Origin of the sequence: Gordonibacter faecis (assembly GCF_030077735.1) — a bacterium.
GTDB classification, from domain to species: domain Bacteria; phylum Actinomycetota; class Coriobacteriia; order Coriobacteriales; family Eggerthellaceae; genus Gordonibacter; species Gordonibacter faecis.
Map to the genome: position 1 here is coordinate 57,672 of NZ_JASJEU010000005.1, position 57,671 is coordinate 115,342.

Below are 57,671 nucleotides of genomic sequence, written 5' to 3' on the forward strand. Positions count from 1 at the left end.
AGCTCTAGGCCCGCTCCGCGCAAGAGCGCGCGCATGGCGAAGGTGGCCTCGCCGAAACCGACGGACGTGCCGCCGTTGCGATGCATGGTTTCCCAGGGAGGAACGGCCGGCGAGGGCGGGCCAATGAACAGGTGAGTGTGTTCAACCGCCGCGCGCTGGACGGCCTCGTCCTCGGGAAGCGCGGCAGCTCCGCGCGCGTAAGCGGCACACGTTTCGATGGCGCGGGTCACCTGCACATCGTCGAAGTTGGGGAACTCCTGCCAAAACGCCGGGTCAATGCCTACGTGCGGCGTTTGTGTCAGGGGCGTCAACAGCGAGTTTCCCACGAACGCGTATGCCTCGGCAAACGTCTGCCACGCCTGCGCATCTACCTGTGCCATCGAGTACATCCTTTCCCACGTCGTCGCCCGCCACCTGCGTGCGCGGTGCGGATTCAGTCCCGCACATAATACCGCACACGCCGAACTCTACTTACCGCAAAGCTGCCACGCGCTTTCTACGACCGCTTACGGCGCCACCCGTTGCCAAAGCGAAAAAACAGTGGCGACCCCGAAAGGTCGCCACTGTTACCTACTACTATAAGTGCGCCGGTGAGAGGCTTAGTACGTCTCAACCTGCTCGCGCTCGGCCGACTTGGCGAAGCGGCTGTAATCGTAGCCACCCTCGCTCTTCTTGGAGCGCTGCTTCTTGGCGGTTTGCTTGCCTTCGGCCTTGCGTCCCTGGTCGTAGCGCGCCTCGGCGCTGCGGCCACCCGGCTTGCCAGAGCGGTAACCGCCCTTACCTGCGCCGGCCGGCTTGCCGGCACCTTCGAAGCGCCTCGTACCCGCGCCCTCGGAACGCTCGCGCGAACCAGCGCTTACACTCGCGCCAGCGCCAGAACCAGCGCCGCCACGCGCGTGCGCCGGCTTCCCACTGCGGCTCTCGGAAGAACGGTAGCCGCCCTTGCCGGCAGGACGCCCACCCTGCTTCGCGTAATTCTTGCCGTAACCCTTCGAACCGCCCTGCTTCGCGCCACCCTTCTTCGGCTTGATAACCGCCGGGTCAAGCTCGTAGGTTTCCAGTTCCATGAACGGAATGTCCTTGCCGATCAGACGCTCAATATCACGCAGCGTGCGGCTGGTCTCGCGCGTCACGAACGAGATGGCGTAGCCCTCTTCGCCCGCGCGGCCCGTGCGGCCGATGCGGTGGATGTAGTCCTCGGGCATGTCCGGCAGGTCGAAGTTGATGACGTGATCCACGTCGGGCACGTCGATGCCGCGCGCCAGCACGTCGGTCGCCACCAGGATGGACGTCTTGCCGCGGCGGAAGTTCTCCAGCGCGCGACGGCGAGCACCCTGCGACTTGTCGGAGTGGATGGACTCGGCGCGATAACCGGCATCGCACAGCGCCTCGGCGCAGTCCTCAGTGCGGTTCTTCGTGCGGGCGAACACGATAACGCGCTCGGAGCCCTTTTCCTCAAGCACCGCGCGCAGCAGCTCGGGCTTGTCGTAGTTCTTGATGGGCATCATGTACTGCGCCACCGTTTTCGCCGTTTCGCCGTTGCGGGCAACTTCCACGATGGCCGGGTTGTTCAACAGCGAACCCAGGTTGCGCTCGATGGAGCGGTCGATGGTGGCCGAAAACAGAAGCGTCTGACGGCAGTCGGGCGTGGCGTCCACAATGGTGGTGACGTCGGGCAGAAAGCCCATGTCAAGCATGCGGTCGGCCTCGTCCAGCACCAGCACCTGCACGCTGCCCAGGTCCACGACGCCGCGTTTCATGAGGTCCTTCAGGCGGCCGGGCGTGGCAATGAGCACGTCGGTACCGCCGCGCAGCTCTTTGATCTGCGGGCCGTAGGGCGTGCCGCCGAACACCGTGGTGACGAAGTGGCCGGTCTTGCGCGAAATCTGCATGCACGTGCGGGCGATTTGCTGGGCGAGTTCGCGGGTGGGGCTTACCACCAGCACGCGCGGGGCGCGGTTGCGGCCCTTGGCGCGCGGAAGCGTGCTCAGCGTAGGCAGCAGGAAGGCGGCCGTTTTACCGGTGCCGGTGGAGGCGGCGGCAATGAGGTCGCGACCTTCCAAAACCAGCGGAATGGCCTGCTCCTGCACGGGGGTGGGGGCATCGTAGCCCAGACGCTCAACAGCTGCGAGCGCAGCCGAGGATAAGCCGAGGTCGGCAAAATGAGACATAGAGTATTCCGTTTCTCTTCGACGGGCGCCCGCACCCTGCGGCTCGCTACCGTGTGTGCACCCGCTCCTGCGGCGTGCGTGTGCGCTTGACTCGAGCCGCTTTCTGCAATCTGTCGGCGGCATTGGTCGATGCGCGAAGAGAACCGAGAAAGAATTTCGTGTGAAGCGACTGCCTAGTATGGGGGTTTGTGCGGCCGATCGGGTCGGAAACTTTGCGAAGTGGGGTGGTTGTGCGGGAAACTCCACAACTGGTGGGGCGGGTGAACGGCGTACGCGAGGCGTTGGGGAAAGGGGGCACGAAGCGCCGAGGGAAAGAGGCGGCACGCGCGGTGCGCAGCCGCCTGCCGCGCGCCTACTGACCCGTTGACGAGGGGTTATTCCCCACCGCTTCCGCCTCTGCTTCCACCTCAATGGGCGCTGCTGCCGCGGCGTCTTTGGCGCGCTTGCGACGGCGCCACCAGCGAGAGAGGCTGTGCACAAGCCACTCCACCAGCGGAATGGTAAGGAACGACACCCACGCGGGGTGCCACGCATTCTCAACGAATGCCATGTAGAAGAACCAGGCCGTGACCAGGATGGGATACGCGCCCGCGACGAGCGGTGCCAGACGCTGCCGCCCGATGGCGTGACCCACCATGTAATACAGCGGAATGGTGAAGAACAAAAACAGCCCTAGGCCCCACGCGTCTTGGAAGATGCCGATCAGCAGGTAGGCCAAAATCACGATGAGCGGATAGGGGAACTTCACCCACGATTTCTCGAACGCGCGCAGGTAGTGCTTGCGAACGGGGATGCTTTTTCCCACTTCAGGGCCGTATTTGGCGCGAGCCGCCTCCAGCGTATCGAAGCGCTCGCCGCACACCGTGTAGCCGCAGGGTTCGTCCCAGCGACCCTCGTGGATATGGCCGTAGCCGTACCGGTCGTGCGCGTCGCGCCAGTCGTCAAAGTGTTCGCCGTTGATAACCACGCCGTCGCCGTCGATGATAACCTCGTTATCGCCGATGCCTTCCGCGCTGGCCCATTCGTGCCCCTGAGCGTGTTCGCGGGCGCGACGTTCCTGGCGCTCGGCCGCGCGATCTGCCCGGCGCTCCTCGCGCGAACCTTCCTTCACATGGATGCCATCCCAGCCGACGTGAACCTCGTCACCCTTCTTGCTTTCCTTCACGTGAACGCCGTCGCGCCACGACACGTGCACGTAGTCATCGCCATCAAGCACGTGGATACCGTCGAAACCGATGTGCACCTTCTGCTTGGCGGGGTCAGACGCGCTGGCGGGCTGGCTTTCTTCTGCGTCCGGCGCCGCGCCCGCAGGAGCTGTCGCGGCTTCGGTGGCGGAGTCGGTGGCACCGGGAGTCTGAGCCGCAGCGGACGAACCAGCCGCAGCAGCGGGCGCAGCAGCCTGCGGCCCCGCCTCCCCCGTTGCGCGCTCAGCGGCGCGGTCGGCCGCTTCAAACGTGACATCGTCCTTGATGTCATCGCCCACATACAAAAGCTCATCGAGCGACACGCCGTAGAGTTGCGCGAGCGCAATAAGGTTGTCAGTGTCCGGCGACGACTCCGAGCGCTCCCACTTCGACACCGCCTGTCGCGACACACCCAACTGCGCCGCCAGCGCCTCCTGCGACAACCCCGCCTGCCTGCGCCGCGCCGCCAAGCGCTCAGCAATCTCCACGTTCATGATCCGTGCCCTTTCTTCGTTACCTCCATCATAGCCTACCCCTAAGCCTACGGTTGCGAAGAAAAGGAAGCGACCACTTCCAGTTGGAATTTTCCGCAACTATTGATTTCCTGAACATATGTTTGCACTAGCACACTTGCCTGTGAACTGGGATTTTACTTCTACTTATCTCGGAAATTTCGATATGGAAGACAATATCGGATATTGAAAGGATATAAAAGGGCATCAGAACCAGACACCGCCAGACTTATCAATTTATATAAATTATGACGTATAGATTAGTTTGATGATCTTTAAATAAAAGTTTAAGATAGGTCAAAATTGCCAAAGCAAGAGAACCAGTATTTAGCAGAGAAAGCAATGACAACAACAAACTAGCGAGGGATCCCTCTCCCGATACCCGAACAAAGGAAAGGCCACCATGGGCGCACGTTATTACATGTATTTAGATGAAGCAGGCAACTTCGACTTTTCCCAAAAAGGATCGAAGCACTTCATCATGACGTGCGTAGTCATGAGCCGCCCCTTTAAACACGTACAGGAACTTTCGTCAGTCAAATATGACTGCCTGGAAGATGGCATTGACCCCAAGAAGTGCAGAGACGCTCATAAATTTCACGCCACAGAAGACAAACAGGCGGTCAGGGATGCCGTGTTCAATGTTATTGAAAAACACTTGAACGACATTTCGGTTTACTCAGTAATTATTCGAAAAAACATGACAAACCCAGCTATCAGAGATCAGGCGACTCTTTATTTGAAGGTATTTCAGTGGCTTGTAGGATTTGTATTTAACCAAGAAAACCTCGAAGATGCAGACAGCGTAGTTGTGATTACAGACAGTATCCCTGTAAAGAAAAAGCTAGGTGACCTACGAGGTGCGCTGAAGAAGTATATGAACGGATGTCTTGCAGAGAAGAATATACCTTACAAACTTTATCATCATAGATCGGAAAGCGATGTAAACCTTCAAGTAGCGGACTACTGCTGCTGGGCTATCCAAAGAAAATGGGAGCGCGGCGATGCAAGATCATATGAGATCATACAAAGCGCAATCAAGGGCGAAGGCGATCTATTCAAAAATGGAGATACGGTCTATTACCGCTTCGAAAAATGACCAACCCACCTATCCTCTTTCAAGGAAGAACCCAGGGGTTCTTATCAGCGGGCTGGAACGTAATTAAAGTTTAGCAGATCGCAACCACTAATGTGTGAAGATTGGCAGACAACTAGATGAAAACGCTGTGCATGCAGCCTCCCTTGAGAAAACATATTGCTTGCATTTGATCCTGCTGATCAGGGAAAACAATGACATACGTTACTTTCGTCGGGCTATGTCTACTACTACCCAGATGCTCAGGACGGCGGCGCCGAGGTAGCCGAAGAAGGCGAGGACGGGGACGCCTAAAAGGCGCGGCTCCATGCCAGAGAGGGCCAACATGCTGGAGCCGATGAACAGGCCCGCAATGATGATGCCGATAGTCAACCTATTCACGATGGTGCCCAGGTGCGTGAGCGGGGCCTCGCTTCCCAGCACCTCGGTGTTCACCTTCAGCTGGCCGCGGGTGAGCATTTTCAGCGCCTCGCCGGAGTACTGCGCCGCGTCGAGCGAACCCTTCGTCGACGAGCGCAGCGCCAGCGCAAGGTCTTCCATGGCGGACACCAGTTCATCGCGCGGGTCTTTCGTGCGATTGATGTGCGCGTTGATGATGGACACCACGTTTTCGTTCGGAATGAATGGCGCGATGGTGCCCTCCAGCGTCACGATGCCGCGCGAGACACTGGTGATGGACGAGGGCAGCGTCACCTTGCACGAGCGCGTCAGCATGAGAATGTCGTTCAGGAACTGGCCGATGTCGATGTCCCCCACGTCGCACGAGCCGTAATCCTCCAACAGTAAGTCCAGGTCAGCAAGGAAGCGCGTGTGGTCGATAGCCGCGTTGTCCTTCGCAATGGCAAAGGACATAAGCGCGTCTTTCAGCTCGGTGGAGCTTTGCATACCCACGGCCTGAATGATGTTGCCGAACCCGGCGCGGTCGCGCGGCGACAGGCGGCCCATGATGCCCAGGTCGATGTAGACTATTTTGCCGTCGCGCACGAGGATGTTGCCCGGATGCGGGTCGGCGTGGAAGAAGCCGTGGTCGAGAATTTGCGTGGCGTAGTTGTCGAGCACCTTCTCGCCGATTTCCTCCAAGTCGTAGCCGGCGGCTTGCAAACGGCCGGTCGCCAGGATGGGAATGCCGTCGATGTACTCCATGACCAGCACGTATTCGCCGCACAGCTCCGGATACACCTTCGGGCACTCAATGAATGCCACATTCTCGTTCAGCCGCGCGAACTCTTGGAGGTTCGCCGCTTCGCGTGCAAAGTCGGTTTCCTCAAGGAAGGTGGCCCAGAGTTCCTCCACCACATCGCGCAGATCGAGCATCTGCTCGTCTTTCATGAAGCGCGAGGCTTGCCGCGCCACCATGCGCATGATGTCGATGTCGAGCGCCATGGTGGCTTTCACGCCCGGGCGCTGGATTTTTACGGCCACGGTTTCGCCCGTGACCAGGCGCGCCTTGTGCACCTGCGCAAGCGACGCCGACCCGAGCGGCGTGGGACTGATGGCGTCGAAGATGTCGCCCTGGCGCTCGCCGTAGATGTCGTCGAGCGCGGCCAGGATGCGATCGAAGGGCAGCGGGTCACACTCCATCTGGAGTTTTTCCAACTCGTCGCAGTAGGCTTTCGGCAGTATTTCCGAACGGGTGGACAGTGTCTGGCCAATTTTCACGAAACTGGGGCCGAGGTCTTCCAACATGGCGCGGAATTCCTCAGGCGCGAAGCCTTTGAGGAAGTGGTGCTTTTGCAGGATGCCGTAGATTTCCTTCAGCCGGCGCGTGCGCGTTTTGCGGCTGAGATTGAACCGCCCTTCGGGGTCGATCTCCGCGCCGGAACTGAAGAAGTATTTGAGCAGCGTGTTGTCCGCCATGGGCTGGTCGCGCCGTGCTTGAGTTGCCAGATGCGGGCGCTAGACGCCGGGCGTTTGGGCCGCGGTGGTAGTGCCGCACGCGGGCGCGTCGGGCACGGGTTCTGACGTCTTTACCTCGGAAGCGTCGCCCACCTCGGCTTGCGCCGCGCTGTCTTCGGCAGCCTTCGCGTTCGCCTTTGCCGCAATTTCGGCGGCTTTCGCGGCGAACTCCGCACGTTCTTCGGGAGTCATGACGGCCATGCGGGCCTCCAGCGCGTCGTAGCGCACAGACGCCGCCAGGTCGTCAGCCTTGTGCTTGAGCTCGGAATTTATCTGCTTGCCCTGGTCAACCGTGAGTTCGCCCTTCGTGATGAGCTGATCCACCAGGTCCTTCGATTTCTCGGCGGTGATGGCCATCGCACCGATGCCCGCCAGGAAAATGTCTTTGAATCCGTCGCCTATGGTTGCCATAAGAGCCTCCTTCGTCGCGGTTCGGCCCGCCAGCGCGCAGCACCGGCCGGCCTCTTCTCTCCATGATGCACCAAAACGCCCCAAAGGGCAATGCGATGAGCCAGTTTGTCGAGAAAAGGGAACGGCACGGCAACACGCGCGCGAAGTGCGCGGGATGTAGCGGGGTGCGGAAGCTGGCTAGGGGCGTTCGTAGGCGCGCTGAGGCTGGGACGGTGTGAGGTGCGGCACCGTGAGAGAGGCGGATGTCGTGGCGTCAGCGAGTGCCGAAAGCGGCTCCAAGGCGGGAGCGGCGAGTGCGGCGGCTTCTTCTCCACCGCGCGCAGCGGCCTCGGCGCGCCCGTCGATCCAAGTTTCGGCGATAACGCAAACGATGATAAGGGCGGCACCGGCCAGGCCCACAGCGGTCAGCGTCTCGCCCAGGATGCCCCAGGAGAACAGCGCCGTGAAGATAGGCTCGCCCGTGAGCAGCATAGATACCGTGGCGGAGGGCAGGCGAGTAAGTGCCATGTTCTGCAACGCGAACGTGAGGCAGGTGCTGGCGATGGCGAGGAACACCACCGTCCCCCAAGCGATAGGCTGCACAGCGGCCACGTTGAGGGGCTGATCGAACAGGAGCGCACCGGCAAGCGACGCGATAAACGTCACGAAGATTTGCGTGCCCGACACCGTGACCACGTCCATGCGCGCGAGCCCGCGCTCGCCGAACACGAGGGCACCAGCCAGCGACACTGCGGTCAGCAGGCCGCAGAACTCGCCCAGGCCGAACGTGAACGAGCCGCCGCTGGAGCACAGCAGGTAGAGCCCCACCACGACCGCCGCCTGGAAGGGCAGGTGCACCAGGCGATAGCGGCGGCGCAGCACGATGGCCGCCAGAATGGGCGTGAACACCACGGGCAGCGCCATAAGAAAACCTACATTCGTGGCTGTGGTCAGGTCTAACGCAATGTTGCAGGAAAGGTAGGACACCGCCATGCACAGCGCGGCCGGCAGCCAGTCGGACAGGCGCGCGCCCTTGAGTCCGCGCACCATACGAGGCCCGAACAGCACCGCAAACACAAGCGCAGCCAACCCAAAACGCAGGGCCATACACCACAGCGGCGAAATGCTTTCGTAGGCGAGCTTCGTGATGGCACTGCCCGACCCGAAAATGATGGTTTGCAGCACCACACTAGCGATGCAGATTGCTCGTATGTCCATCAATCGGGACACGCCCGCCTCCTTTTAGTGCCTGGGCGCTGCGGCAAGCAGCACAGAACATCCGACCTCATCCATGCGGGGCGGTTGATTCTCTGGAATGGATTTCTTCACATGGTATCCGTTGAGTGAATGAAAGTAAAACGAGAGTTTCTTTTTGAGATTTCAAGAAGTACTTGTTAATGGAGGTGGCAAAGCCTATGGTGGAAGGAGCATGCGGCGTGGATGATGGCGAACGGAGGCTCTGGTGAGCAACCAAAAGTATGAGGCGTTTCTCAAGGTGGCTGAAACCGGCAGCTTCAAGGAGGCCGCGCGCGAGTTGGATTACACGCAGGCCGGCGTGAGTTACCTGGTGAACGCGCTGGAGAAAGAGTTGGGCGTACCGCTGTTGGTGCGCGAGTACGGCGGCGCGCGGCCCACGGCCGAAGGCGCGGATTTGCTGACGTACGCGCGCGACGTCGTGAACGCTGAGCGGCGGCTAGCTGCGCGCCTGGCCGACCTCCAGCACCTCGAGGGCGGTTCGGTGCGCGTGGCCGCGTTCACCAGCACGGCCATCCAGTGGCTCCCCGGCATGGCAAAGGAGTTCTTGCGGAGACATCCCGCGGTCGACCTTGACATCGCCTGCATCGACGACCAGGCGAAACTCGAAGAAGCCGTGCGCCGCGGCGACTTCGACTGCGGCTTTGCGGTGCTGCCCGTTAAGCGCGGTCTGGAGGCCGTGCCGCTGGCAAGTGACCCCATGCTTATCGCGGTATCACCCGATCACCCGCTGGCTGCTGCGAAGCACTTCCCTGCCGCAGCGCTTGCCGCGGAACCCTACATACGACTGGAAAGCGGCGAAGATACCGAGATGGACGCCGTCTTCCGCGCCAACGCCGTGGAGCCACACGTGCGCTTCTCCATCACCAGCGACTACGCCGCTATGTCACTCGTGAGCGCCGGTCTGGGCTTTGGCGTGCTTCCCTCCCTCATCGTAAAAGACGCCCCGTTTCCCCTGGTAACCATGCCACCCGAAGTCCCCGTCAACCGCGAAATAGCCCTCGTCCTCCGCTCCGAAGCAACAGCCAGCGCCGCCGCCAGGGCATTCGTCGAAGTAGCGCAAGAGTGGGTGAGGAAAGTAGCGCCTCGCACCAGGTGAGCGCTCCCGCTCGCGCTCCCCTGTGCGAGGCGCTTGGCTCTGTTAAAGTTGTTCCATCAGCGCAGGTAGTTCGCTGATAGTTTTACATTCATAGGCGGGGTGTTCGGCGCAGAGGACTTCTGCGGGGAACATGCCCCAAAGGGCGGCTACGGTGACGCAGCCAGCGCCGTTTCCGGCTTGCATGTCAAAGGGGCTGTCGCCCACATAGACACACTCACTTGGATCCAACCCCAAAAGCTCACAACCGTGGCGTACCGGGCCCGGATCGGGCTTGTGGGTGGGCCAATCGTCGGAGCCCACCACGAAGTCGAACGCGTCACACAGTTCAAACGTGGACAAACCATGCAGCGCAGGCTCGTGACGCTTTGAGGTAACCACACCCATACGGTAGCCCCGTTTGTGCAGTTCATCCAGCACTTCCTGCGTCCCCGGGAAGATGCGAATCAGCTTGTCATGCACGCTCGCGTTGTACTCGCGGTACACCCGACACAGCTCGTCGTGGACGGCTTCGTCGTCGGTGAAATCCCACATCTGCGTGTTGAGGGGCTGCCCCACCTTCGCCATCAGACGCTCGTCGGGAATGGTACAGCCCAGCACTTCGCGCACCGTGTGGCGAAACGAGTCCAACAGCAAATCGTGCGTATCGAGCAACGTGCCGTCCAAATCAAACAGAATTGCCTTGATAGTGTTTGTCGACATAGCCGTCACAAACCTACTCAAACAAGCCGCTGAACAGGTCAACCTCAGAGCCCCACACCTTCGTGTTGCGCTGCGCGAACGCGATGGCATCGGTAAGTGCCACCAGCGGAATGTCGCGGCGCGCTCCCGTGCGGCGGGACTTGATTTCCACCTTCTGCTCGGCCAGACCGCGCTTTCCCACCACTACCTGCAGGGGCCAGCCAATAAGGTCGGCGTCAGCGAACTTCACGCCTGCGCGCTCCTTGCGGTCGTCAATAACTACTTCCAAGCCCAGTTTCGCCAGATCAGTGGCGAGGTTCTCCGCGGCAGGCTGTACCAAGTCGTCGCCCACCACCAGCGGGATGACGCACACGTGCGCCGGCGCGACAGTGAGCGGCCAGCAGATGCCGTTTTCGTCGTTGTGCTGTTCCACGATGGCGGCCATGGTGCGCGAAACGCCCACGCCGTAGCAACCCATGAGGAACGGCTGCTCAGAGCCGTCTTCCGCCATGTACGTAGCACCCATGGCGCGCGAGTATTTGTCGCCCAGTTGGAACACCTGCGACACCTCAATGCCGCGTGCGCCCTCCAGCGGAAGCCCGCACTTCGGGCAGCTGTCGCCCGGCTTCACGATGCAGAGGTCGGCCCATTCGTCCACTTCGAAGTCAACACCCAGCTGAGCACCCACGTAGTGGTAGCCGTCTTCGTTCGCACCAACGACCCACTTCGGCACGGCCTGTAGGCTGCGCGCCGCGATGACGTGCGCTTCCTCGGGCAGACCAACCGGGCCCATCGAGCCTTTATGCAGGCCAAACGCTTCCATTTCCTCGTCGGTAAGCAACGTAAAGCCACCCGCCGCACGTTCGGCTTTCAGCTCGTTCAGCTCGTGGTCGCCGGGGATGAACATGACAACAAGCTTGCCTTCATCATTCTTACCTGAAAGCGCCTTCACAGTGGACGACTCGGGGATGTCCAAGAACGCGGCCAACTCGGCAATGGTGTGCACGTTCGGCGTGGCAATCTTTTCCATGGCCGGCACGTCGTAGACGGTCGGACGCGCCAGGCAGTCGCCCGCCTCGGCGTTGGCGGCGTATCCGCACGTGCAGTGCACGAGTTCTGCCTCGCCCGCATCGGCGAGCGCCATAAACTCGCAGGTCACACTGCCGCCGATCTGGCCCGGATCGGCCTCAACAGGGCGGTAATCCATATCCATACGGTCACAGATGCGCCCGTACGCCGCGCTCATCTCGTCGTAGGTTTGCTGCAGCGATTCCTGGCTTGCGTGAAAGCTGTAGGCGTCCTTCATGATGAACTCGCGGCTGCGCAACAGGCCGAAGCGCGGCCGAATTTCATCGCGGAACTTCACCTGGATCTGGTACAACGACAGCGGCAACTGCTTGTAGGAGCGCAATTCGTTACGCACGAGCGCTGTGATGAGTTCCTCGTGGGTGGGCCCAAGGCAGAATTCGTGGTTGTGACGATCCATGAGGCGCATGAGCTCGGGGCCGTAATCGTCCCAACGGCCGCTTTCGTGCCAGAGTTCGCCCGGTTGCAGCGCCGGCATCATGATTTCCTGCGCGCCGATGGCATCCATCTCTTCGCGCACGATGTTCTCCACCTTCGCCAGCACGCGCTTGCCAAGCGGCAAAAATGTGTACACGCCGGAAGCGGTCTTGCGAATCATGCCGGCGCGCAGAAGCAGCCGGTGGCTAGCGATTTCCGCGTCGGTGGGGTCCTCCTTCAGCGTGGGCACATACAGCCTGCTCATGCGCATGATATTCGTGTTCGTCATAGCTTTCCTATCTCCTCCATCAAAGCGTCCACAATGGCATCTTCCTGCACCTTGCGAACGACTGCTCCCTTGGAAAACACCACGCCCGATCCCGCGCCGCACGCCACCCCAATGTCGGCGTCGGCGGCCTCACCAGGCCCGTTCACCACGCATCCCATGACCGCCACCTTGAGCGGCTTGTCCAACCCGCTGCTGCGCTCTTCCACCTCGCGCGCCAGCCCGATGAGATCTACCTGGCAGCGGCCGCACGTGGGGCAGCTGATAAGTTCGGGCGAACGACGGCGTAAATCGAGCGCCGCCAGCAGCGTCCAGCACGCGCGAATTTCTTGCACCGGATCATCTGTGAGCGAGATGCGCAGCGTATCGCCAATGCCTTCTTCCAACAGAATACCCAGGCCACACGCGCTTTTTATCACACCTTGGAACGTGGTGCCCGCCTCCGTCACGCCAATGTGCAGCGGCACGTGCGGAAGTTCGCGCGCGAGCAAGCGATACGTAGCCACCGTAGTCATGACATCATGCGCCTTCGCGCTGACCACAAGGTCGGTAAAGCCGCGGCCTTCACAGTAGCGCACGTAGTCGGCGGCAGAGTGCGCCAGCTTTTCCGGCAGCGTAAGGTCATCGCGCGCAGCCAAGTCCGCATCGAGCGAACCCGCATTCACGCCAATACGAATGGGAATGCCCGCCTCACCGGCCGCATCAAGCACCACATCGGTTGCACCGAGGCCGCCGATGTTGCCGGGATTGATGCGCAGCTTCGCCGCACCACGGCGCGCGGCCTGAACGGCGATGTCGGCGGAAAAGTGCACGTCAGCCACCACAGGAAGTGGCGACGCGGCACACACCTGGGCAAACGCGCCCACACACGCAGCGCGCGGGATAGCCATGCGCACCACTTCGCATCCGGCCGCCGCCAGCGCTTCAATTTGCGCGAGGTTCGCCGCGACATCGTCGGCCGGAGCGTTCAGCATCGACTGCACGACCACCGGCGCACCGCCACCGAGCGGCACGTTGCCCACCATGACCTGGTGAGTGCCCTGATTCGGCTTTGTTGTGCAGGACATCCGCCCTCCTTCTTCCTTCGCGCGTCAAACCGCATGTCGCACTATTGTACCGCCGAAACGCGCCCACCCCCTCACCCTCCACGAACTCTGCCGCAAAATGAAGGTGAAGGAAGAGGAAGGGGAAGCGGGAGGGAGGCAGCACAGGTTGCTGCCAAACCGCATAGGTTGGCGCTAGTAAGTCAGCGAGTCCCCCTGTGGCGTCCGAGATTCGGGGGATCGCGGGGGCGAAGCGTACTTAGATACGCGAGTTCCCGGGATCGCACGAAGATCGGATGCCACAGGGTGCCGCAGCGTCGGCCAGTTCCGCGGGCCGGCAAGCCCGCGGAACCCAAACCTACCAATTCCCAAATACGAACCTTTGGATATCCTGGTTCGCGACGAACAGGAAGAAGCAGAGGAACAGCGCCATACCAGCGAGCGACATATAGTTGAGCGCGCGCATGGACACCACTTTGCGCGACACTTTCTGGAAAATCTCAATGACCAGGCGCCCTCCGTCAAGCGGCGGAATGGGCAGCAGGTTCATAATGCCCAGCGACACCGAAATCATCGCAGTAAAGAAGATGGCGTAGGCCGCGCCCATATCAAAGTACGTTTTCGACATAGCCGCAATGCCAATGATGGACGAAGAGTTCGACACGGTGTCCGCCGCCGTCGCGGGGTTGAACAGCCCAATCACAAACTGCACCACGGTGCCGATGTACATAAACCCAAACTGGATGGCCTGCAGCGGATTCAGCACCACGTGCTGCACCGCCCCGGTCTCGGGGTTCGTCATATCTAACCCCAGCACCGAGAACAGAATCACAAACAGCAGCACGGCGAACACGAGGTTCACCACCACGCCAGCCACCAAAATAACCGAGCGCTTCCAGAACGGCAGGCTGCGGTACTGCTGACGGTACTCGGACTCAAACAGTTCGTGCGGGTTGTCCACCGGCCGCGCTTCGCCCAGGCTGTAGGCCACGGCGCCGGCGGCGAGCGCCTTCTTGCCCGGCTTCACCTCGGGAGCGCGATACGTGTTGAACTGGTCTTTTTTCGTGGGACCCACCGCGCTACCCCACTCCACCAGCTCTTCCAGCGCCTCGTAGGCATCGTCATCACTGATGCCGCAGTCACGCGCAATGTCTTCCATATTGGCAGTGCCGCGGCGATACAGCGACGCAAGCGCCGCCTCCAGATGCGGGCTCATCTCGCCCGGCTCCATGCCGCACACCTTCGCGTATCCACCCAGCAAAAACGGGGTCACGCCGAACTTCGTGCCGCCCTTCGTGAAGCCGATGCTCGGCCCCGGAAGCCCCAGCATGAACTCGGTCACGCGCACGCCGAACGCGCGCGAGGCCAGGTAGTGCCCGCCTTCGTGGATGAACACCAGAATGCCCAGCACGATAGTGGCGTACAGAATCATCAAAACAATATCCATGAACTCGAATCCTTCCGAATGCGAGGTAAATGCTACACACGCACTATTATACGGAAGGCGCCCTCAACGCACCTGCCCCCACCCGATACGCAAGAAAAACCTACAACCCCACCGCGAATCCCCCACGACTGGGCTTAGGTCAAGCTCACATGCAGAACACTTTATCCATGGCTCGGCTCCGTTAATTCTTTATGCTTCTTCGAAAGCGCACTTTTACGATCATATTCTTCAACTGCGTCAATAAGACTTTGCTGCGAGTTAATCCCCATCTTTCTATATATATGATAAATGTGGGACTTAGCCGTGGAATTGGAAATAATAAGTTTATCGCTTATATAATCGGCATTGCGCCCTTTAGCGAGTAAGCGAAACACTTCCACTTCACGCGGCGACAAATCGTAACTTTTCATCAACTCATCAAAGCGCTCTTCAAACTGCTCGGTTGCCTTGTCTTCCTCTTGCGCCCAACGCACGTTCTCCGTTCTCTGAGTCAGCAGTTCCGACAGGCGCTTTTTTGCCATTGAATCGTCCATGCCATACGCCGCGATAGCACAGACGATAACTGACACTATGCCTACTACTATGGCCATAAACTGCCATCTCGAGTCACCAGAAAAATCAGCAGCAAAACCTGCGACTACCGTTCCGACGAAAAAGCCTATCCATACAGGCAACTGCCGCGCGGCCGTACAGCCAACGGGATGTAGCGAGAATTCGGAGTTCGCCGTAGTAGAGTTAATCCATCCCGCAACGGCATACAGCGAAAGAGCGATGTTTACGAGACAACAGCAAAGAAGCTGCCAAAACGAACCACCAAACGGCATAAGCAACAAACCTATAACGACCGGCGGTAATGTCAAGCGCTGCAAAACCCCGATGTCAATATCGGTCTTGCGACCAATCTTGAACCAGGCGAGAGAAAGCAACGACCCCACTATACCGCTTGCGCATCCTATCACCGTTGCATGAACTCCCAAGGTGAACAGCATGGTCGTAGAAAATCCGAAGGCAATACCATGAGCACCCACTGAGAAAGCGCTTTTTACCGTGAAGGACGAGATGCTCGTGTACTTCTCTGCCTCGCTCAACCTCTGCGGAGACACCCCTCTCATGAGCAAGAAGAGCAGACCGAACGAACAAGCGGCGGCAAAACCTGTTGCAAGAAGACCAAGTACAACAGACTCCATATTTGAGACACCAATAAACAGTACGGTACCCACGCACGATGACACCGCAATGGTGACGGGCGTATAGCGAGTAGGCGTCAAGCTGAAATACAGAGCCCAGTAAAGCATGAGTGCTGCTTGTGCAACACCGTACGCCAGCCAGGCGGCGGCACCCAACCACTCTGGCGCGACGCCCTCGCCCACAGCATTGATAACTCCCACCCCGAGCGGTACGAGGAAAAGCACTAAACCTCCTCCTAATACATCCGCCCTCCGTCGGAGCACCTCAGCAGCGCGTAAACGCGCTAGCGCGAGGCATGCCGTGAGGGCGATAAGCCAACAGAGCCGCAGCCCAATCACATCAACCAGACGCAAACTGAAGGCAAACGGGGTGGCGAACATGAATACTCCTGACAAGTCCCACAGGTAGTATCCCGAGAAACCGATGATAGCCACAAGGCATTCGAATAACTCTTTGCTGGGTAGACTGCTTCGCCCTGCGTGGGAATCCTCTGCTGACATAAGTTCTCCTTTACGCTTTGACCTGGGGTTTTCAGCACGTGAGTATGATCCTCATTTTTCTTTCAGTCTGTTCATAGGTTGCGCAGGTAGCAAGCGAATCAGTACTTTGAACTTGTGTTTGCTATTTATATTATGCATTTTTTCACCGCCTTGTACCAGAGAAAACACCCGTCGGCAGCGACAGCAAACACGGCGTTTCGAGCGTAAAGACAGGAGGAAGACATGGAGGAATCACGGTACTTGTTCGTCGATCACGAAAAGCCATTCCGCTATAAAGAGGGTGACCTCACCGTGACGCGGGGGAGCGCATGGTCTGGCCCCGGGTGCCATCTCGGGTGCGGCGTGCTGCTTTACACCGACGAGGAGGGAAAGCTTGTCAAGGTTGAAGGCGACCCCGAAAATCCCTACAACCAAGGACGCCTGTGCCCCCGCTGTCTTGATTTGCCTGAAGTCACCAACCACGAAGACCGCCTCCTCTACCCGCTCAAGCGCGATCCAACTGATCGAGGTAAAGACACCTGGAAACGCATCGGATGGGATGAAGCATTTGATCTTATAGAGTTGAAGTTCAAGGAAATCAAACGTGAATACGGGCCCGAAGCAGTTCTGTTCATGCAGGGCACCGGGCGCGATATCGCACCGTATATCACTCGTTTGTGCTGGTCATTCGGCAGCCCCAACTTTTCACTCTTCCTCAGCGGCGCTGCATGCTATGTACCACGCGTCATCGGCTTGGCTGGCACAGTTGGAGCTTTCCTCGTTCCTGACTGTTCCCAAGTCCATCCCGATCGCTACGACAATCCGGAGTATTGTATCCCAGAAACAATTTTCATCTGGGGTAACAACTGCGTCGTGTCCAATTCCGACGGCTTTTTCGGACACTGGGTGGTCGACCTCATGAAGCGCGGCAGCAAGATTGTGGTCATTGACCCGAAAGTCACTTGGCTGGCATCAAAAGCGGCCGCTCATTTGCGTGTCCGCCCCGGAACAGACGCCGCCCTCGCGCTCGGCATGCTATACGTCATTATCAACGAAGACCTTTACGATCATGATTTTGTAGACAAGTGGTGCTATGGGTTTGACGAGTTGCGCGAACGCGTTCAAGAATACCCTGTTGAACGTGTAGCTCGCATAACCTGGGTACCTGAAGAAAAGATTATCACCGCCGCCCGTCTGCTTGCTCAAAGCAAACCAGCGGCTCTTGAGTGGGGCGTGGCCGTCGACATGACGAAAGAGGCTATCCCTGCAGGCCAAGCTATCTCTACCCTTTTCGAGATCACCGGCAACATCGAGGTTCCGGGAGGAATGATAGTTCCTCCGGAAATATTGAAATACGTGGGCGGCTGGGGTAAGGATCTCCTTCCCGCCGAAGCAGCCGAAAAGCGCATCGGTCAAAAGAAGTACCCCCTGTTTGCTTCCGAGGCACAGCCCGACTGCATCGTCGAGCAACTCGAAACGGGTGAGCCCTATCGCATACATGGCGCATGGATTCAAACCTCGAACTTCCTTTCTTGCATGGCTGCCGACCCTCAACGCCTTTACCGTGCGATTAAAACCATCGACTTCATTGCCTACGTCGATTTGTTTATGACTCCCACCGCCATGGCACTGGCCGATGTGATTCTGCCCGCAGCCACTTTCCCCGAGCGCAACGGCATCCGCCTCGGAGACGGCGCACAACGAGGAGAAACCATCAACAAGGTGACCAGTATCGGTGAATGCAAGTCCGACATGGAAATCAACCTTGAACTGGGTCGTCGATTCAACCCTGAAGCGTGGCCTTGGGAGACGGTCGAGGAGATGTTCACCTTCCTCTTAAAGGACGACACCGGCATGACGTTTGAAGAACTCCAGCAGAAAGCGCCCGCCTATCCTCCGTTCGAATACCACCGACACGAGAAGGGCATGTTGCGCAAGGATGGCGCTGTTGGATTCAACACCGCCACTGGCCGCATTGAGCTTTGGTCGACGTTCTACCAGAGTGTCGGACTTGATCCACTCCCCTATTTCGAAGAGCCCTCCCCTGGCCCTGGCGCAACTCCTGAACTCATGGAGGAGTACCCGCTTGTGCTCACAACGGGTGCACGTACGTGGAGCATGTTCCATTCCGAGCATCGCCAAGTGAAACGCATGCGCGCGCTCCACCCCGACCCCATCATCGAAGTTCATCCTACAACGCTTGAGCGCTTTGGACTCAGGGACGGAGAGTGGGTGTGGGTCGAGAACCAGTTTGGTCGTGCGAAACGAAAAACTGTGGCGACACCCGTCATCGACCCCCGCATGTGTAGCACGGATCATGCCTGGTGGCTCCCTGAAGGCGATCCTGAATCTTTCTATGACGTGTTCGAGCTCAATATCAACAACCTTGTGCAATGGTCGCCCGGCAAAAGTGGCTTTGGTTCAAATTACAAAACCGCCCTCTGCAAGATTTACCGCATTCAGGAAGGAGAGTGACTCATGGAAAACATCGGAATGCTCATCGATTATGAGTGGTGCTCCGGCTGCCATAGCTGCGAAGTTGCCTGCCAAATGGAGCACGGTCTTCCCGTTGGACAGACAGGCATCTCTGTTCACACCGTCGGCCCTTGGGAAATTGCCGAGGACAATTGGCAATACACCCATCTAGCTCTTCCCACCAAACAGTGCACCGGATGCGTAACACGCCGCGCAAAGGGAAAGCTTGCCTCCTGCGCCCACCACTGTCAATCGAAATGTCTTCAGGTAGGACCGCTCGAAGACCTGATGGCAGAGTTGTCAAACAAGCCAAGCCAAGCGCTTTTCTTCATTCAACAGCTCTAACTCCCTTGTTACTGGGGAAATATCGCTTCCATCAAGAATACGAAAGGAGGTGTTCCTATGTGCTTCAGACCGCCCACTATCGATAACGGCCCCATCATCTGCCCGAAGTGCGGAGCCGAAGTCGATCCGACGGCCAGCGAATGCCCCAACTGTGGCGCGAAAGCTGCCCCCGCTCCTGGAGCTCCTGCTATGCCGGCAGCTCCCGGCGCGCCGAAGGTTCCCAGCGTCCCGCAGGCCCCTTCCGTCCCCAAGCCACCAGCACCGAAGGCCTAATCGACGGAAACACGTGTATCGGAGGAGAGAAACTATGGGAAACAACGTGAAAGGCACGCCTATCGTAAAGGGCCTTGGCTTCAACAGCTTTGGCATCGGCACAAACGCGTGCACCGTCGACATCGACGAAGAGAACGACAAGATTCTGCGCATTCGGCCCTTCCACTTCGACGAACATCAGACACCTGAGGAATTGAACGCCTGGAAAATAGAAGCGCGTGGTTCTACTTTTGAGCCGGGCTTCAAGACACTCATCTCACCGTTGTCACTGTGTTACAAAAAGCGCGTTTACTCGAAGAATCGCATCCCTTATCCACTTAAGCGCGTGGACTGGGATCCCCAGGGCGAGCGCAACCCGCAAAACCGCGGCACCAGTGGCTACGTGCGCATCAGCTGGGACGAGGCGTGCGAAATCACCGCAGCCGAAATCAAGCGTATTCATGACCAGTACGGTCCGGCGTCCATCCTGTGTGAACTTGACGGCCATGGCGAAACGAAGTTTGTTCACGCCCCGCATGGCTGCCAAAGTCGCATGTTTGACCTCATCGGAAGCTACACACTCCAAACACGGCAACCGGACAGCTGGGAGGGCTGGTATTGGGGGGCCAAGCACATCTGGGGCATGGATCCACTCGGCCAAAACTCGCTGCAGAATAACGTCATCAAAGACATCGCTGAAAATGGTGACGCTGTGCTCTTCTGGGGCTGCGACGTAGAGACAACCCCGCTTGGTTGGGGAGGCTATTTGGCAAGCCGTTTGTGCTTCTGGTTCACGGAACTGGGCGTGAAACAGATTCACATTTCGCCCGACGTGAACTATACCAACGCTGTGCATGCCGACTTCTGGATACCCGTTAAGCCTAACACCGATGCGGCGCTTCAGCTGGCTATCGCCTATACCTGGATTAAGGAAGGCACCTACGACCAGGACTATCTCGACACGCATAGCATTGGGTTCGAGAACTTTAAGTACTATGTTATGGGTGGAGAAGACGGTGTACCCAAAACACCAAAATGGGCTGAAGCTATTTGCGGTGTTCCGTCATACACTATTAAGGCGTTCGCCCGCTACTGGGCAAAACATGCCGTATCCATTGCACACTGCAACGGCGGAAGCTACATACGCTCCTGCTTCGCTCACGAGCCAGCGCGCCTTGAAGTGGCTCTTTTAGGGATGCAAAGCGTCGGTAAGCCAGGAGCCAATCAATTCAAGTTCATCGAATGGACGCTCTACGGCATGGAATCAGTCACCCCGTTGCCCCCTTCGTCAGAAATCCCCAACTGTAGCCCCGCCTACCGCGGCTGGTTCCGCAGCTTCCCGAAAAGTTTCATCCCGAAAACGATGATCCCCGAAGCCATTATGAACCCTCCGGTGAGTTGGTATGGTCACATTGGTGCCGGTTTCCCGCGCGAAGACCAGTTCGACGGCCCCTATACCTTCCCCCTTGAGGGCAACGAGCGCCTGCATATGATCTGGTCTGACACTCCGTGTTGGGAAACGTGCTGGAACGGTGGCAACGAAATGCAGGAAGCGCTCCGTCACGAGTCCATCGAATTTATCATCGTGCAGCATCCTTGGATGGAAAACGACTGCTTCTTCGCCGACATCATTCTGCCCACCAACACGAAGTTCGAAACCGAGGACATAGGAACCGACTCAGACAACGGGCAGTGGAACGTTGTGTACTTTGAACGCCAAGCAGTGAAGCCTCGCCTGGAGTCGAAGTCCGATATGGAAGCCGTTGGCGAAGTGGCTAAGAAGCTTGAAAAGTACGGTGGTATTTACGAAAACCTGTATGAGCGTTACATGGGCGGTAAAACCTGCGAAGAATACATCCAGGCTGGCTTCGAAAATACCGGCGCCGCAAAAAAGATGACGTTTGATGAATTTAAGGAAAAGCAGTACTACGCATTCCCTACAAAGGAAAAGTGGGAAGATCTGCCGGTCGGCCTCAGCCAGTTCCATGACGATCCCGAAGGGCATCCACTCTCAACACCTTCTGGTAAGTTGGAATACTATTCCACGCGTTTGGCTGACGAGTTTCCCGACGACAAGGAACGTGGCCCCGTACCTCACTGGGTGGATGAAGGCGCAGGCCATCAGGAACGGCAATATCTCGAACGTGGGAGAAAGTACCCATTCCTTCTCGTATCAAACCATCCACGCTGGCGTGTCCATGCGAACCTCGACGACGTCACCTGGTTCCGCGAAATGGAAGAATACGTAAAAGTAACCGGTCCCGACGGCTACAAGTATGAGCCGGTGTGGGTGCACCCGATCGATGCCGGAAAGCTCGGTCTGCGCACCGGCGATGTCGTTAAGCTCCACAACGAGCGTGGCGCTGTGCTGGGAGGCGTACGCGTAACCGAACGCATCATGCCCGGCGTCGTCTACCAGGATCATGGCAGCCGCGTCGACTCTATCGTACTTGGACGCGGAGGACTCGACCGCGGTGGCGCGAACAACCTCATCGCACCATACGCAACTACTTCAAGCCACGCATTCGGAGAAGTGACCAGCGGTTTTTTGGTGGGTGTGGAAAAGGTAGATGTATTCAAGCTCGCCGAAGAATATCCCGAGGCCTTCAACCGCGACTACGATCCCGATTGCGGCCTCGTCGCCACGGCGCGCGTCGTGGAAGGAGCATAGCATCATGGGAAAAGTATTTGTATTCGATCACGCAAAGTGCAACGGTTGCCGCAACTGCCAGATAGCATGCAAAGACGAGCACGTCGACAATGACTGGTCCCCTTGGGCAAAACCCCAACCTGACACCGGCCACTTCTGGACACATATTGAAGAACGTGTCTGTGGCCAAGTGCCAAAAGTCAAGGTTTCTTACCTGCTTCACATCTGCCAACACTGCGAGAATGCACCCTGCATCGAGGCTGCACCGGAAGCGGTTTTTCGTCGAGACGATGGCCTGGTCATCATCGACCCAGAAAAGGCAAAAGGTTTGAAGGAACTTGTCGAAGCGTGCCCCTATGAAGCCATTTTCTGGAACGAAGAACTTGAGCTTCCTCAGAAGTGCACAGGTTGCGCGCATCTCGTTGATGCAGGAGAGGTTCCTCACTGTGTCGATGTGTGTCCTCATGGCGCTTTACGCTTCGGCGATGAAGAAGATTTTGAATCCGAATTGGCAATCGCCGAAGCGCTCGTACCAGAGCGTGCAAAAACAGACTGCCCACGCGTACACTACCTCAACCTTCCCAAGCGCTTCCTCGCTGGTCTTGTTGTAGACCTAGAGGCAGACGAGGTGGTAATCGGCGCAAAGGTTACGGCAGAAAACGTGGATTCTGGGGAAGTTCTAGTTACCGAAACCGACGAATTCGGCGATTTCTGGTTCCACTGTGTTCCCGAAGCCAACTGGAAGCTCTATGTCGAAGCCGAAGGCTATCTCTCTCGCATGCTGGAAGCTTCCACCGTTGAAGAGGACCGCAACGTAGGACCTGTGCAAGTGTTCGCGAGCTAAGTAGGTAATAAGGGGAGCGGCGGGCGACGGGCCTCGGTCCGCGCTCGCCGCCTGAAAGGGGTGAACTCATGAGTTCTGAAGCCTTGAAGAAAACATTCTCTGTCAAGGGAGTAGTGGGCATCGTCTTGTCGATCGTCGTCATGATCGCATCATGCATGGTGCCAGGCACCGAAGCACTCTCCCACGAGGGAGCTATGGGCCTGGGCATCATGGCAACGGCCGTCATTCTCTGGATCTGCGAGACTTTTCCCGCAGGAGTCACCGGCATTCTCGTTCTCGTTTTGGCGGGAATGTTCAACGTCGTTCCGCTCAAAACGGTGTTTTCCGGATTTGGTGGCACGACGGTGTTTTTCGTCATCGGCGTGTTCAGCCTAACCATTCTGATGATGAAGACAAACCTGGGACAGCGACTCACCAGAAGGCTTGTCAAATGGGCCGGTCCTAACTCCAAGAAACTCGTACTAGCGTTCATGATAGGCTCGGCGCTTATCTCTACCGTTATGACCGACACGGGAGCTGTTGTTATCACTATGGGTTTGGCACTTCCGTTTCTGGAAGCCATCGGTCACAAGCCCGGCCAGTCCAATCTTGGAAAATGCCTGATGATAGGTGTAGCCTTTGCTGCCATCATGGGCGGATTCTGCACACCCGCTGGACACTCCATGAACGTCTTGGCGCTAGGTATGCTCCAAGAGTTTAACGGCGCAAGCATCGGCTTTTTGCAGTGGATGCTCGTGGGTGTTCCCTTCGCCATTGTTCTCATTCCCATTTGCTGGATCTTCCTCGTCAAAATCCTCAAACCCGAGCCCATCACTGAAGGCGATATCGAAACTATTCTTTCGGGAACGAGCGATTTGGGCAAGCTCAGTACCTTGGAGAAGAAGGCACTCGTCATGCTCATCGGCATTCCGGTGCTGTGGATTCTTGGCAACTGGATTCCCCTGCTGGATACCACAACCGTAGCCGTCATTGGTTTGGCTATTATGTTTATGCCCGGCATGAATCTACTCGAATGGGAGGATATGCAGAAAGGTGTTCCGTGGAATATCGTTCTCATGCTGGGAGGCATCTTATCTCTGGGATCCATTTTGGGAGCAACTGGCGGAGCCGCTTACATAGCGAACCTGTTCCTTTCCAGTGGCGTGCTTGCCATGGATCCTTTGGTTGCACTCCTACTGATTGGCGCGTTTGCTTACCTACTTCACACGTTTTTGCCCGTCGCACCCGCAATCCTCACCATTTTCCTGCCTCCGCTTTTTGTGTTCGCTGAAGCAGCTGGGATTCCGCCTGCGGTTCCGATGCTTATCATTGTGGCCATTGTGTCCGGAAACTTCATCTTGCCGCTGAATCCCACGATCACAGTAGCGTATGCGAAGGGCTACTTCACGTTTGCCGACGTAGCCAAAGCAGGCATCATTCCTGCAATTATCTTCGTGGCGATACTCGTTCCTTGGGTATCCTTCATGGCCGGGACTCTTGGATTAGGTATGTAACTTTCTTCTTGATGTCTGGGGGCTCTAGCAATGACACCTGTCTCCCTCAAGCGCCGCAAACGTCAAGAGGCTAGCGACGGTCAGAATTAGGCCTCAAAAGCTCATAAGCTTCGATGTTTAAGCTATCAGCAATTTTCTGGAGATTTTTAACCGACACGTTGATACGCCGCTGCTCAATCCCTCCGATATACGTTCGATGGAGGTTGCAGACGTTTGCAAGCCCCTCCTGTGAAAGGCCCGTACGCTTTCGATAGAACCTGAGATTTGCTGAAAGGACGTCAAAAATATCCATGTCGTCTCTAATGATCGTAGTGCTAGTACCTCATTATTTTGAGTAAGCGCCTATGATATATCGACAGAATATAAGTAGCATTTAAGGTTCAAAGGAGTGAATAATCACAGATTAGACTATAGATAGCCAGTTCAAGGAGGTCTTGTCATCTACCCGTGTTGTCTTTTGCACGGGTAGATGCATTTACCTTGGCGGCATGAGAATAAGGGTATCGAGAACTCTGGAACTACTTACGATAGTCGGCGGCGGGCTTCGGTGCGCGACCAGGTGTCGAGGGCTTCTAGTTGGTCGAGGCTTTCTACCTGCTGCACGCCAGCACGTTCGTGGGCGTCCATGACGGCTTCGACACACGCGGCTATGCCCAGGTAGGAGCTTTCTTCGGCAAGAAATGCGGCCACGGCCACCTCGTTGGCAGCGTTCATGACGCAAGGCAGTGTGCCGCCCACTTCACCCGCGTGGCGCGCGAGCGCGAGGCAACGGAACGTGTCCTCATCGGGCGCGGCGAACTCGAGCGACCCCAGCGTGCGGAAGTCGAGCGGAGCCACCGGCGCGTCCCAGCGCTCGGGGTAACTGAGCGCGAACTGGATGGGAATGCGCATGTCGGTGGTACCAAGGTGCGCCTTCACGCTGCCGTCGGCGAATTCCACCATGGAATGGATGGCACTCTGCGGCTGCACCACCACGCTGATGCGGTCGTACGGCATGGCGAACAGGTGGTGCGCCTCGATAACCTCAAGGCCCTTGTTCATGAGCGTGGATGAGTCGATGGAAATTTTCGCACCCATATTCCACGTGGGATGTGCGAGCGCCTGAGCAGGCGTGATGTTCGCCAACTCGCTGCGCGTGCGACCGCGAAAGGGGCCACCGGATGCGGTCACCCACAGGCGCGACACCTCACGCGCGTCCTCGCCGAGCAGGCATTGGTAGATGGCGCCGTGCTCTGAGTCGATAGGCATGAGCGCGCCAGCCGGGCCGGTGGCAGGTGCCACGCCGGATGCACGGCGCTGTTCGTCCACCTGAGCGGCCAGCGGCATGATGAGGTCGCCACCCACCACGAGCGATTCCTTGTTGGCCAGCGCGAGCACCTTGCCTGCGCGCAGCGTTTCGTAGCTAGCTCGCAGGCCCGCCGCGCCCACCAGCGCGTTCACCACGATGTCGGCCTCGGGGAGCTGGGCCAACGCAGCAACCGCTTCTGCGCCAAACCCGAGTGTTGGCTCGGAAACTTCGCCCGCTGACGCCGCGCGGGATCCTTCAATTACGGCCGCTTCGCGACCTTCGCGCAGGATGGCAGAAGGAGCAGCGTCGCACTCGCTGACGAAGCGAGTTGACTGCTTGGCCAGAATGACACTCCGCAGTTCATCGGCCACAGCTTCGCCTGCTAGGCGCTCGTCGCCTACGGCCAGGTGGCGCACGCCGAACTCGCGCGCCTGCGCCAACAACTCAGTCGCCCGCGTACCCACGGCCAGCCCCACCACCTGGAGCTTATCCGCATGCCGTCGCACCACGTCAAGCGTCTGCGTACCAATAGACCCCGTAGACCCCAGAACCACAATGCGCTTCATATGTTCACCCTCTAGGTCACCCTTAATGTAGCTTTGCACGTATATTTACCGAAAATGGCAGAAAGGGCGCTTTGTGTACGGATTTTTGAGGAGCCCGGCAAACGCGACTATCGGCCACCTGGGATTATGTCGCCCACTATTCCTTTCGCTCGCCTCTGAGCGCCTGAAATCCGTACACAAAACGCCCTTTGTGCCATTTTCTGCCTAACGGTCGGCGGAACCCAAAACCTAATAAGGGATGCACCCGCCAACCACCAGCAATATAGCCGACGTCACAGCCACCAGGAACAGTGAGTCACACCGGTCGAGCAGGCCTCCGTGACCGGGCATTATGGTGCCGGAGTCTTTGAAGCCGGAGTTGCGCTTGATGCGGCTTTCCGCCAAGTCGCCCAGCACGCCCATGAGTCCGCTGATCACGCCAAATACGATAGCCTGCGGGATGCTCATCACCACACCGGGCACCAGCGTCATCAAGCACCAGAACACCGCCGACCCCGCAAGCCCCGCCAGAAACCCTTCCCAGCTTTTCTTCGGCGATGTGCGCGGTGCCAGCTTATGCTTGCCAAACTTGCTTCCCACCAGGTAGGCAAAGGAGTCGTTCGCCCACACGCTCAGGAAAATACCCAGCACCAGCACCCCGCCCCACGGCGCCTCAAGCGACTGGCGCACCACGATGATGCTGGATAGCAGCATGCCGCAGTACGCAGCGCCAAAGAAACTCACGCCCACGTCGGGCACACGCGCACGCATCCAAAACACGTACCACACGATAAGTGCCAGCAGCAGCGCCAGACTCACGTAGAGCGCGCCCTCTATGCCCAGGAAAAATACCCCAACGGGGTACAGCATCGCGGCCACAATGCCCAGCATCTCGTTGGGTAGTTTCGCGTCAGCGCGCAGCATGTAGTAGAATTCGCCAGCCGTAATGCCGGCCATGGCCACCAGCAGCGCCAGTGTAGTCCACTCGCTCACCAGGATACACACCACCGACACCGCAATGTAGATGAAGCCCGTACGGAAGCGCACCTGGAAGTTCGTGGGATTCTTCAGCTTCTTGGGGGTTTTGTCCTGCGCGAACTCTTTGAGTCGCTCTTTGCGCGAGCGCTCGGCGGCAGCAAGCTCGGCGTCCGTTCGATCGGACACGCTACTTCACCGCCCCAAACCGACGATCGCGCCCCTGAAACTCCAACAGCGCCCGCAAGAACTCGTACCGATCGAAGTCCGGCCACAGCACATCCGTGCACACAAATTCGGAATAGGCAATCTGCCACAGCAAAAAGTTCGACACGCGCATTTCACCACTCGTGCGAATGAGCAGGTCAGGGTCAGGAATGCCCGCGGTATAGAGGTGCGCCGCCAACGCTTCTTCAGACAGCGGCTCCGGCGTGCGACCCTCACGCAGGGCGGCGTGCGCTTCATCCATATAGGCCTGCACAGCGTCGAGCAGTTCCACGCGTCCGCCGTAGTTCACGGCCACGATCAGTGTCATGCCGTCGTTGTCCTTCGTTTTCTCCCACGCCTTGGCGAACGCGTCGCGCGTTTTTTTGGGCAGCGCGTCGGTGCGCCCGATAGTCATAACGCGCACGTGTTCCTCGTGCAGGCCATCCACCTCGGCAAGCATGGTGGTGGCAAACAGGTTCATAAGGCCGATGACCTCGTCCTGCGGCCGCTTCCAGTTCTCGGATGAAAACGAGTAGATGGTGAGGTAGCGCACACCCACGTCTGACGCGCAGCGAATGGTTTCGCGCACAGCCTCAATGCCGGCCTTGTGCCCGAACAGGCGATTCTTGCCGCGCTCCTTCGCCCAGCGCCCGTTGCCGTCCATGATAACCGCCACATGCTCCGGCACCGCCGCAGGGTCAAGCTGCGTCGGATCAAGATCCGCCGGCGGGTTCGGAAATATGTACTCAAGCGGCTTATTCAATAAAGTAGCGCTTTCTGGTTGAAGTTCAAAAGCACGAGCCAACAAAAGGGCACAGGTTGATAGAGGGTGACACAGGTTGGCGTAGTAAGTCAGCGAGAAGCGTCGAGGTGCCCCGAATTGCCGTGAAAGCTTGAGGAAGCGTACTTAAGTACGCGACGAAAGCTTGGAGCGGCAAGGCGGGGTGCCGCGACGCTTCGCAGCGTCGAGCGGTTGCGCGGGCCGTAGGCCCGCGCAACCTAAATCTCCATCACTTCCGCTTCCTTCTTCTTGAAGGCAGCTTCCACTTCGGCTACGTACTTGTCGGTGAGTTTCTGCACGTCAGCCTGGGCGCGGCGCTCGTCGTCCTCGGGCAGATTGTCGTCCTTGACGGCGCGCTCCAAAGCGGCGTTCGCGTCCTGGCGAGCCTTGCGCACGGCAACGCGTGCTTCCTCGGCGTACACCTTGCACTGCTTCACCAGTTCACGACGGCGCTCCTCGGTCAGCGAGGGGAACGGCAGGCGGATGACCGACCCGTCGTTGGACGGCGTCACGCCCAAGTCGCTCTCCAGAATAGCGTGCTCGATAGCACCTAGAACGCCCTTGTCCCACGGCTCGATGACCAGCATGTGCGCGTCGGGCGTCTTGATGCCCGCCATCTGGTTCACCGGTGTCGGCACGCCGTAGTAGTCCACCTTGATGCGGTCGAGCAGCATCGCGTTCGCGCGCCCCGTGCGAACCGCGCCGAAATTATCGTGCAGCGACGTGAGGGCCTTCTGCATGCGCTCCTCTGCCTGCGCCATGATATCGTTGACCATATCCCGAATCCTTTCACCCGGCTCCTTGCGGCGCGCCCGGCCGCAGCCGACGCGCGTTTGTGCTTGCGCCTATTCTACCGTGGTTCCGACGTTTTCGCCCTTCAAAGCGCGCGAAATGTTGCCCTTCACCGTAAGGTCGAACACGATCATGGGCAGGTGATTGTCCATACAGAGCGACGTCGCCGTGGAATCCATCACGTTCAGGCCCTTCGACAGCACATCCATGTAGCTGATGCGGTCGAAACGCTTGGCATCCGGGTTCTTCGTGGGGTCGCTGTCGTACACGCCGTCCACCTTCGTGGCCTTCATGAGGCAGTCTGCGTCCAGCTCGCAGGCGCGCAGGGCCGCCGTCGTGTCGGTAGTGAAGTAGGGATTGCCCGTGCCAGCAGCCAAAATAACCACGCGACCCTTCTCCAAATGGCGAATGGCGCGACGGCGGATGTAGGGTTCCGACACCTCCTGCATGGTGATGGCACTCTGCACGCGCGAGAAAATACCATGGCGCTCGAAAGCATCCTGCAGGGCCAGCGCGTTCATGACGGTAGCCAGCATGCCGATGTAGTCGGCCTGGGCGCGATCCATACCCTTAGCCGAAGCGGACAAGCCGCGGAAGATGTTGCCGCCACCCACCACAATGGCCAGCTGCACGCCATCGCGTACGATGTCGGCTATCTGGTCGGCCAGGTCATCCACTACTTTCGGATCGATGCCATAGCCGACGTCTCCCGCCAACGCCTCGCCGGATAGCTTCAGCAACACGCGACGGTAGCGATACTCTTCAGACATAAGCCCTCTTCCCTTCGACGCCTTGTTCAGTGCACTCGTTCAAACAATCTTACCTGAAAAAGAAAACGGCCGCGCTTATCGCACGGTCGTTTTCGGTCATTTCACGCAAAGGACAGACGTGAGGGCTTTGTTAGGCCGCATCCTGGTTGGATGAGCTGCCGCCGAACAGGCGCTCCAGCATGGATTCCTGAGCGTTGTTCTGCTGAGTTGAGGCCTGGGTGGACTCGTCGGAGCCCAGCGTGACCTCGATTTCCTTGGTTTGACCGTTGCGGTTCACTTCCAGCTTCACCTTGTCGCCAGGGTTCTTCGAACGTACATCTAACATGAGGTCGCTGGCAGACGTAACATCCTTGCCGTCGAACTTCGTGATGATGTCGCCCACTTCAAGACCCGCCTCAGCTGCGCCGGAGCCGCTGTTCACAGCCGCCACATAGGCACCGCTGTCGGTGGGCAGACCGTAGCGCTGAGCGTTCTGGGCATTCACCGTGGACAGCGACACACCAAGCTGCGCGTGGGTGGGCGTCTTGCCGTCGATGATTTGCTGCGCCAGGTTCACGGCGTAGTTCACCGGGATGGCAAAACCGACGCCCGAGTAGTTGCCCGAATAGGACGTGATAAGTGTGTTAATGCCGATGAGTTTGCCATCGGAGTCGACGAGCGCGCCGCCGGAGTTACCGGGGTTAATGGCCGCGTCGGTTTGAATCATGTTCGGGTAGATGGTGGTTTCCCCGGAGCCGCCGTAGGGGTTGGACGAGCTGTTGTCCATGATTTGCGAGCGGCTGGTGGCCGACACGATGCCCGTTGCCACGGACTGCTCAAGGCCGAACGGGCTGCCGATAGTCATAACCCACTCGCCAATGATGAGGTCGTCCGAGTCGCCAATTTCCACTGCGGTAAGACCGCTGGCGTTCTTCGCCTTGATAACGGCGATGTCGGAACTGGGATCGCTGCCCACGATTTCGGCGTCGTACTGTTCGCCTTCGATGGTTACCTTGAAGGCATCGCCGCCCTCGACCACGTGGTAGTTAGTAATAATGTAGCCGTCGTCGGTGAGCACCACGCCGCTTCCCAGCGAAGACTGCGTCAGCGTGCCAGAGTTCGAGCCGCTATTCGAGCCCATGCCGAAGCCGTACATGCCGGATGCGGACTGGTTCGAATACACGTCAATAGCGACGACGGACGGAAGGGCCTTTTTGGCCACGGCCTCGGGCAACGTGAGGTCAGAATCCGATTCCTTGGCGTTGACACTCGAAGAGTTCTGCGAACCAAGCTGCGTCTGGCCGCTGTTGTTGGAGCCGTTATCCGCCGAGGAGCCGCCTCCCGTCGCAGCTTGCCAGATGCCGAAGCCGCCAAGCCCAATGACGCAGGCCAGCGCCGCGCCAGCGAATCCCAGAAGGAAGGTGCGCAGGCCGTGCGACTTCTTCTCCACCGTTACCTTACCGGGCGTGTGGCCCGGTTGGGGCGGCTGATAGGTCTGCTGGTAGTACGACTGCTGATAGCCGGTCTGGGTGTTTGGGGTTGCTGCTGGGGTTGATGAAGCCGAGGTTGCTGCGTGCTGGGCATGCTCGTCGCCCGGCGCGGGCGGAACGGGGGTGCCGCCGGGGGTGGTTCCCTGTGTGTCGGTCATGTGATTCACACTCCTTGGATACTCGATCGGTAGACGATCGCCGCACTCATGTTGGATGACGCGCTCACCTTACCATGCGAGGCCCCTGGTCAGGAGACCTTGGGCGCAATTGTCACCTTTGCGTCATGGAATTACACCATTTGGTGTACCCGCCGCAACCCGCCCGTACACCCTTCGGCGTAGAGCGGACGGACGAAGAGATGCCTTCCGTCGAGGCGGCGGGGCGTTTCGTGGAATTCGCGTGCGCGGCCAACGACGGAGCGTATCATACGAAGAGCGTCAACGATGATGCCAAAGGAGTACCTATGATCAATCCAACGTCTCCGCGCTCTCCGTTGGGCGAGCGTGTTCAAGCGCTGTATGTCCGCGTGCTGCTGCGCTTGCTTCCCCTCCCGATTAACCTGTTCAAGCACGTGTCGCCGAAGATTCGGGCCGAGGTGGACTATCTGGCGGACGGCTACACGTTTATGTTGTCGGTGCGCGGCACGAGTTTAGCGTGCGTGTGTCAGCGCGACGCGGCAGGGACGTTTCACCGCGTGCCGCCAGCGCGCGTGGCGCGCGATGTTGAGCCGGGAAGCGGGCTTGCAAGTGCGCAACCGGGAGCCGTGGCCGTGGACTACGTGATTGACTTTCGTTCGCTGGCTTATGCGTTCCGGTGCTTTTCGGGCGGCATGACGTTGAAGGGCGCACTGGCCGAGCGCGCGTTTTCTACTCGCGGACCCAACGACACGGGCGTCGCGCTTACCTATTTATTTACCGCGCTCTTGCGCCTCTTCTTCGGCTGGCGCGCGACGTATCGCACCTCCGCCAGCTGGCCTTCCGCTGTTCGACCGTAAGGAGCCATTGTGCAAGGATTTGAGTTTGCGTGTCCCACGAAGATTGTCTGCGGCAAGCATGCTTTGGATAAATTGCCTGATGAATTGGCCGATCGGGGCGTGGCGCGCCCGCTTGTCATGACGGATGCGGGTCTCGTGAAACTGGGCGTGGCAGCAAAGTTGACTGCCGTTCTGGACGCAGCCGGCGTGGCCTATGAGGTGTTTGACCAGGTGCCGCCCGACTCGTCGATGGACGTGGTGAACGAGGTGGCGCGCCTCTATACCGAACGCGGCTGCGACGGGTTTGTGGCCATCGGTGGCGGCTCGGTAATTGACACGACGAAGGGTGCGGCCGCCTCGCTTGCATGCGCGGGCGTCGACTTCGCCACGCTGCAGGGTTCGGAAATTTTGAAGGCAGACTTGCCGCCGTTCATCGCCGTACCCACTACCGCCGGCACCGGCAGCGAGGTGACCCTCGTGGCTGTGGTGGCCGACACGCAAAAGCACGCTAAGCTGTCGTTCACGTCCTACAAGCTGGTGCCGCACGTGGCTGTGCTTGACCCCGCGCTGACCGCTTCGCTGCCGCCGAAGCTGACCGCCACCACCGGCATGGATGCACTCACGCACGCCATTGAGGCGTACACGTCCATTCAGAAGAACCCCGTGAGCGATGCGTTCGCCGTGAAAGCCATTGAGCTTATTGCCGAAAACCTGCCCGTGGCCTGCCGCGATGGGGCGAACGTGGACGCGCGCACGAGCCTGGCGCTGGCCTCGCTCATGGCGGGTGCGGCGTTCTCGAACGCGATGGTGGGCATCGTGCATGCTTTGGGACATTCACTTGGCGGCCTCTGCCACATTCCGCATGGCCAGGCCATGATGATGCTGCTTCCTCACTGCGTGCGCTACAACCTGAACAACGGCATACACGCGGGGTTGTACGGCGAGTTGCTGCCGTATGTGGCTCCGGCGCGGGCTGCTGACCTGGGAGTTGGTGCTTCAGCTGCTGAGCGCGACCGCGCGTTTGGCGAGCACCTGTTTGCGCTAAACAACCTCTACCATGAGCAGTACGGCGTGCCGCTGCGCCTGTCTGAACTGGGCGTGACGCGTGAAGGCCTGCCCACCGTAGCAAAGCAAGCCCGCTACGATGGCGCCGCGCTCTACAACGAGACCGAGATCACGCTTGAGGTAGCGATGGAGATACTGGAAGCCGCTTACTAGCCAGCGAGAGCCCGCAGGCGAGCGTCCAGTCGCTCAAACAGTCCTCACTTCGCTGCGGAACTCGCTTGGTGGACGCCCCGCCTGCGGGCACCTTGTTGTATGTCACTTAACCAGAAAGGCCCGTTCATGAGTACTATTCCAACTTACGAGAGCATCGCTGACGTCGAAGCCGCGGCTCAGAAGATGCGCGACTTCCACGCGACGGGAGCCACCCTCCAGGTGGAGTATCGCCGCCGCGCGCTTCAGCAGCTGCGGGCGTATCTCAAGGCGAACGAGGATCGCATTCTGGCTGCGCTTCAAGCTGACCTGGGCAAAGCCCCGTTTGAAGGGTACGCCACCGAACTCGGCATCGTGTACGACGAGATTTCCACCTGCCTCAAGCATTTGAACTCGTGGTCGCGCCCGCGCCGTGTGGCCTCCCCCATCGTCCACTTCCACTCCACGTCGAAGGTGTATCCCAGTCCGCTCGGCGTGGTGCTGGTGCTTTCGCCGTGGAACTATCCGCTGCAGCTGGCGCTTGTGCCCCTGGTGGATGCCATCGCGGCCGGCAACTGCGTGGCGCTCAAACCCTCACGCACGTCAAAAGCCACCAGCGACCTTCTCATTGAGATGCTGGCCGACGTATTCCCGCCGGAATTCGTGTGCGGTTTCCCCGGGTCGGGGGCGATGAATGACTGGCTGCTTGAGGTGCGCTGGGACCAGCTTTTCTTCACGGGCAGCCCAAATGTGGGGCATACCATCATGGCCGCAGCGGCGAAGCACCTCACGCCCGTGGTGCTGGAGCTGGGTGGCAAGAGCCCCTGCATCGTGGACGAGACGGCGAACGTGAAGCGCGCCGCCCAGCGTGTGGCCTGGGGAAAGGGAATCAACTGCGGGCAGACGTGCGTCGCGCCCGACTACTTCCTCGTGCATGAGAGCGTGGTGGACGACTTCGTGGCACAGTTGGACGCGTGCTTCTACCAGTATTACGGCGAGAACATCCTCGCCTGCGACGAGTGGCCGCACATGATATCGCAGCGCCACTTCGAGCGCGTGATGGGGCTCATCGAGCACCGCAACCCCAACGCCACGGTGGCCTTCGGCGGCCACGGCAACCCCGAGACACTTCGCATCGAACCCACCTGCTTACGCGGCGTAACGCTGGACGACCCGGTCATGAACGAGGAAATTTTCGGTCCTGTGCTCCCCATTCTCACGTACCGCGCGCTTGACCAGGCATTCGACATTGTGCGCACATTCGAGAAGCCGCTCGCGTGCTACGTGTTCAGCGACGACAAGTCCGTGCAACACCGCGTGCTCACGCGCCTGCAATTCGGCGGAGCCACCGTGAATGACGTGGTGATTCACCTCGCAAATAACCATATGGGCTTCGGCGGCGTCGGCAACTCCGGCATGGGTGCCTACCACGGCAAAACGGGCTTCGACTGCTTCACGCACTACAAGTCCACCATGAAGAAGGGCACCTGGCTGGAACTCCCCATCCGCAACCCTCCCTTCGGCAACAAGATCAAACTCCTCCACATGCTCATGCGGTAGAGAGCCTTTCCGGTCAATAGAAAGGCTTCTATATATCTTTACTAAACGAATTTGATCTCGACTTTTTTGCCGAAGCCGCGGGCTAGTTTGCCGATAGTGCGCAAGGTGGGGTTTGCATTACCTGTTTGGATGCGACTGATGACGCGCTGGTTCAGCCCCGAGGCCTTTGCAAGCTGTTCCTGCGTCATGCCGGTTTCATTCCGTGCATCTATAATGGCCAACCGCAGCTGAAACTCAGCCTCATCCTCCTCCCAGCACTTCCGAAATGCGGGGTCTTTCAACTGCTCTTCCAAATAGAGGGTAAAATCATCTTTTTCTTCCTCAGTGGCAACCATTTCAAACTCCCTTCAGGCGATCATAGTAATCGGCCCTATAACGCTTCGCTCTCTCTATCTCACGCCTTGGCGTTCTTTGTGTCTTTTTCCTAAAGCCATGCGTTAACACCGCTTTATCTCCAATGCAGAAGAAGAACAGCACTCTTCCAGTGTTGTCGCCCATAGTCGTACGCAACTCGAAAATGCCATCTTCAAGATGCTTGGAATCCGGCGCACCGATCAAATGACCCTTCTGCCCCAAGAAAGAAATTGTACGAAGTGTTTTACTGCGCAAGCCATTATCGAGTGAATCCAGGTAATCACGAACCGGGGCAGAACCGCTTTGAAGCTTGTACCATTCGACTTTCATTACATCCAACCCCTCATGTGTATCTTACTACTTATATGTAGTAGTTTGCAAGGGTAAAGGAAGGTGAAATTAGAAGCAGCCATGGTTCATCCTTTCTCTCAGCTGCCACCGGGTAAGGGAGGCGACTGTCCCGCAGGGCTACCTGCGGTTAGGAGAAAGGTCCAGTCGCTGATAATCATTTTAACGAACTTATGTTCGCTAGTCAAGAACATAAGTTCGTATTAGTTCATAAAAATGCGGAGGTTTTGAGGAGGGTGAAACGAATGGGGGTTCAACTGCGTGTTTAAGGTAACAGGAGGGAAACGGGTAGTTGGAGTGGTGGGGTTCGTTCAGGCGCTTTGACCGGCGACTCACGGCTGGCCTTTCAGGTTGATTTCAACTTTGGCGGCTATCGTTTCCCTGCGGTGATCGACCGAAAGGAGGACGCGCATGTCGTACCCACCGAACACGCAACGGCGCGCCTCTAACGATGCGCTTCCGAACAGCGCTTTCTCGAGCGCCCGGCGAACAGCCCCCAGCAACCCCGCGTTTGTTCCGCGCGCTCACCCCGTGCCGCGCAAGCGTCGCGTGCCCGCGCGCCTACATCCCCTCGCTCGCCGTTGGAAGACAGCGCAGATCTGCTTTCTAGCTGCGCTCCTGGTGGTAGGTGCCATCACTGCCCTCCCTTTGATATCGTCGTCGCTAGCTGCTGCCGACGTGGACGCCGCTGAACGCGCGTCGCTGGAAGTTGCGCGCCTCGAAGGCGAGCGAAGCGACCTCCCCAAAACGACCTCCTTCGACGTACCCGCGCTGGCTCAGTATCCAGAACTGCCAACCGGCTGTGAATCGGTGGCACTTACCAACGCGCTCATCTCGCGCGGCTTCACGCTGCAGAAGACCGAAATTGCTGATACCTGGCTTCCCATCAGCGACAACGACTTTGTGTATGCCTTCATGGGCGACCCGCACGACCCCCTTGGCAACAGCTGCATGGCACCCGCTGTGATACAGGCCGGTACCGCTTATCTTGAGGCGCAGGGTTCCGAACTGCGCGCGGTTGACCTCACCGGCTCGTCGTTTGGCACCGTGCTCAGCGAAGCGTCTGCTGGCAACCCTGTCATCTGCTGGTGCACCATCAACCTGCAACCAGCCGGCGAGCCCTACCGCATCCAACAAGCCGACGGCCGCACGTATGGCCTCTACACCACCAGCCACTGCGTCGTCGTCCGAGGCTACGACCTTAACGCCGGCGTCGTCCTGGTCAGCGACTCGCTGGCCGGCCAAGTCCCCTACGACCTCGAAACCTTCGCCGCCCGCTACTACGAACTAGGCGCCCAAGCCGTAGTAATAAAGTAAGGGCAAGAAAAAAACGCCTCCCAAGTGGAAGGCGTTTTTACTTTTTGTAGCACAGGTAGTTCGTAGCGTCAGCGAGGGGTGCGCTGGTGCCCGAGATTGCCCCGCCGCGCGGCTGAGCGTACTTCGGTACGCAAAGGTAAGCGCACAAGGGGCAAGATCGAGTGCCAGCGCACCCCGCAGCTTCGGCTAGTTCCGGCGGCCGTAGGCCGCCGGAACTTACGCCGGTTCTTGCTGCGTGATGCAGTGGATGTTGCCGCCGCCGTAGGCTATCTCGCGGGTGTCTACGCCGACGATTTCGCGGTCGGGGAACATGGCTTGGACCTGTTCAACGGCCAGATCGTCGTACTCGTCGCCGTATTGCGGGAAGATGATGGCGTCGTTCACAATGAGGAAGTTCATGTAGGACGCGATGGCGTAGTCCTCGGTTGTGCGGGGCAGCGTGCCCTCCACGACGTCGATGGCGTCCACTTCTTCCTGCGACATATACGTAGGCACCTTCGGCATGGTGAGCTTGTGCACCTTCAGCTGGCGACCCTTGGCATCCGTGGCGTTCGACAGCGTCTCGTAGGCGGCATGCGCTGCCTCGTAGAACGGGTTGTCCTCGTCGTCGGTCCAGATGCAGGCCACCTCGCCCGGACGCACAAAGCACGCCACGTCGTCGATGTGACCGTTCGTTTCCTCCGGGTCGATGCCATCCTTGATCCAGATGACCTTCTCCACGTTGAGGTATTCGCGCAGGTAGCCCTCAATGTCTTCCTTCGACAGCTCCGGGTTGCGGCCCTCGGAGAGCAGGCACATCTCGGTGGTGATAACGGTGCCTTCGCCGTCCACGTGAATGGAGCCGCCTTCCAGCACAAACGTGTCGGGACGGTAGCGCACCGCACCCGCCAGGTCGGCCACCTTCACGCCCACAAGCGCGTCCTGATCCCATGGGAAGTACAAGCCATCGACCAAACCACCCCAGGCGTTGAAGTGCCAGTGCACTGCACGCACGTCGCCATCGTCGTTCTTCACGAACGTGGGGCCGCAGTCGCGAATCCACGCATCATCCGAGGTCATCTCAATCACGAGCACATTCTCGTCCTCGGACATGGCGAAGCGAGCCGCCTCGTAGTCCTCCGGCTTCGCGCCAATCACCACGGGCTCGAAACGGGCGATAGCGCGCGCCACGTTGGCGTAGGCCTTCTGCGCTGGTTTCGCACCGTCGCGCCAGTTGTCGGGGCGGTGCGGCCACAGCATCCAAATGCGCTTCTGCGGCTCGAACTCACCGGGCATGCGGTAGCCGTCTTTGCGCGGCGTGGACTGCTCTTCATAAATGGTTTCCATACGAATGGTCCTTTCGTTAGCAAAGTCTATAGTACCTGATAAGCGCTACACCAAGTCGCGCGGCTCACGGCCGATAAGCATCTCTTCCTCCATCGGTACTTCCTCAGAGGGCGGCATCTCTTCGTAGCCGTGTGCCACATCGAATGCCATCGGGTCGCCGTGCGTGCCCATGCCGCCGTAATCGTCATCGCGCCCGCGCGCCGACAGCACGCGCACGATCTCGCCTAGAATGACGAACGCAATCACGCCGATGAGCATGGGGATCTTCCCCATTTCCTCGGGCGAGCCGTTCAGCGGCACGATGGTGGCAATAATGGCCAGCACCAGCAGCACCACGGGCAGCCAGGCAACCACCAGCAGAAGGCCGCGGCCGCCGGGCACCTTAAACACGCGATTCGCGGTGGGGTCGACCGAGCGCAGCTTGAGGAACGCCGGGAACATGGGAATGTAGCTGATCAGCAAGAACACAATGTTCATGGAGAAGAAAATCCAGAAGAACCCGTCAAGTCCCACCAGCTCCATAAGTGGCGACAGCAGCACCAGCACGCTCGCCACAATGCCGTTGATGATAGCGGCACCCGTCGGCATACCGCTTTTCGCGCTTTCGTGGGCAAACGGCTTCGGCATGTTCTTCTTGCGCGCGGCATGCTCGGCCACGAAGTTAACGCCGAACGACCAACTCACCATGTTGCCGAACAGCGTGATAAGGAACACAATGCCCACTACGATGAACAGCACGCTGCCGAACCCGGACATGATGCCCACGGCGTCCATGATGCCCGAATCGAGCGAGATATCCATGGCGGGAATAGCCGCCGCAATGCCGAACGAGCTGAACAGGTACAGCGCCGCAATGGCAATACCACCTGCGATAATAGCTTTGGGTATTTGCTTGCTGGGGTTCTCCATGGAGCCCACGTACGTGGTGATAACCTCAAAGCCCATAAAGTTGAACAGAATAATGGACAAATACGTGAGGCTGTTCGAGTCGAGCGACGGCAGGAACGTGGCCGGTGCCATATCGTTCGCGAAGCCGTAGTTCACGGCGTACCAAATGCCCAAGCCGCCCACCACTAGCGCGATGGCCACCTTGAGCACGGCCGCCAGGTTCAAAATCCACGCCGAGTCCGACACTTTCGAGAAGCTGAGGAACACCACAATCCAGATGAACGCCAGCTCAATGGCAAGCGATGGCAACAAATCCAACTCCACGCCGGTGATCATGGTGATAGTCTCGGGGAACAAAAACGCCAGCGAGGCCATCCACAGCGGGAAGTTGATCCAGTAGTACCAGCTCACGCGGCTGCCCCACTTGTCACCGAACGCGCGACGCACCCAGTCGTAGAGGCCGCCCTCGTCGTCGTAAGTGGTGCCAAGCTCACTCACCACCAGGCCGTACGGCAGCAAAAACGCGATGATGAGGAAAATCCACCAGAAGAACTGCGAGTTACCAATAGCCGCAGCCGGAGCCGCCGCCTCCGCCACGAACACGACCGTGATAACCGAGAGGATCGCGTCTATCAGGCGGAATTTCTTGTTTTTTGCCATAGGGAGGCTCCTCTCCTACGCCGTTGCCGCTTTGCCGATTTTCTCCAGCAACTCGTTCACGCGGTCGCGGGCGGCGTTGGCTGCGGTTTCGTCGGCGGGCAGGTCGGGGCAGAAGTACGCCAGCAGGCCGCGGATGGAGTGCTTGCGGTTCTCGGCCTCGTCCCAGCAGATGGAGTTCGGGCCGTCGATAACCTCGTCCACCACTTCTTCGCCGCGCGAAGCGGGCAGGCAGTGCATGAACTTCGCGTCCGGGCCGGCCAGCTCCATGAGTTCGGGCGTGACCTGGTATGTCGGGTAGAAGATAGCCATGCGCTCTTCCTGCGACAACTCCGCGTCGTACAGGCCGTACCACACATCGGTGTACACGAAGTCGGCGCCCTTCACGGCCTCGCGGTCGTCGGTCACCGTCACGCTGCCGCCGGACGTTTCGCAGTTCTTCCGGCCGATGGCCAGCAGCTCCTCACCAATCTGGTGGCCCTTCGGACCGTACTGCACGAAGTCCATGCCCATCTTCGAGCAGATGAACATCTCGGACACGCACACCTGCGTGGCGTCGCCCACGAACACCATCTTGCAATCCTCGATGCGCTTACCCTCGGGCAGGTGCTCCATCATGGTCATGAGGTCGCCCATCTCCTGCGTGGGATGGTTGTAGTCCGACATACCGTTGATAACGGGGCACGGCGCGTATTTCGCGAGGTTCACCAGGTCTTCGTGGCGGTCGACGCGCGCCATGAGAATGTCCAGCAAGCGTCCCATGACGCGGGCGGAGTCCTCAAAAGTTTCGTGTCCGCCCAGCTGAATGGTGCCAGGCGCGAAAAATTCGCCCGCGCCGCCGAGGTCGGTCATGGCCGTTTCGAACGAGATGCGCGTGCGGGTGGACACCTGCTGGAAGATCATGCCCAGCGAGCGGTGCTTCAGGATGAGCGGGTAGGAGCCTGCCGCAATCATCTCCTTCATCGCGCGCGAAAGGTCGATGATGTCAAGCAGTTCCTCCTTCGTAAAATCGTTGGTGTCGAGAAAGTCTTTCTTTGACGAACGTGCCATCGGTTCCTCCTATCGGAATGGGAATGAGGTCGCTTCCCGATGATTCTCCCTGTCGCGCCGCGCGTCTCGACTGCTGCGCGGCGGGTTGACGACGAGGCGTTGTCCGTCCATCATGGGGGCGTTACCAACCAAGTGGGAGCGACCGCGCCTGCATCTGGCCTGATGGGCGAGGAGCGTCCCTCAGGCTGACCCGCGCGATAAACGCAAAAGGAGGCGAAAACCACTATGAAGTCAGGGGAACTTGCCCAGCTAGCAGGCGTCACTGTGCGCGCCCTGCGCCACTACCACGCCATCGGTCTCTTGCCCGAACCACCCCGCGGAGAAAACGGGTATCGGGATTACACGGTGGAAGACCTCGCGCACGTGCTTCGCATAAAAAGGCTCGCCTCCCTGGGGTTTTCGCTTGATCGCATCGGCGAGGTGCTGGAAGAGATGGACGCGCATCCGACTGATGGCGCAGGCTCACGTACCAGCGATGCCCTTGACGAACTCGACCGCGAGCTGGCTTTGCAGATAGAGCGCTTGCAGGAACAGCGAAGCACCATTGAGCTGCTCAAACGCGAGCAGCTTGATCCAGACCTGCCCATTCGGTTCGCACGCGCCATAAAAACGCTCATGAGTGGACCGCGGGCAGACTCGCCCATCGCAAAAGCCGATCACACTGCGATGCTGTTAGCCGGGCACCTGTACACCGAAGAAGACTTGGCCGAACTTGAACGCGTGGTTGCAACCATTGAAGAACTCAACCTGATGGAGCAGCTGCGTGCGCTGCAAAAGCGTGTCGACGAACTTGCGCCCGATGCTTCGCAGGAAGAGCAAGACAACCTCGTGAAAGATATCGAGGCCACCATGATTCCCCTGATTGACTGCTTCTCCTACGAAAACTGGGAAGGCGATTACGAACCGACGGAACTGTTGATGATAGAAGCGCTGCACCGAGGTCTCAACGAAGCACAAGCCCAGGTAAGCGACCGCATAGAACGCATACTGGAAGACCGCATCCTTGCGAAAAAGGCCGACTCGTAGTCGAGCCGGCCCACATATTAGACCAATTTTTTCCAAGCAATAACGGTGAGCACCAAACCGAACGCGTACAGCGGCACAGCCGTGCAGCGAGCCGCCAAAGCCCACTCGCCCATGCCCGCGACCAGAGCCCCCAACACTGTCGTTCCGAGAAACATGCCAACATTTTGCATGAGTGCCAGCACCGCAGAAGCGCCAGCCACCTTATCCGGCGACATCATTTCTGCCACCGAAGCATAAATCATGGAAGGTGTTGCGTTCTCGCCAAGTGCCAGCAAAATAATGACGGGAATGAACAGCGGCAGACTATCAACGGAGAACACAAACCAGGAATAGATCATGCCTGCGATCCAACCTACTAAAAGCACCAGCCGACGCGAATGCACTCGATCGGATACCTTACCCGAAAGCACCGCGAATACCGAGCCGATCACCGCGCCCGAAGTCACAATGATGCCCGCCACGGTGAGAGCAACATCAAACGTGTCAAACACGTAGGTGCTGAAGAATCCTTCTATCGACATTGACGCCGCCGCATAGGCAAACATCATAATGCCCAAGAGCCACACCACTGGCAACTTAAGGGCTGCAGTGATATGCGGCACCGGTAGTTCCTCGCGCACCGAATCATCAATGGCAACGGGCTGCTCGTCATCATCAAACACAAACGTTGGAGCACGATAGAGTAGAGCAAAGAGAACGAGTACTATGGCATCGAATACCAATGTCGCCCACCATACCGAATGCCACGACCCGGTGATATCGAAAATTCCCGTAAACAACGTGGGACCTACAATAAACGAAACAGTCACCCAGATAGCCCATATACCTAAGGGTAATCCACGTTTCGAAGGAGCAAACCACGGGGAGATGGCCACCACACCAACCACCCCCATAATCCCCATGCCAGCCCCTTCCAGCACTCTACTAACCATAAACGCAGGCACATCGGCAGACAACACGCCCACCAAGCCTCCCACCAGCGCCAAAAGCAGCGAAGCGATTCCCACCTTGTGCACACCAAACCGATTCACAATGCCCGCTGCTGGAAACGCCATAACTATTCCCAACACATAAAACAACGACATGATGGTGCCCATGAAGGCCTCATCAATGCCAAACGATGCCATCAAAACAGGACTGAGTGCCGTCACTTTAACCATGTTCAGCGGCGCGACGAAACCACAAAGCCACACGACGGCAAGCACGACCCAGCCGTACCGGTTGGGCCCACGCGTCGGTGTATCAATTAAACCAGACACGAGATCCCTCCTTATGCCCGCCCTACCCACATCGGCAAACAGAAATCAACCACTACCGCGCACAGCCCTGAATACCGATGCGAGGCGGGAGGCGCTTAGTTGCTTACTTAACCCTCTTCCAGAACAGCAGTGCCACCACAATGACCAGGGCATAAAGCGGAACGGCCACATAATGGGCACCCACCGCCCAGCCAAGATTGCTCACCACGGTGCCAATGAGTGTTGTCCCTATAAGCATGCCCAGATTCTGCATGAACGCAAGAATTGCCGACCCCGCCGGTAGCGCCTCTTCGGGACATCCCTTTGCCAAAATGGTGAACAGCATAGCGGGTCCACCACCTTCGGCAATGCCAATGCATATGACGATGAAGATATACACCGCAAGATTGGTGGTCTGAAAAGCGATCCAGGAATAGATGAGACCAAACACCACCGTTACCACCAATATGAGCTTAGTCTTGCCGGTCACGTCCGATAGCTTCCCCAGCAGGATAGAGAACACCACACCAGCAACGGCACCACCCGAAGCCACAAGGTTGGCAATGGTCAAGGAAGCGTCGAGGTTCTCAAAAATATACGTTGGTAGGAAGTTCTCGATAGCCATTTGAGCACCGCACATAAACAGCATAGCAATGGCCGCACAAAGAACCGCTGGCGCCTTGAAAGCGGTTCGATACGCGCCCTTGGGCACCTCGCCTTGAAGGTCTCCGTCGGTATGATCAACACGATTCCCCTGTTCATCAAATGAGAAGTTTGCATCGCGATACAGAACCAAAAACACCACGAGAATCACGGCGTCAAATACAACGTTAATCCACCAGACGGGCTGCCACTCCCCCAGAGAATCGAACATGCCTGCGAACAACAGTGGCCCCACGATAAAAGCCACCGCAACCCAAATGCCCCAAATACCCATCGGCAAACCGCGCTTAGCAGGCGCAAACCAGGCGGATATGGCCGGAATGCCCGCAACGGCCAGCAAGCCCCAGCTCACACCTTCAAGCGCGCGCGACACCATAAACACGGAAAGGTCATTCCCACTTACCACACCGAGAACGCCACCAGCTATTTCGAAAACCAGGGCGATGACCACGGTTTTGCGGATACCCAGCTTCTTCATGATGCCTGCTGCAGGGAAGGCAAAGACACAGCCCATAATGTAGAACATCGACATAACCCACGACACGCTTGCTTCATCAATCATGAACCACTCCATGATGGGCGCAGCGAGTGCAGTGACCTTTACCATATTCGCCGGCGCGGTGAACGCCGCAAGCCACACCACTATCAGTACGACCCAGGCGTACCAGTGAGGCAAATTCTTTTTATTGGGTGCTGCCTGATTAGCCATAATTATCCCCTTACCCTCTTGCCATCCACCCGCTGCGCCTCCAGAGCAGAGCGCTCGTTCACTGCAAGCAGCGTCACTTCATACGAAAGATCCTTTCCCGCATGCGGATGGTTAAAATCCAGCACGAGTACGTCGTGTTCGATACTGCGCACGTAGGCCGTAGCGGGAAGTGCCGAACGGTCACTCTGCACCTCAATAAAGGTACCCTGCTCCACATCCTGCCACCGCGGCATGGCTATGAGAGGAAACGAGCGCACTGCCTCGCTATCCACTTCCCCAAAGCCATACCGAGCGGGAACCTCTACGCGACGCGTCTCCCCTGGAGTCATGTCAAATAATGCCTGTTCAATGGGAGGAAACACGCTCCCATTTCCCAAGATTACTTCCAGCGGGTTACCGGTTTCCCTCACGTCATAGAACGCGGCATCCTGTGCACACGTACCTCGATATGCTATGCGCACCTTGTCTCCCGGCTTATTCATGTTGTTTTTCCTTCCCCATGGGACAGCCGCGCCCCACCGCAAAGCGGGGCGCGGCGCGCTGTGTGCTAGCGAGGGATGAACAGAGCTTGCTTTGGCTCGCTCCCCAGCTTCTGAGCCAGTTCCTCCACCGGACCAAATTCCATGCACTTCGCTAAGCAGTGGTGCACACACGAAGGTTTCTTTCCTTCAGCGACACGCACCTCGCACAAATCGCACAAGTCAGTGGGAACGGGAATATGATTCCAATTAAAATCGTTCCCCATGGTCTCAGACCCCGTCTTTGACCAGGGGCCATCCTTAAGTACTCGGATGCCCCATTCACCCACGGTTAAACCGTGTTCTTCCTTACACGCCACCTCGCATGATTGGCAGCCCGAACACCACTCGTATGAAATAAGCAATCCGTAGGCAGTCATCAGTACACCAGCTTTCCAAAACGCTCGGCGAAATCTTTCAGATCAAGATCGTAGTTCTCGGTAAGGGGGCTCACGTTGCACAGGCTGTTCTTAAACGGGGCACCATACCCCAGCTTGCCAATTCGCTTATGCGGAACGAGACAGTTGCAGTTGCTCTTCCACACGCCGAACAAGCTTGGCTCTTCCGGGTCATCCTCGGGGAACCACCAGCCATGATGCGCATGCACGGTCCCTGGGTACACCGTGGGCGTAACCTTTGCCTTAAACTTGGCTTGACCAAACTGGTTTTCTATGAGAACCCACTGACCATCCGCCACGCCGCGTTTCTTTGCGTCATCGGGGTGTATCTCCAAAAGCGGGTTAGGCACCAGTTCACGCAGCGGCACCACCTGGCGGTGCTCCGAGTGGAACGAAGCGTATTCACGTGCCCCTGTCATGAGGATGAATGGGTATTTCTCCGCAATCTCAGGCGTGGAAACCGGGCTAAAGGGCGGCTCCTGATAGTACGGAAGCGGATCGTCTCCGTAGTACTGGAACAGATACGAATAGAATTCAAACCGTCCGGAACGCGTGTTGAAGCCCAGTTCGCCGTTTGGACGCAGCAGCCCCTTCTCGTACTTCCGATATGTTACGCCGCGCTTGTGGTACACTTTGTCGCGTAGTTCGGCAAACGTCATTTCACGGGCAATACGCACGTCAGCGATGAAGTCGTGCAGATCAGCGTACGTGCCGTCGTTCCATATTTCAGGATTCAGGCGCTTACCCAATTCCCAGATAACTTGATAGTCATCCTTGCACTCCCCCACCGTGATAGCCTTATTCGTGGCACCGTACGTGACCGGAGATAGCGTGTAATGGGTCATATTAATGGAATCCTTCTCCGCCGCCGTGGCCAGCGGCAGGAAGATGTCACAGCACGCCTGGATGGTGGGCGTTATGAACAGGTCCGTGCCAATGCCGAAGTCCAGCTTCGACAGCGCTTTATGCCAACGCTGCGGCTGAGCGCTATTGGTAGGCGAAAGCAAGTTATTCGACTGAACAATAACCATGTGGAACTCGTAGGGGTCGCCCGTCTCAAGCGCGTCGAGCAGCAGGTCAGCGTGCGCATTGAGGATGGAGTTCACATAGTATGGGTACTGATCCATGCCAATGGTCTTCGCACGCAAGTCGGGGTCGAGCTTATTCCATCCATAGTTAGGCACTACGGTATCATCCTGGAATTCGCCGCCCATCAGCTGCCCACCGGGTACGTCCAGGTTCCCGGTAAGCGCCATGAGGGACAGGATGCAGTGGCCTGCCTGCACGCCATTTTGCTGCTGGTCGATAGCAAGGCCCCACGCGATGGAAGCGGGCTTGGCCTTCGCATACGTACGAGCGACCGCGTAGATATCCTCCACGTTGAGGCCGCAGATCTCGGCCGCACGCTCGGGAGGCATCTCCTTGGCACGCTCTGCCAATTCCTCAAAACCCCACGTCCAGCGCTCTACGAAATCGTGGTCATACAATTCTTCGGTCACGATGATGTTGATAAGGGCCAGCCCAAGCGCCGCGTCGGTGCCGGGGCGAAGCCTGAGCTGCAGGACGGCGCGTGTCGTGAGCCAGTTCACACGCGGGTCAATGGCAATGAGTTTTGCACCGCAACGCATGAGGTCAAGCACGGCATGACCAAACAAGCCATCACCGTTTGACGCAAGTGGCTGTTTACCCCACACCATGATAACCTCGGGCACCACATAATCTGGATCATCATAACCACCGGGAAGTCCGCCAGCGTAATCGATCTCAGGGTATCCAACGCCTGAAGCAAACATGGCGCTGGCACAGCGCGGCTCATAGCAGGCGTAGCCCGACTGCGTGTAAGCCGAGTTTGGCGTTCCGAACACTGCATGCGCCAGCGTCTGTGAAAGAATGCCGCCATCGCGTCCAGTGCCGCTCAAAAGACAGATGCTCTCCGCACCGTACTTCTCTTTAATTTCCGTCGTTTTGCGCTCGATGATGTCGAAAGCATCGTCCCACGTAGTGCGCTCCCACTTGTCTTTGCCGCGGTCTTCGCGGGCTCGCTTTAAGGGATGAATCACTCGTGACGGATTGTAGATATAGTCCTTCAGTGCCAAGCATCGCACGCACAGACGCCCATTGGTGACAGGGTTATTCTCATCTCCCTCAACCTTTTCCAACACGCCGTCCTTAACGTACAGCTTGACGCCGCAACCGACGGGATGACATCCAGGAGGTGACCAGATTGAAGAGCGTGTGACCGTATAGTCCCCCTCTTCATAGCACCACGGTTTATCCAGATCGTTCTCAAATTTCATAGTGAAACCCCCATTGCCTTCGTCACCTGTCGCCGGCCGTGCGAAAAAGGTGAGCTGATACGATGACACGTGTCTGGCAACCTCAGTCTAACAAGCGGCTGAGACGGCGCACATGCGAGCCTTTTCTTACTTTTTGCGCAGAAAAGCGCGGCTTCAGCGGACTTCGTATTGTGTCAATAGGTACTTCGTCGTATTCAGATGATGAAACGTTCGTATTGTTTACCTTGCCCGGAGACGCGACACTGAACGAAACCGGGGGTTTCCCGCTGCTAGCCGACCAAAGGAGGCAGGGATTATGTGCGGCTACGCGTGCAGCCACTGCGGAAGATGTAAGGGAAGCAAGAACGTAGACGGGGCGTACTGCTTCTTCTGTGGCACCATGAACAGCCGAAACACTGTTCGCTGCCAAGCGTGTGGAGCAGCACTACCTGCCCCGCCGGGAGTAGCCATAAAAAACGATTGGCGATCTGAAGCCATTCTCAAGACGAAAGATGCTTAATCCCTTCTCCAAGCAAGGCAGCTTGCGTCCTATTGTTAACGTTGAGCTTTGCAAAAATGTTCTCCAAATGCTTGCGCACGGTATGCTTGCTGATGAACAAGCTCTGCGATATCTCAACGTTGGACATTCCGCTTGACACCATGCCGAGAATTTCTTGTTCCCTCTTGGTAAGTCCTTCAAGCAGCGCGCGCTCTTTAGCGTCAAACGCCGGCTCAGTATACGTGGACACTCGTGCTTCGACCACCCCTAAGGACCCTCGTTCATCAAGTGCTTCCTTCAAAAAGTGAATAAGATCTTCTTCGACACGAAGATGATCAGCTTTGCGGGTGTCTTGCACCAGTTTCATGAGGTCGACATAGGAGCCGCAAAGATGCCCGATGACAGGAAGCCACTTTCGCTCCTTCTCAGACCACGCATAACTTCGATCAATGGCCGAAAGGGTAAACCAACCATGCAGGCCTTTTCTACTCACAATGGGAATGTGAGCAGCGCATCCTTCATCAAAAACGTTCCCCATAAGAGATTTTGTTTGATCGTAGTCATCAACGAACATTGCCTTGCGTGCAATACGGTAGGGCTTTATAAATTCCTCATTCTCGTTGATCATACTTTCGAATTCATCCATGGGCACGTCGTAGCCCTTTTGAAGAATGAGATGGCTTTTCTCGGTATCGGTCTCGTCTTCGGTGTAGTAAACCGTCATCCGAAAATGGGGATAGAATGTCTCCAGCACATAGGCAAAGCACTCCAGCGTTTCTTCAGGAGAACGGCATTCCTCACCTAAAACATCAACTAGTTCGTAGATAAAATTGATCCAAGAAAAAGATGTGCCGTCGTCGGTTCGTTTCAGATCGTCCATGCGACCACCCCTCGCACTATCAGCGTCTTTTGGTCGAAGACCTACTGCTCCCCTGTGCTTAGATGGCTCAGATTATACAAGTAAACGCGAGTTACCCACTGACGAAAGTTCCCGTACGAAAGTTTTTTCGCGTAGCCGCTTGACCCCGACGTTGCGTCGGGGTTTTTACTGCTTTCTGTTGTTTACAGAAAGGACTTCCTATGACGCGTTCTCTTGCTCCCCGGTTTTTGTTATCGGGCGCGCTTTCGCTGTTGGGTAACTCGGTGGCCGGTGTGGCGTTGCCGCTTGTGTTGTTGGCGACCACCGGCGACGCATTGGCGGCAGGTACGTTGGCGCTTATTTGCGCGGTGCCGCAGATGCTCATTGGCATTGCGGGCGGGGCGGCGCTCGACCGCTTCAACCGGCGCGACATTTCTATTCTTTCCGACCTTGTGTCGGCCGTGAGCGTGGCGCTTATCCCTGTGGTGGATATGGTGTGGGGGCTGAACTTCGGGTGGTTTATCGTGTTGGGCCTGATGGGAGCTGTGGGCGATATCCCGGGTATGACTGCACGCGATGCCCTTCTGCCTGCTGTCGTGGAGCGCGACGGGCGCGACTTGCAACGGTTCATGGGGCTGTCACAGTCGCTCGATTCGCTCACTACTATTGTGGGCCCGGCGCTCGCGGCGCTGTTCATAGGCGCGGTGGGCGGCGTGCCGTCGCTCTGGTTCACGGCGACGCTCTCGATGCTGGCCGCGCTCGTCACCTGCACCTTGCCGCATTCGGTGGGCGCGGAGGGTCTGCGCGATGCCGCCCACAGCGAAGGGCGCGGCGCGGTGGCTTCGGCGTTTCATGCGCTGCGCACCGGTGTGCGCGTACTGTTCCGCACTGACGGCATTCTGACCGCTTCCACGCTGCTTTCGTTCGGCATTGTGATGGTGATGGGGTCGTTCCAGGGTCTGGTACTGCCCGTGCACTTCACGGAGAATGGGCATCCCGAACTGCTGGGCTATGTGTTGTCGGCCATGTCGTTTGGCCTGTTGGCAAGCTCGCTTGGGTATGCGGCGGTGGCACCAAAGCTCTCGAGACGCGCCTGGTATGTACTCTCGCTCGTCGGCATGGCGGCGGGTGTGGCGGTGCTCGGAACGCTGCCGGACTTCCCGTTCATGCTGGCAGGCGCGGTGCTCTTGGGCGTGAGTGCAGGGCCGGCCTCGGCGCTGCTGGGATTCTTCATGTTCGACCGCATTCCCGAGGAATCGCGCGGCAGTGCCCTTGGCACGCAAAACTCGCTTATGCTGGTGGCTGCGCCGGTTGCCGTGTTCGCCACCTCGGCCGTCGTGAGTGTGTTCGGCGAAGGTGTGGCGGCGCTAGCCCTGGTAGGGTGCTGGATTGCGGTGTCGCTCTGGGCCGCCGCCACGAAGAGCATGCGCACACTCGACGAGGAAAAGCCCGCACCGGCCACCGCCCCCGAATCCACCGGCAGCGCATCAACTCAGCCCCAACCAGGTGATACATCCTGCTAAGCGTCACCTTCGCCACACGCTGGTTATCAACCTGATTTCGCGCGGGTCGCGCCTTTCCAACGGACGCGCGGGCGGCGGAAACGGCCGGCGCGGGCGCTCCTATGATGCGGAGGAATGCTTGGGCGCTTGTGCGCCCTCCGACGAAAGGAGCGCCATCATGGCAAAAACAGCCCTGGTTACCGGCGCGACGAGCGGCATCGGCGAGTCCCTCTGCCTGCTGTTCGCCAGCGACGGTTATGATTTGGTTACCGTGGCCCGCGACGAAGAGTCCCTGAAAAAGCAGGCGGAGGAACTGCGCGCCCTTGATGTGGACGTACTGCCCGTCGCCTGCGACCTCTCCGACCCGAATTCCGCGCGCACCATCTTTAAGCGCGTAAAGGAAGCCGGCAAGGAAATTGAAATCCTTGTGAACGACGCTGGCTATAGCCCGGCCGGCCGGTTCTCGGAGTTGTCCGTGGCCGACATCCGCGCGATGCTCCAGGTGAGCGTCACCAGCTTGGCCGAACTCACCAACGTGTTTCTGCAGCCCATGCTGGAGCGCGGGCACGGTCGCATCCTCAACATGAGTTCAATGATGGCGAAAACGCCGTGCCCCTACAATGCCCTTTACGGCGCGGCGAAGGTGTTCGTGCTGTCGTTCTCCACGGCGCTTGCGCACGAACTGCGCGGCTCGGGCGTGACCGTGACCACCGTGTGCCCCGGCGCCACGCGCACGAACTTCCCGAAGAACGCCGGCATTGAAGGCGCTCCTGCGTGGAAATATTTCTCCATGAGCGCTGATGAGACAGCCATTCGCGTGTACCGCGCGCTCATGCGCGGCGAGCTGTGCGCCGTCACCGGCTGGTACAACAAAGTGGGTGCGTTCGGCGTGCGCTTCATGCCGATGGGCTTCCAGCTGATGGCCGGCGAGTGGCTCATGGGCACGCGCACCCATCCGCTCGATCACGAGGGCACCGAGGAAGGTGCTGGTCAGCGTGGCGAAGGTGCGGACGGAAAGGGCCAAAGCGGGCAAAGTCAAAGCGAAGGGCGCAAGGATGGCGACCAGCGCGGTGGGAAGGCCGACGCACGCAAGGACGACAAGGGCAGCAGCGCCCCGCACTACCAGCGAGAACATCCCTTGGGCCGCGATGGCCAGCGCGGCTGGTACGACGGCGGCCGCGAGGCGCGCGTGAGCCCCTGGGTATTTGCCGCCCGCAAGGTTTCAGGTATCCCAGCCATCATTCGCCACGAGCGCTCGGCACGCGTGGCTCCTTGGGAAGGTCGCCCTCAGCGCGTGCAGCAGCCCGCGGGTGCACAACCGATGGGCTCCACCCCTCCCCGCGAGAACCGCGCGGGTGACCCCTGCGGCGGTGGCGTCGGCTGGCGCGCAAACACGCTCGGCTGCAAGATCTATCGTGAAGAAGGCGGCCGCGGCCAGCAGCAGAACCAAGGTCAAAGCCAGGGTCAGGCCCAGGGCCAGCGTCAAAAGCAGGAGCAATCCCAAAGCAAACCTCAAGCCCAAAGCCAAAGCCAATCCCAAGGCCAGCAGCAACACGTTCCCAGCAACATGCCACACTCCGAGGCTGACAAGCCCAACACAAACATGCCAAAGCCCCAACCCGGCCCCGGCAAGTACGCCGGCCCTACTCGCGACGGCGAGCCCGCCGATCTCGGCCGCTTCACCCAGCGCGGCTCCAGGCATTAGCAAGTAACCCATTTCCCGTTTCCGATGCCGACGTCCCCAAAGGGCGCCGGCATCGCGCATCTCCAGAAGCAGTTTCCCCAGATCAATCCAGGTAATACCATCGGTATGAGAAGACGGTACATACAGAAATCACCTCCCTTCTCCCCCCAATACGTGAAGTGAGCGATTTCCCCCTGTGCACACATGTGAAAAGGTATGCACAGGGGGTTTGGCTTGGGGCGCAGCAGTAGCCGCCAAGCCACCAAGCTCATCGTTCGAAGAGACGAAAGGAGAGGGAGCTTCATGGGAGAGAAACGAGACTACACCACCGTCGATCACGAAAAGCCGTATCGCTTTGACGAAGACGGGCTGCACGTGACCAGGGGGTGCGGATGGTCGGCGCCGGGATGCCACCTCGGATGCGGCGTTCTGCTGTTTACCGACGACAACGGAAAGCTCGTTAAAGTGGAGGGTGACCCCGAGAATCCCTTCAACCAGGGGCGCTTGTGCGTGCGCTGCCTCGATCTGCCGGAAGTCGTGTATTCGCCGGACCGCATCCTACACCCGATGAAACGCGACCCGAAAAACCGCGGCAAGAACCAGTGGGAGCAGATAAGCTGGGACGTTGCGCTCGACGAAATCGCCGGGAAAATCCTGGAAGCCAAGGAAGAATACGGCCCGGAATCCGTGGCATTCTACTCGGGCACCGGCCGCGACATCGGCCAGTACATCACGCGTTTGTGCTGGGGATTCAATAGCCCCAACTTCGTGTTCATGATGTCGGGCCAGTCATGCTATTCGCCGCGCGTTGCCGGCTGCTTTTCAACCTCTGGGTCGTTCTGGGTGGGCGACTACGCGCAGCAGTTCCCCGACCGCTACGACAATCCGAACTGGGAACAGCCCGACCTCATTGTGATCTGGGGCAATAACCCCATCATATCGAACTCCGACGGCCTGTACGGTCACTGGGTGGTCGACTGCATGAAGCGAGGTACAAAGGCCATCGTCGTTGACCCTCGCTTGACCTGGCTCGCTTCGCGCGCCGAACTCTTCCTGCAGATTCGCCCTGGCACCGACGGCGCCCTGGCGCTTGGCATGGTGAACTACCTGATAGAGAACGACCTCTACGACCATGAGTTCGTCGACCTGTGGTGCTACGGCTTCGATGAACTGGCCGAACGCGCCCGCGAATACCCGCTTGACGAAGTTGCCGCCATCACGGAAATCCCCGCGGACGAAATCGCCGCCGCCGCCCGCCGCATCGGCACAGCAGAGCGCGCCATTTTGCAGTGGGGCGTTGCCATCGACCAAATCAAAGAAACCATCCCCACAGCGCAGGCCGTGCTCGCGCTCTTCGAAATTACCGGCAACATCGGCAAACCCGGCACCATGCAGCAGCCCGCAAGCATTCTCAACTACGCCGCTGGCTGGGGCTCCGAATTCCTCACGCCGGAGCAGGAGGCGAAACGCATCGGCCAGGAGGAACACCCGCTCATCAAGATGGGCTTCCAGGAATGCGTCACCGACGACTACATCAAGTGCCTCGAAACGGGCACGCCCTACCCCATCAAGGTGGCATGGATGCAGACTACCAACCCCCTGGCCTGCACCGGCGTCGACGCGAAGCGCACCCTGGCCGCGCATATGAACATCGACACCATCGTGTGCGTCGACCTGTTCATGACACCCACCGCCATGGCGCTGGCCGACTACTTCCTGCCCGCGTGCACGTATGCCGAACGCAACGGCCTGCGTATCGGCGACGGCGCGCAGCGTGCCGAAACCATCAACAAGGCCATCGAGCCTTTGGGCGAGTCAAGGTCTGACATGCAGATATGTCTCGACATTGGCAAGCGCATCTCGCCTGAGGCCTGGCCGTGGGACACGGTGGAGGACATGTACTCCGACATCCTGGAAGAGACCGGCCACTCCTTCGAAGAAATGCAGGAGCTGGCGCCCGGCTATCCGCCGTTCGACTACCGCATGCACGAAAAAGGCCTGCTGCGCGAGGATGGCAACCCCGGCTTCCAAACCGCAACGGGTCGCATCGAGCTGTGGTGCACCATGTACAATTCGCTCGGCCTCGACCCGCTTCCGTCTTATGAAGAGCCAGTGCCCAGCCCCCGGTCAACACCGGAGCTGTTCGAAGAGTACCCGCTCGTGCTTACCACCGGCGCACGCGTGTGGAGCATGTTCCATTCGGAGCATCGTCAGATTCCGCGCATGCGCGCCCTGCACCCCGAGCCTCTGGTGTATGTCAACCCGGCCACCGCTGCGAAGTATGGCGTAAAGGACGGCGACTGGGTGTGGCTGGAGAATATGCACGGGCGCTGCAAGCGTCAGGTGCGCGAAACGCCCATCGTGAACGAGCACACCATCAACACCGATCACGCCTGGTGGCGCCCGGAAGCGCCGTGCGAGCTGGACGAGGGCCTGTACGATTTGTGGGACCTCACCGTTGAGAACCTTCTGCCCTACGACTGCGGCGCGTCCGGCTTCGGCGCGAATTACAAGAACACCATTTGCAAGATGTACCCGGTAGCGGAAGGAGCGTAAGCCATATGGGCGCAAAGGGATTGTTGGTCGATTACGAATGGTGCACAGGGTGCCACACCTGCGAAGTGGCCTGCCAACTTGAGCACGGCTACCCAAGCGACCAGTGGGGCATCAAAGTGCACGAAGTGGGCCCATGGGAGTACGCGCCAAAGAAGTGGCAGTACAGCTACCTGCCCGCGCCCACGGACCAGTGCGATTTGTGCGGCGCGCGCGTGGCGAAGGGCCACGTGCCCACCTGCGTAAAGCACTGCCAGGCGCAGGTTTTGAAGTACGGGGATATTGAAGATTTGGCGCGCGAGCTGGCCCAAAAGCCCAAGCAGACCCTGTTCTGCTGCGCGTCAGCTTAACCGTACCGGCTTGTTTCGGCGCCTGATGAGAGGGGAAACACCATCGGGCGCCGGCATCATTACGAAAGGGGAACACTTCATGAATAAGAAAACTCGGGCATGGATTCCTGTATGGGCCATTATTATCGCCAGCGTGCTCATTGCATTTGAGTACGGCAAGGTGCCGCCCGCCGCACCAAACATGATGGAAGTGCTGGGCATTTCCTACACCACCCAAGGCCTCATGATGACCATGTTTTCCATCGCGGCTGTGGTCATGGCGCTGTTCGGCGGCGCGCTCATGGATCGCTTCGGCGCGCGCAAAGTGGTCAGCATTGCGCTTTTAGTGTCCATCGTGGGCAATGTGGTTGGCCTGTTCTGGACAAGTGATGTGGGCATTTTGGTAACCCGCGCGCTGGAAGGCTGCGGTTACGGCGCAGCCATGACCGCAGGCCCTGGCATTATCGCCATGTGGTACGAGCCCAAAAAGCGTGGCCTCGCCAACGGCGTGTGGGGCGCGAACGTCGGCTTCGCCATGATGATTGTGACGTTGTCCGCCACCCCCATCATGGAGAACAGCAACTGGACGGGCATGTGGATCTTCGGCCTCATTGGTGCGGTGCTGGCCTTCATGCTGGTGGTTGTGTGCGTGAAAGCGCCAGCCGAATCCGAGCGTAAGGACCTGGAAGAAACCACCGGCGTCAAAGAAGATACCGAGAAGCATGGTGTTTTGTGGGGCTACTTAGCTCCGCTGTCCCTGCTGAGCGCCGTCATGTTCTTCCTGGTGGGCGGCGCAACCGACGCGTTCAACGCCTTCACCATTCCCTTCCTGAACGTCGAGAACGGCTGGAGCGAAGGCGCGGCGAACATGTGCGCAACCATTGCGGCCGCGGGTATGCTGGTCGGCGGCACCACGATGGGCGTAGTGCTTGCGCGGACGAAGGACAAGGGCATGTTGCTGTTTGTCGATATGCTGGTGTGCGCTATCGGCCTCTTCCTGTGGTTCAACCTGAACATTGGTGTAGTGGGAACGTATATCATCGCCTTTGTGCTGGGATGCTTCCTGGGCGCTGCGCCCACCGTGTTCTTCGCGATGGCTCCTGAGGTGGCACGTTCGCCGAAAACGGTTGGTGCCGCAACCGCCGTGGTGGTGCTCGGGCAAAACGGTGGCACCCTGGCCGTGCCCGCACTTGTTGGCATGATTCTTGACAGCGCTGGCTACAGTGCAGCGGCGGTGGCCATGGGCGCGTTGTCGCTGGTGGCGTGCGCAATCTGCCTGTTCGCTTTCCGCCGCATCTACAACAAGAGCAAGCGGGTCACGCTCGAATAGCGACAGCGAGCATACGCAGTTCTAAACGGTGGGCATCGGATTTACTCGATGCCCACCGCGAAGATTCGAGGTGAGGTACCGTTATGAGGGAACACTGCTTTCCGTGCCGAAACTGTGGGAAATGCCATCCCCCTTACCGCCGGGGTTTGTGTCCTGCGTGTCTGAGCGCAAACAAGCCTGACGCAAAGGTGTGCGCAACCTGCGGCTTTGTTTTCCCCGCCTCACCAGGAACGAAGGGCGGCTTGGGTAGTTTTTCATCGCGTGGCACACACGACAAGGTTTGAGCCGAGACCACAGGAGGTGACCGTTGACTGCTCAAGAGAAGCACCTGTTCTCTGAATATGAGAGCACGCGCGCGGCCGAAAGCGACGGTCGCGACCTGCTTATCGGCAACAGTTCGCGCTACGTCATCTTGGGCATTGTGGCGCTGGCCGCCTACTGGGCCTGGATCTTTTCCATCTTCCACGCCAACGTGCTGAACCCGTTCGCGGCGGAGGAATTTAACGCCTACCTGATGCTCTGCGTTATTGTTGCGGGCAGCTCAGCGCTGAGTATGGGAGCGTTTGTCCTGTTCGGGTGCTATTTACAGCGCATGGTAGACCGCATGTGGTTTACCGTAGGCATCGCCTTGCTGTCGCTTTTAACGGAGGCTCCCGCGTTTCTTGGGCAGGTGGGCGGCGAGCTGAGCTTCCCACAAGCGGGGGTGCTTTTCGCTATTGGAGGATTTGCGTCCTCGTTCATCTATTTGAAGACCGGCCCCTTTTTCGTGTGGCTGCGGCGCGCCAAGCTGATGCGCAGCATCGCGCTGGCGTTTTTGCTGGCGTCGCTTCTGTACTTTTTGCCGCTGTTTATGACCCCGGTGGTGGGAATTAGCCTGATAGCCTCCTTCCCCGTGGCGTCCGTGGCGTGCTCGCATCTAGTGAACAAAGGCATCGGACCGAAGCGACTCGATGCCGCCGAGTCATGCAGCGCCTACCGCACAGCGATTCTTGAGCGGCTGCGGGAGTTTGTTCCCACACTGCCGCGCACCTTGTTGTATACGCTCATTTTCGGCGTGACTTCCTACGCAGTGCTCAAGCTTGCCGTGGAACAAGGAATGGTGATGGTGATTGCCGCCTCGATTGCGGTGTCATCTTTGGCATTTGCCGTTTACGTGCTATCGAAGAAGGTGAAGGCCGACTCGGATTTGTACCGCATGCTGCTGCTTCCGCTGATTGCCCTTGCGGTGCTGCCGTTTCCCTACGTGCCAGAGATGCTGAAAATTTTCTTCCTGACGCTGATTATTTTTGGGTTCACCTGTTTTGATGC

General features: G+C 58.6%; 47 protein-coding genes (2 of these 47 cut by a window edge). 19 read left to right on the forward strand and 28 right to left on the reverse strand.

The window, feature by feature from the left end; genetic code table 11:
• From QNJ86_RS02655 to QNJ86_RS02665, 3 genes are all read right to left on the reverse strand, one after another.
• Positions 1 to 380 carry the 5' portion of a TorD/DmsD family molecular chaperone gene (locus QNJ86_RS02655; RefSeq protein ID WP_283831030.1) on the reverse strand. Its footprint begins 280 nt before the window's first position, so 380 of the gene's 660 nt are visible here — the first part of the coding sequence; the start codon lies at positions 378 to 380; its stop codon lies beyond the left edge, outside the window.
• Between the two features lie 219 nt (positions 381 to 599).
• Positions 600 to 2,171 (reverse strand): DEAD/DEAH box helicase, encoded by a 1,572-nt coding sequence (locus tag QNJ86_RS02660; protein ID WP_283831031.1) that lies wholly within the window; start codon positions 2,169 to 2,171, stop codon positions 600 to 602.
• 352 nt (positions 2,172 to 2,523) lie between these two features.
• A complete protein-coding gene (locus QNJ86_RS02665; protein WP_283831032.1) occupies positions 2,524 to 3,849 on the reverse strand; it encodes a helix-turn-helix domain-containing protein in 1,326 nt (441 codons plus the stop codon).
• Between the two features lie 421 nt (positions 3,850 to 4,270).
• On the opposite strand from QNJ86_RS02665, the gene QNJ86_RS02670 reads away from it, so the two are divergent.
• Positions 4,271 to 4,966 (forward strand): DUF3800 domain-containing protein, encoded by a 696-nt coding sequence (locus tag QNJ86_RS02670; protein ID WP_283831033.1) that lies wholly within the window; start codon positions 4,271 to 4,273, stop codon positions 4,964 to 4,966.
• A 201-nt stretch (positions 4,967 to 5,167) separates the two neighbouring features.
• Here the strand turns inward: QNJ86_RS02670 and QNJ86_RS02675 are convergent, their stop codons facing one another.
• The 3 genes from QNJ86_RS02675 to QNJ86_RS02685 all read right to left on the reverse strand — a co-directional run bounded on the left by QNJ86_RS02675 (position 5,168) and on the right by QNJ86_RS02685 (position 8,479).
• Complete coding sequence (locus QNJ86_RS02675) at positions 5,168 to 6,820, reverse strand: ABC1 kinase family protein (RefSeq protein ID WP_283831034.1); 1,653 nt, start codon at positions 6,818 to 6,820, stop codon at positions 5,168 to 5,170.
• Between the two features lie 39 nt (positions 6,821 to 6,859).
• The gene (locus tag QNJ86_RS02680) at positions 6,860 to 7,270 is read right to left on the reverse strand and encodes a phasin family protein (protein ID WP_283831035.1); all 411 of its coding nucleotides are present in this window, start codon (positions 7,268 to 7,270) and stop codon (positions 6,860 to 6,862) included.
• 177 nt (positions 7,271 to 7,447) lie between these two features.
• Positions 7,448 to 8,479, reverse strand: a complete 1,032-nt coding sequence (locus tag QNJ86_RS02685) for a DMT family transporter (RefSeq protein WP_283831036.1) — start codon at positions 8,477 to 8,479, stop codon at positions 7,448 to 7,450.
• 232 nt (positions 8,480 to 8,711) lie between these two features.
• Here QNJ86_RS02685 and QNJ86_RS02690 point away from each other — a divergent pair, with 232 nt between their 5' ends.
• Positions 8,712 to 9,602: a LysR family transcriptional regulator gene (locus QNJ86_RS02690; protein ID WP_283831037.1), complete on the forward strand. Its 891-nt coding sequence runs from the start codon at positions 8,712 to 8,714 to the stop codon at positions 9,600 to 9,602.
• Between the two features lie 42 nt (positions 9,603 to 9,644).
• Here QNJ86_RS02690 and QNJ86_RS02695 read toward each other — a convergent pair whose 3' ends face one another.
• The 5 genes from QNJ86_RS02695 to QNJ86_RS02715 form a co-directional block, all read right to left on the reverse strand.
• Positions 9,645 to 10,301: an HAD family hydrolase gene (locus QNJ86_RS02695; RefSeq protein WP_283831038.1), complete on the reverse strand. Its 657-nt coding sequence runs from the start codon at positions 10,299 to 10,301 to the stop codon at positions 9,645 to 9,647.
• Between the two features lie 13 nt (positions 10,302 to 10,314).
• The gene (locus QNJ86_RS02700; RefSeq protein WP_283831039.1) at positions 10,315 to 12,072 is read right to left on the reverse strand and encodes a proline--tRNA ligase; all 1,758 of its coding nucleotides are present in this window, start codon (positions 12,070 to 12,072) and stop codon (positions 10,315 to 10,317) included.
• Positions 12,069 to 13,136: a flavodoxin-dependent (E)-4-hydroxy-3-methylbut-2-enyl-diphosphate synthase gene (ispG, locus tag QNJ86_RS02705; protein WP_283831040.1), complete on the reverse strand. Its 1,068-nt coding sequence runs from the start codon at positions 13,134 to 13,136 to the stop codon at positions 12,069 to 12,071. Before ispG ends, QNJ86_RS02700 begins: the two co-directional genes overlap by 4 nt.
• A gap of 334 nt (positions 13,137 to 13,470) precedes the next feature.
• Positions 13,471 to 14,559: a site-2 protease family protein gene (locus QNJ86_RS02710; protein WP_283831041.1), complete on the reverse strand. Its 1,089-nt coding sequence runs from the start codon at positions 14,557 to 14,559 to the stop codon at positions 13,471 to 13,473.
• 161 nt (positions 14,560 to 14,720) lie between these two features.
• On the reverse strand, positions 14,721 to 16,247 hold the full coding sequence (locus QNJ86_RS02715) for a response regulator transcription factor (RefSeq protein WP_283831042.1): 1,527 nt from the start codon (positions 16,245 to 16,247) through the stop codon (positions 14,721 to 14,723).
• A 240-nt stretch (positions 16,248 to 16,487) separates the two neighbouring features.
• Here QNJ86_RS02715 and QNJ86_RS02720 point away from each other — a divergent pair, with 240 nt between their 5' ends.
• The 6 genes from QNJ86_RS02720 (at position 16,488) to QNJ86_RS02745 (ending at position 24,285) form a co-directional block, all read left to right on the forward strand.
• Complete coding sequence (locus QNJ86_RS02720) at positions 16,488 to 18,701, forward strand: molybdopterin-dependent oxidoreductase (protein ID WP_283831043.1); 2,214 nt, start codon at positions 16,488 to 16,490, stop codon at positions 18,699 to 18,701.
• Positions 18,702 to 18,704: 3 nt separating this feature from the next.
• Positions 18,705 to 19,046, forward strand: coding sequence for an oxidoreductase (locus QNJ86_RS02725; RefSeq protein WP_283831044.1), 342 nt, complete (start codon positions 18,705 to 18,707; stop codon positions 19,044 to 19,046).
• A 57-nt stretch (positions 19,047 to 19,103) separates the two neighbouring features.
• A complete protein-coding gene (locus QNJ86_RS02730) occupies positions 19,104 to 19,319 on the forward strand; it encodes a zinc-ribbon domain-containing protein (protein ID WP_283831046.1) in 216 nt (71 codons plus the stop codon).
• A gap of 34 nt (positions 19,320 to 19,353) precedes the next feature.
• Positions 19,354 to 21,969: a molybdopterin-dependent oxidoreductase gene (locus QNJ86_RS02735; protein WP_283831047.1), complete on the forward strand. Its 2,616-nt coding sequence runs from the start codon at positions 19,354 to 19,356 to the stop codon at positions 21,967 to 21,969.
• 4 nt (positions 21,970 to 21,973) lie between these two features.
• Positions 21,974 to 22,792, forward strand: coding sequence for a 4Fe-4S dicluster domain-containing protein (locus QNJ86_RS02740; protein WP_283831048.1), 819 nt, complete (start codon positions 21,974 to 21,976; stop codon positions 22,790 to 22,792).
• A gap of 68 nt (positions 22,793 to 22,860) precedes the next feature.
• Entirely contained in the window at positions 22,861 to 24,285 is a 1,425-nt protein-coding gene (locus tag QNJ86_RS02745) for an SLC13 family permease (RefSeq protein WP_283831049.1), read from the forward strand.
• A 70-nt stretch (positions 24,286 to 24,355) separates the two neighbouring features.
• On the opposite strand, the gene QNJ86_RS13875 is transcribed toward QNJ86_RS02745, so the two are convergent.
• From QNJ86_RS13875 to QNJ86_RS02775, 7 genes are all read right to left on the reverse strand, one after another.
• Positions 24,356 to 24,577, reverse strand: coding sequence for a helix-turn-helix domain-containing protein (locus QNJ86_RS13875; protein ID WP_365994067.1), 222 nt, complete (start codon positions 24,575 to 24,577; stop codon positions 24,356 to 24,358).
• Positions 24,578 to 24,807: 230 nt separating this feature from the next.
• On the reverse strand, positions 24,808 to 26,139 hold the full coding sequence (gene dxr, locus QNJ86_RS02750; protein WP_283831050.1) for a 1-deoxy-D-xylulose-5-phosphate reductoisomerase: 1,332 nt from the start codon (positions 26,137 to 26,139) through the stop codon (positions 24,808 to 24,810).
• Positions 26,140 to 26,367: 228 nt separating this feature from the next.
• Entirely contained in the window at positions 26,368 to 27,282 is a 915-nt protein-coding gene (locus tag QNJ86_RS02755; RefSeq protein ID WP_283831051.1) for a phosphatidate cytidylyltransferase, read from the reverse strand.
• 1 nt (position 27,283) lies between these two features.
• Positions 27,284 to 28,063, reverse strand: coding sequence for an undecaprenyl pyrophosphate synthase (gene uppS, locus QNJ86_RS02760; protein ID WP_283831052.1), 780 nt, complete (start codon positions 28,061 to 28,063; stop codon positions 27,284 to 27,286).
• 236 nt (positions 28,064 to 28,299) lie between these two features.
• Positions 28,300 to 28,857 carry a ribosome recycling factor gene (frr, locus tag QNJ86_RS02765; RefSeq protein ID WP_283831053.1) on the reverse strand — a complete coding sequence of 186 codons (558 nt, stop codon included), beginning with the start codon at positions 28,855 to 28,857 and terminating at the stop codon, positions 28,300 to 28,302.
• Positions 28,858 to 28,926: 69 nt separating this feature from the next.
• Positions 28,927 to 29,643, reverse strand: coding sequence for a UMP kinase (gene pyrH / locus QNJ86_RS02770; protein ID WP_283831054.1), 717 nt, complete (start codon positions 29,641 to 29,643; stop codon positions 28,927 to 28,929).
• A gap of 130 nt (positions 29,644 to 29,773) precedes the next feature.
• A complete protein-coding gene (locus tag QNJ86_RS02775) occupies positions 29,774 to 31,270 on the reverse strand; it encodes a S1C family serine protease (protein WP_283831055.1) in 1,497 nt (498 codons plus the stop codon).
• A 305-nt stretch (positions 31,271 to 31,575) separates the two neighbouring features.
• Here QNJ86_RS02775 and QNJ86_RS02780 point away from each other — a divergent pair, with 305 nt between their 5' ends.
• From QNJ86_RS02780 to QNJ86_RS02790, 3 genes are all read left to right on the forward strand, one after another.
• Complete coding sequence (locus tag QNJ86_RS02780) at positions 31,576 to 32,106, forward strand: D-alanyl-D-alanine carboxypeptidase (protein ID WP_283831056.1); 531 nt, start codon at positions 31,576 to 31,578, stop codon at positions 32,104 to 32,106.
• 9 nt (positions 32,107 to 32,115) lie between these two features.
• Positions 32,116 to 33,303, forward strand: coding sequence for an iron-containing alcohol dehydrogenase (locus QNJ86_RS02785; RefSeq protein ID WP_283831057.1), 1,188 nt, complete (start codon positions 32,116 to 32,118; stop codon positions 33,301 to 33,303).
• Positions 33,304 to 33,429: 126 nt separating this feature from the next.
• Positions 33,430 to 34,839 carry an aldehyde dehydrogenase gene (locus QNJ86_RS02790; RefSeq protein ID WP_283831058.1) on the forward strand — a complete coding sequence of 470 codons (1,410 nt, stop codon included), beginning with the start codon at positions 33,430 to 33,432 and terminating at the stop codon, positions 34,837 to 34,839.
• Between the two features lie 41 nt (positions 34,840 to 34,880).
• On the opposite strand, the gene QNJ86_RS02795 is transcribed toward QNJ86_RS02790, so the two are convergent.
• Positions 34,881 to 35,174 (reverse strand): helix-turn-helix transcriptional regulator, encoded by a 294-nt coding sequence (locus tag QNJ86_RS02795; protein ID WP_283831059.1) that lies wholly within the window; start codon positions 35,172 to 35,174, stop codon positions 34,881 to 34,883.
• A gap of 1 nt (position 35,175) precedes the next feature.
• On the reverse strand, positions 35,176 to 35,523 hold the full coding sequence (locus tag QNJ86_RS02800) for a type II toxin-antitoxin system RelE/ParE family toxin (RefSeq protein WP_283831060.1): 348 nt from the start codon (positions 35,521 to 35,523) through the stop codon (positions 35,176 to 35,178).
• 429 nt (positions 35,524 to 35,952) lie between these two features.
• Between QNJ86_RS02800 and QNJ86_RS02805 the strand changes: the two genes are divergently transcribed.
• Positions 35,953 to 36,858 (forward strand): C39 family peptidase, encoded by a 906-nt coding sequence (locus QNJ86_RS02805; RefSeq protein WP_283831061.1) that lies wholly within the window; start codon positions 35,953 to 35,955, stop codon positions 36,856 to 36,858.
• A gap of 216 nt (positions 36,859 to 37,074) precedes the next feature.
• On the opposite strand, the gene aguA is transcribed toward QNJ86_RS02805, so the two are convergent.
• The 3 genes from aguA to ptcA are packed head-to-tail and all read right to left on the reverse strand — an operon-like array spanning position 37,075 to position 40,779.
• Positions 37,075 to 38,184, reverse strand: a complete 1,110-nt coding sequence (aguA, locus tag QNJ86_RS02810; RefSeq protein WP_283831062.1) for an agmatine deiminase — start codon at positions 38,182 to 38,184, stop codon at positions 37,075 to 37,077.
• 45 nt (positions 38,185 to 38,229) lie between these two features.
• On the reverse strand, positions 38,230 to 39,732 hold the full coding sequence (locus QNJ86_RS02815) for an APC family permease (protein ID WP_283831063.1): 1,503 nt from the start codon (positions 39,730 to 39,732) through the stop codon (positions 38,230 to 38,232).
• 15 nt (positions 39,733 to 39,747) lie between these two features.
• Complete coding sequence (gene ptcA / locus QNJ86_RS02820) at positions 39,748 to 40,779, reverse strand: putrescine carbamoyltransferase (RefSeq protein ID WP_283831064.1); 1,032 nt, start codon at positions 40,777 to 40,779, stop codon at positions 39,748 to 39,750.
• Between the two features lie 225 nt (positions 40,780 to 41,004).
• On the opposite strand from ptcA, the gene QNJ86_RS02825 reads away from it, so the two are divergent.
• On the forward strand, positions 41,005 to 41,805 hold the full coding sequence (locus QNJ86_RS02825; protein WP_283831065.1) for a MerR family transcriptional regulator: 801 nt from the start codon (positions 41,005 to 41,007) through the stop codon (positions 41,803 to 41,805).
• 17 nt (positions 41,806 to 41,822) lie between these two features.
• On the opposite strand, the gene QNJ86_RS02830 is transcribed toward QNJ86_RS02825, so the two are convergent.
• The 5 genes from QNJ86_RS02830 to QNJ86_RS02855 form a co-directional block, all read right to left on the reverse strand.
• Complete coding sequence (locus QNJ86_RS02830; protein ID WP_283831066.1) at positions 41,823 to 43,064, reverse strand: MFS transporter; 1,242 nt, start codon at positions 43,062 to 43,064, stop codon at positions 41,823 to 41,825.
• A 103-nt stretch (positions 43,065 to 43,167) separates the two neighbouring features.
• A complete protein-coding gene (locus tag QNJ86_RS02835; RefSeq protein ID WP_283831067.1) occupies positions 43,168 to 44,415 on the reverse strand; it encodes an MFS transporter in 1,248 nt (415 codons plus the stop codon).
• 2 nt (positions 44,416 to 44,417) lie between these two features.
• Complete coding sequence (locus QNJ86_RS02840; protein WP_283831068.1) at positions 44,418 to 44,897, reverse strand: FKBP-type peptidyl-prolyl cis-trans isomerase; 480 nt, start codon at positions 44,895 to 44,897, stop codon at positions 44,418 to 44,420.
• A 415-nt stretch (positions 44,898 to 45,312) separates the two neighbouring features.
• Positions 45,313 to 47,628 (reverse strand): molybdopterin-dependent oxidoreductase, encoded by a 2,316-nt coding sequence (locus QNJ86_RS02850; RefSeq protein WP_283831070.1) that lies wholly within the window; start codon positions 47,626 to 47,628, stop codon positions 45,313 to 45,315.
• A 479-nt stretch (positions 47,629 to 48,107) separates the two neighbouring features.
• A complete protein-coding gene (locus QNJ86_RS02855; RefSeq protein WP_283831071.1) occupies positions 48,108 to 48,986 on the reverse strand; it encodes a helix-turn-helix transcriptional regulator in 879 nt (292 codons plus the stop codon).
• Positions 48,987 to 49,186: 200 nt separating this feature from the next.
• Between QNJ86_RS02855 and QNJ86_RS02860 the strand changes: the two genes are divergently transcribed.
• From QNJ86_RS02860 to QNJ86_RS02885, 6 genes are all read left to right on the forward strand, one after another.
• Entirely contained in the window at positions 49,187 to 50,488 is a 1,302-nt protein-coding gene (locus QNJ86_RS02860; protein ID WP_283831072.1) for an MFS transporter, read from the forward strand.
• 157 nt (positions 50,489 to 50,645) lie between these two features.
• On the forward strand, positions 50,646 to 52,172 hold the full coding sequence (locus QNJ86_RS02865; protein WP_283831073.1) for an SDR family NAD(P)-dependent oxidoreductase: 1,527 nt from the start codon (positions 50,646 to 50,648) through the stop codon (positions 52,170 to 52,172).
• A gap of 282 nt (positions 52,173 to 52,454) precedes the next feature.
• Entirely contained in the window at positions 52,455 to 54,707 is a 2,253-nt protein-coding gene (locus tag QNJ86_RS02870; RefSeq protein WP_283831074.1) for a molybdopterin-dependent oxidoreductase, read from the forward strand.
• Between the two features lie 5 nt (positions 54,708 to 54,712).
• Positions 54,713 to 55,054 carry a 4Fe-4S dicluster domain-containing protein gene (locus QNJ86_RS02875; RefSeq protein ID WP_283831075.1) on the forward strand — a complete coding sequence of 114 codons (342 nt, stop codon included), beginning with the start codon at positions 54,713 to 54,715 and terminating at the stop codon, positions 55,052 to 55,054.
• Between the two features lie 79 nt (positions 55,055 to 55,133).
• A complete protein-coding gene (locus QNJ86_RS02880) occupies positions 55,134 to 56,363 on the forward strand; it encodes an MFS transporter (protein WP_283831076.1) in 1,230 nt (409 codons plus the stop codon).
• A 307-nt stretch (positions 56,364 to 56,670) separates the two neighbouring features.
• Positions 56,671 to 57,671 carry the 5' portion of a response regulator transcription factor gene (locus QNJ86_RS02885; RefSeq protein WP_283831077.1) on the forward strand. It continues 499 nt past the right edge of the window, so the window shows 1,001 of its 1,500 coding nt (coding positions 1-1,001); it begins with the start codon at positions 56,671 to 56,673; the stop codon falls past the right edge of the window.

What these genes read in the sequence shown, in the direction of transcription:
- QNJ86_RS02740 (WP_283831048.1), top strand. Translation starts at nt 21,974, where the DNA reads ATGGGAAAAGTATTTGTATTCGATCACGCAAAGTGCAACGGTTGCCGC.
- QNJ86_RS02780 (WP_283831056.1), top strand. Translation starts at nt 31,576, where the DNA reads ATGATCAATCCAACGTCTCCGCGCTCTCCGTTGGGCGAGCGTGTTCAA.
- aguA (WP_283831062.1), bottom strand. Translation starts at nt 38,184, where the DNA reads ATGGAAACCATTTATGAAGAGCAGTCCACGCCGCGCAAAGACGGCTAC.
- QNJ86_RS02855 (WP_283831071.1), bottom strand. Translation starts at nt 48,986, where the DNA reads ATGGACGATCTGAAACGAACCGACGACGGCACATCTTTTTCTTGGATC.
- ptcA (WP_283831064.1), bottom strand. Translation starts at nt 40,779, where the DNA reads ATGGCACGTTCGTCAAAGAAAGACTTTCTCGACACCAACGATTTTACG.
- QNJ86_RS02875 (WP_283831075.1), top strand. Translation starts at nt 54,713, where the DNA reads ATGGGCGCAAAGGGATTGTTGGTCGATTACGAATGGTGCACAGGGTGC.
- QNJ86_RS02670 (WP_283831033.1), top strand. Translation starts at nt 4,271, where the DNA reads ATGGGCGCACGTTATTACATGTATTTAGATGAAGCAGGCAACTTCGAC.
- QNJ86_RS02815 (WP_283831063.1), bottom strand. Translation starts at nt 39,732, where the DNA reads ATGGCAAAAAACAAGAAATTCCGCCTGATAGACGCGATCCTCTCGGTT.
- QNJ86_RS02735 (WP_283831047.1), top strand. Translation starts at nt 19,354, where the DNA reads ATGGGAAACAACGTGAAAGGCACGCCTATCGTAAAGGGCCTTGGCTTC.
- frr (WP_283831053.1), bottom strand. Translation starts at nt 28,857, where the DNA reads ATGGTCAACGATATCATGGCGCAGGCAGAGGAGCGCATGCAGAAGGCC.
- QNJ86_RS02775 (WP_283831055.1), bottom strand. Translation starts at nt 31,270, where the DNA reads ATGACCGACACACAGGGAACCACCCCCGGCGGCACCCCCGTTCCGCCC.
- QNJ86_RS02725 (WP_283831044.1), top strand. Translation starts at nt 18,705, where the DNA reads ATGGAAAACATCGGAATGCTCATCGATTATGAGTGGTGCTCCGGCTGC.
- QNJ86_RS02840 (WP_283831068.1), bottom strand. Translation starts at nt 44,897, where the DNA reads ATGAATAAGCCGGGAGACAAGGTGCGCATAGCATATCGAGGTACGTGT.
- QNJ86_RS02675 (WP_283831034.1), bottom strand. Translation starts at nt 6,820, where the DNA reads ATGGCGGACAACACGCTGCTCAAATACTTCTTCAGTTCCGGCGCGGAG.
- QNJ86_RS02870 (WP_283831074.1), top strand. Translation starts at nt 52,455, where the DNA reads ATGGGAGAGAAACGAGACTACACCACCGTCGATCACGAAAAGCCGTAT.
- QNJ86_RS02700 (WP_283831039.1), bottom strand. Translation starts at nt 12,072, where the DNA reads ATGACGAACACGAATATCATGCGCATGAGCAGGCTGTATGTGCCCACG.
- QNJ86_RS02795 (WP_283831059.1), bottom strand. Translation starts at nt 35,174, where the DNA reads ATGGTTGCCACTGAGGAAGAAAAAGATGATTTTACCCTCTATTTGGAA.
- QNJ86_RS02835 (WP_283831067.1), bottom strand. Translation starts at nt 44,415, where the DNA reads ATGGCTAATCAGGCAGCACCCAATAAAAAGAATTTGCCTCACTGGTAC.
- QNJ86_RS02805 (WP_283831061.1), top strand. Translation starts at nt 35,953, where the DNA reads ATGTCGTACCCACCGAACACGCAACGGCGCGCCTCTAACGATGCGCTT.
- QNJ86_RS02790 (WP_283831058.1), top strand. Translation starts at nt 33,430, where the DNA reads ATGAGTACTATTCCAACTTACGAGAGCATCGCTGACGTCGAAGCCGCG.
- ispG (WP_283831040.1), bottom strand. Translation starts at nt 13,136, where the DNA reads ATGTCCTGCACAACAAAGCCGAATCAGGGCACTCACCAGGTCATGGTG.
- QNJ86_RS02800 (WP_283831060.1), bottom strand. Translation starts at nt 35,523, where the DNA reads ATGAAAGTCGAATGGTACAAGCTTCAAAGCGGTTCTGCCCCGGTTCGT.
- pyrH (WP_283831054.1), bottom strand. Translation starts at nt 29,643, where the DNA reads ATGTCTGAAGAGTATCGCTACCGTCGCGTGTTGCTGAAGCTATCCGGC.
- QNJ86_RS02825 (WP_283831065.1), top strand. Translation starts at nt 41,005, where the DNA reads ATGAAGTCAGGGGAACTTGCCCAGCTAGCAGGCGTCACTGTGCGCGCC.
- QNJ86_RS02850 (WP_283831070.1), bottom strand. Translation starts at nt 47,628, where the DNA reads ATGAAATTTGAGAACGATCTGGATAAACCGTGGTGCTATGAAGAGGGG.
- QNJ86_RS02880 (WP_283831076.1), top strand. Translation starts at nt 55,134, where the DNA reads ATGAATAAGAAAACTCGGGCATGGATTCCTGTATGGGCCATTATTATC.
- QNJ86_RS02745 (WP_283831049.1), top strand. Translation starts at nt 22,861, where the DNA reads ATGAGTTCTGAAGCCTTGAAGAAAACATTCTCTGTCAAGGGAGTAGTG.
- dxr (WP_283831050.1), bottom strand. Translation starts at nt 26,139, where the DNA reads ATGAAGCGCATTGTGGTTCTGGGGTCTACGGGGTCTATTGGTACGCAG.
- QNJ86_RS02715 (WP_283831042.1), bottom strand. Translation starts at nt 16,247, where the DNA reads ATGTCAGCAGAGGATTCCCACGCAGGGCGAAGCAGTCTACCCAGCAAA.
- QNJ86_RS02865 (WP_283831073.1), top strand. Translation starts at nt 50,646, where the DNA reads ATGGCAAAAACAGCCCTGGTTACCGGCGCGACGAGCGGCATCGGCGAG.
- QNJ86_RS02710 (WP_283831041.1), bottom strand. Translation starts at nt 14,559, where the DNA reads ATGGATATTGTTTTGATGATTCTGTACGCCACTATCGTGCTGGGCATT.
- QNJ86_RS02730 (WP_283831046.1), top strand. Translation starts at nt 19,104, where the DNA reads ATGTGCTTCAGACCGCCCACTATCGATAACGGCCCCATCATCTGCCCG.
- QNJ86_RS02660 (WP_283831031.1), bottom strand. Translation starts at nt 2,171, where the DNA reads ATGTCTCATTTTGCCGACCTCGGCTTATCCTCGGCTGCGCTCGCAGCT.
- QNJ86_RS02680 (WP_283831035.1), bottom strand. Translation starts at nt 7,270, where the DNA reads ATGGCAACCATAGGCGACGGATTCAAAGACATTTTCCTGGCGGGCATC.
- QNJ86_RS02860 (WP_283831072.1), top strand. Translation starts at nt 49,187, where the DNA reads ATGACGCGTTCTCTTGCTCCCCGGTTTTTGTTATCGGGCGCGCTTTCG.
- QNJ86_RS13875 (WP_365994067.1), bottom strand. Translation starts at nt 24,577, where the DNA reads ATGGATATTTTTGACGTCCTTTCAGCAAATCTCAGGTTCTATCGAAAG.
- QNJ86_RS02695 (WP_283831038.1), bottom strand. Translation starts at nt 10,301, where the DNA reads ATGTCGACAAACACTATCAAGGCAATTCTGTTTGATTTGGACGGCACG.
- QNJ86_RS02665 (WP_283831032.1), bottom strand. Translation starts at nt 3,849, where the DNA reads ATGAACGTGGAGATTGCTGAGCGCTTGGCGGCGCGGCGCAGGCAGGCG.